The sequence below is a fragment of the Streptomyces sp. 4F14 genome (assembly GCF_048159485.1).
Lineage (GTDB): Bacteria > Actinomycetota > Actinomycetes > Streptomycetales > Streptomycetaceae > Streptomyces.
Genome location: NZ_JBLRVY010000021.1, coordinates 57,672 through 111,869 on the forward strand (window position 1 = coordinate 57,672; position 54,198 = coordinate 111,869).

Genomic DNA, 54,198 nt, shown 5'->3' on the forward strand with positions numbered 1-54,198 from the left:
GGACCGCCTCGACCGGGAAGGGCTGCGGCACGACGGCATCGAGCTGCGCTACGACCGCCGCCGCCACCGCGTCGACTTCCCCGGCCTCACCGGCGGGCGCTCCGTCACCGTCTACGCCCAGACCGAGGTCTGCAAGGACCTCATAGCCCTCCAACTCGCCGACGGCGGGCCGCTGTTGTTCGAGGCGGAGGCGCTCGCCGTGGAGGGCGTGGAGGGGACGCGGCCGACGGTCCGGTTCCGGCGCGGGGGCGTCGAGGAGACGTTGGAGTGCGACTACGTCGTCGGCTGCGACGGGTTCTGGGGCATCGCCCGGCGCGTCATACCTGAGAGGGACGCCCGGGTCTTCGAGCGGACGTACCCCTACGCCTGGCTCGGCATCCTCGCCGACGTACCCCCCTCGCACGACGAACTCGTCTACGCCCGCCACGAACGCGGTTTCGCCCTCCTGTCCATGCGGTCCCCCTCCGTCTCCCGCCTCTACCTCCAGGTCCCGGCCGGCACGGACGCGGAGAGCTGGTCGGACGACGAGATCTGGGACGAACTCGACCGGCGCTTCGAGACGGACGACGACTGGACGCTGCGGCGCGGCCCCATCACCCAGAAGTCCGTCACCCCCATGCGGTCCTACGTCCACGAGCCGATGCGCCACGGCCGCCTCTTCCTGGCCGGCGACGCCGCCCACATCGTCCCCCCGACCGGCGCGAAAGGGCTCAACCTCGCGGTCGGCGACGTCGTCACCCTCGCCCGCGCGCTCGCCCACGAGCGGTCGACCGGCTCGGCCGGACTCCTCGACACCTACTCCGCCGACTGCCTGCACCGCGTCTGGCAGGCCGAACGGTTCTCCTACGACATGACGACGATGCTGCACCGCGCCCCCGACGCCGACCCCTTCGAGGACCGCCTCCAGCGGGCCCGCCTCGACCGGATCGCCGAGTCCAGGGCGGCGAGTGCGGAGCTGGCCGAGGGGTACACGGGGTTCTTGTACTGAGGGGATAAGCGGACGGTCTCCCCCCGGTTCCGGACGTGTCGCGACTTGGTCATGAATGGAGGTCGGCAGGTCAGGGAATCAAGGAACCGCGTAGCGTGTTGGAGCAACCACGGCGGAGAAAGATCCTCCTCAAGCACTAGGGTCAATCTTTTGCCGTTCCATTACTCTTGATGCCAAGGCCACGCGAGGTGGCCATGGAGGAGTGAAATGAGGAGCAGAAACCCGGTCTTCTCGCGACGGGGCTTCAGCCGCGACAACGGCTACGCGGGCTTCAACGCCGCGCCGCAGGCCGGGGGACCCGCTGTCGCCACGCAGGCGAACCCGTATGCCCAGCAGGCGGGTAACCCCTACGCGACGAACCCGTACGCCCAGCAGACCCAGCAAGGCGCACCGCCGCAGGCCCCCGCCGCGTCCGGCGCGATGACGATCGACGACGTCGTCTCCCGCACCGCCATGACGCTCGGCACGGTCATCGTGACCGCGGTCCTCGCCTGGCTCCTGCTGCCGGTCGACGAGGCCAACCTCAACAAGTCGTACGGCATCGCCATCGGCGCCGGCCTCATCGCGATGGTGCTGGCGCTCGTCCAGTCCTTCAAGCAGCGTCCGGCCCCCGCGCTGATCCTGGCGTACGCGGCCTTCGAGGGCGTCTTCCTCGGCGTCATCTCGGCGACGGTGTCGACGTACATCTCGGCGGGCGTCGTCACGCAGGCCGTGCTCGGCACGATGGCCGTGTCCGCCGGTGTCCTGGTCGCCTACAAGGCCGGCTGGATCCGCGTCAACCGGCGCTTCTACGGCTTCGTCATGGCCGCCGCGCTCGGCTTCGTGCTGCTGATGGCCATCAACCTGCTGTTCTCGGTCTTCGGCGGCGGTGACGGCCTCGGCTTCCGCAGCGGCGGCCTCGGCATCGTCTTCGGGATCATCGGCATCCTGCTCGGCGCGTGCTTCCTCGCGCTGGACTTCAAGCAGGTCGAGGACGGCATCGCGTACGGCGCTCCCCGCGAGGAGGCGTGGCTCGCGGCGTTCGGGCTCACGATGACCCTCGTCTGGATCTACATGGAGTTCCTGCGGCTGCTGGCGATCCTCCAGGGCGGGGACGACTAGTCCCGACCTGGTCCTGAGGTAGTCAACAGGTAGTACCTGAGAGGGACCCCGCGGTTCGCGCCGCGGGGTCCCTTCATGCGTGGGCGCCGGTGCGCGGCTACCGGAGTTTGCGCGCGGCCCTCCTCAGGTCGTACTCGTGGATGAGGGCTTTCGCGTGGCCGTACGCCAGGTTGTGTTCGTGGCGCAGCCAGCTGACCTTCTCGTCGAAGCGGAGAGCGGGGCCTTCGTCTACGGTGCGCAGCCAGTCGGACACTTCACGACCGGTGCAGTGGGGGATGCGGGCGAGCAGGTTGCGATGGGTCTCCTCGGAGAAGACTTGGGACATCGGCGCCTCCGGGGCGTTCGGGTGTAAGCCGGTCCTTCAGGTCACCGTGCCTGAGGGTTCGCCCGTTGGCAACAGTCCCGTACCCGGGGAGTTTCGGTGGCGTAGGCTCGCGGCGTGGTGGATACGACGCCGTTGTTGCGCGCGGTTGATTTGTTCGCGGATCGATTGAGGGCGGCGCCCCAGAGTCGCCTCCAGCGGGGCGCTGCCGCTGAGGCTCTGCGGTTGGCCCAGGAGCTGGCCCGGTGGGCGCAGGCCGTTGAGGAGCCGGGGGCTGAGGCTCGGGTGATGCCTGATGCGGGGATGTTCGCCGTCGCCGATCAGATCACGGTGGCTGCGCATGATCTGGCGGTGGTGCTGAGGAGTGCGGAGGAGGTTGAGGAGGCGGTGCGGGTGGTGGAGGAGGCGCGGAAGAGTGCGGGGGTCTGAGGTTCGTACGCGGCTGACCCGCCGTGGGGGTTGCTCGCGCAGTTCCCCGCGCCCCTAAAAGACGACGGTCACCGTCGGTTTTTTTGTCTTTAGGGGCGCGGGGAACTGCGCGAGCAACCACGAACCACCCGCAGCTGCCCACCTTCACAAGCTCGCTATCACCCGGTCCGCCAGGATGTACACCGTCTCCTCGCCGCACTCGAACGTCAGCGTGTACGCCCCCGAGATCCCCGAGCCGCCCAGCAGGACCGGTGCGTGACCGGCGGTCAGGGCGGAGGCCAGGCGTTCGGCCGTCTCGCGGTGGCCCGGCGTCATGCACAGGGTCGTGCCGTCGGCGAAGACGTAGACGTCGAGCGTGCCCAGCGGGCCCGGGCGGACGTCCGTGAGTTCCACGCGGGCCGCCGCGAGGTCCTCCAGTGTGGACACCGTCCGCTCGTGGTCCCCCATGACCGGGGACTGGACGGGGACGAAGTCGGGGTGGGAGGGGTGGCGGCGGCGGGCCGCGGCCAGTTCGGGGGAGTCGCCGGCGGTCAACTCGTCCGCGTCGGCGGGGAGTTCGCCCACCGGCTCCAGGCCGACGAAGTCGCTCTGCCGGGGCAGGAACAGCTCGCTGTCGGGCAGCCCGAGCAGCGAGGGCGCGTCGGAGACGTCACGCGCCTCCTGCGCGGCCCAGAACGCGCGCGCCTCGGCGAGCTCCCGCTCCCGCTCCTCCGCGAGGGCCTCCGCGACGGCGGCACGTATCCCGTCGGTGTCGGAGGTGCGCGCGGCGGGTACGAGGCCATGGGCGAGGGCGGCGTGGTTGTCCGCGAGCTGGACGCTCAGCGCCTTCACCTGGCGGCGCAGCGCCAGCAGGGTGCGCAGGACGGCGACACCCACGGCACCGGTGGCGGCCGTGGTGACCAGCAGGGCGATCGGCAAGGCGCTCACTGACGTACTCCCGGTTCAAAGTCGACCCCCGACTTCCTACCTCAGCTTGGCGGGCGGACTCTCCCACTGTCAGTGCGTAACGTCACGAAACGGACAGGACTTTGGGCCCGGAGGGGGTGGGTGGAACGGCCCTGAGCTGGGGAATTGTGGTGGCCAGGGAGATAGGTCACATCCTGGGTGAGATTGGATCACAAATCGGCCCGGAGTTCGGGGGAATCCCATACTCCGGGCCGACTACTACGTCAAGTGTCAATTCGACTACGTACGGCTGTCATTCGCGCCCCGGAAGGCCGTCCGACGCACCGCTCAGCTGAGCCGCTCGATGACCATCGCCATGCCCTGCCCGCCGCCCACGCACATCGTCTCCAGGCCGAACTGCTTGTCGTGGAACTGGAGGGAGTTGATCAGCGTGCCGGTGATCCGCGCGCCGGTCATCCCGAAGGGGTGCCCCACGGCGATGGCGCCGCCGTTGACGTTCAGGCGGTCGATGTCGATGCCCAGCTCGCGGTAGGAGGGGATGACCTGCGCCGCGAACGCCTCGTTGATCTCCACGAGGTCGATGTCGTCGATGCCGAGCCCCGCGCGCTTCAGCGCCTGCTTGCTCGCCTCGACCGGGCCCAGGCCCATGATCTCGGGGGAGAGCGCGGAGACGCCGGTGGAGACGATCCGGGCGAGCGGGGTGAGGCCCAGCTCGCGGGCCTTCGTGTCCGACATGACGACGACCGCGGCGGCGCCGTCGTTCAGGGGGCAGCAGTTGCCCGCCGTCACCAGGCCGTCGGGGCGGAACACCGGCTTCAGGCCCTCCACGCCCTCCATCGTGACGCCGGCGCGCGGGCCGTCGTCCTTCGAGACGACCGTGCCGTCCGGCAGCGTCACCGGGGTGATCTCGCGCTCCCAGAAGCCCTTCTTGATGGCTTCCTCGGCGAGGTTCTGCGAGCGGACGCCGAACTCGTCCATGTCGCGGCGGGTCACGCCCATCGAGCGGGCCAGGTTCTCCGCGGTCTGGCCCATCGCGATGTACGCGTCCGGGACGAGGCCGTCCTCGCGCGGGTCGTGCCAGTTCGCGCCCGTCGACTGCGCGACCTGCTCCGTACGCGCCTGCGCCTCGGCGAAGAACGGGTTCGTCGTGTCCGGGAGGCCGTCCGAGCTGCCCTTCGAGAACCGGGAGACCGTCTCGACGCCGGCCGAGATGAAGACGTCGCCCTCGCCCGCCTTGATCGCGTGCAGCGCCATCCGGCTCGTCTGGAGCGACGAGGAACAGTAGCGGGTGACCGTGCAGCCCGGGAGGTGGTCCAGGCCCATCTGTACGGCGACGATGCGGCCCAGGTTGTAGCCCTGCTCGCCGCCGGGCAGGCCGCAGCCCAGCATCAGGTCGTCGATGTCCTTCGGGTCCAGCTCGGGGATCTTCGCCAGCGCGGCCTGGATGATCGTCGCGGTCAGGTCGTCGGCGCGCAGCTCCTTGAGGGAGCCCTTGCCGGCGCGGCCGATGGGGGAGCGGGCGGTCGAGACGATCACGGCTTCGGGCATCACGGCTCCATGGGCGTTCGAGGATCTGGTGATTGGAAGTTACCCGTACGTATGGGGTTGGTCACGGGGATGACCGTGTGACCCTGGCCGCAATTGTCTAAGCGCTTGCTTGGACGCCTCCCGGCTCTCTACGCCTCCGGCTCCCACTCCTCCAGCCGCCCGAAGACCGTGACGTCCCCTTCTGCCTTCAGGGACGACACGGGGGCCCGGCCGTGGAGGTACAGGACCACCTCCTCGGCGGTGCCCTCGACGGACGCCGTGGGCGGGGTGGCCGTGGGCGGGGTGGTGGCCCGTGCGCCCTCGGCGGAGAGGGTCAGGCGCCAGGCGGGGGCGTCCGTGGTGAGGAAGTCCAGGGTGGCCGGGGCGTGCGGCCACGGGGACGTCGTCGCGCAGCAGGTCGTCAGGAACTCCGCCACGCCGTCCCGGGCGATCTCCGCCGGCAGCGTGTGGGGCGTGCCCGCCGTGAGCTGGGCGTCGTACGTGTGGACGAGGAGCTGCTGGAGCTGGTGCCGGGCCACCGCGCCCGCCGTCCGGGGGGACTGGGAGGCCGGCCACCAGGTCCAGCACCCCTGGTCCGGGCCCGCCTGCGCGAGGGCGTCCACGAGCTGCCGGGTCGATTCCGCGAGCCACTCGGAGTGGGCCGCCCGGTCCTCGGGGAGTTCGGCCGTCACCGGCGGCGGGGGAGCGTCCGCCGGCCCCGCCTGCACGATCGCCGCCCAGCGCCGGCGCCCCTCCCCGATGTGGTGGACCAGGTCGGCCAGCGTCCACTCGGGGCACGTGGGGACCTGTACGTCGAGACTCGGCGCGGCGGCGACGGCCGTACGGAACGCGGTGGAGCGTTCGTCGATGAGGCGCAGGAGGTCCGGGAAGGAGAGTGTCGTGTGCACGTCGCTTTTTAGCACCGGGTGTCCGGTGCCGGGCAGTGATTTATTCGGGTGAACGGGCGGGTGTCCCCTGCGTAGGGTCCCCGCGTGGACCCAGCTGACTTCTACACCGGCATCGTCGCCGACCTCTACGCCCCCCTCAAGGCGTACTCCCAGGACCCCGGCCTGTACGACGCGTTCGTACGGGAGGCCGGTGGTCCGGCGCTGGAGCTGGGCTGCGGAGACGGTGAGCCCCTTCTCGAACTGCGGCGGCGCGGGCTGGACGTGGAGGGGGTCGACTCCTCCGCCGACATGCTGGCCCGGCTGCGGCGCGAGGCGGACGTACAGGGCATCGGCGTCACCGTTCACCACCAGCGCATGGAAGCCCTGGACCTGCCCCGGCGCTACCGCGCGGTCTTCCTCGCGGGGCCCACCTTCAATCTGCTGCCCGACGACGCCACCGCCCTCGCGGCGCTGCGCGGCATCCGGGCCCACCTGGACGAGGGCGGGACGGCCCTGATCCCCCTCTTCACACCGACGCCCACCGCACCGGAGACCATCGGCGCGGTCCGTACGGTCACCGCCCCCGACGGCGCGGAGCTGCGCGTCTCCGTCGTGTCCGAGCGGCGCGACGAGCAGGCCCGCACCCAGACGACCCTGCTGCGCTACGAGCGCCACCACGGCGCGGACAGCGTCGTCGAGGACCGGCCGTGGGTCCTGCACTGGTACGACCGCTTCGAGCACCTCGCCGAGACCGCCGGCCTGACCACGACGTCCGTCACCGAGCAGGACGGCGTCCGGCACCACCGCCTCCGCCCGGCCTAGGCCGTCTGCGGCAGCCTCCTGCGGCGGCGCTTCAGCAGCGCCCACGGACCCCGGGGGCCGGTCGGCATCGCCGCCGTCACCTCCGTGCCCGGCTCCGCCGCGGCCTCGGCGGCGGCGCGGGCCACCGGGAGGAAGCCCTCGCGGCGGGAGACGTCCGGACGCTCCTCCTCGGACGGCCACAGGCCGAGGGCCGCGCACAGGGTGGGCAGGACGGCCATCGCGGCGGTCGCGTACCCCTCCGCCGAGGGGTGGTAGTGGTCGGGGCCGAACAGCTCCCGGGGGTTCGCCTCGAACTCGGGGCCGAGGAGGTCGCCCAGCGAGACCGTCCGCCCGCCCTGCTCGACCGTCCCGATCGTCTGGGCCGCCGCCAGCTGCCGGGAGGCTCTGCGGGCCAGCCAGCGCAACGGCTGCCCGACCGGCTCGATCGTGCCGAGGTCGGGACACGTGCCGACGACGACCTCCGCGCCGGTCGTGCGCAGCCGCCGGACCGCCGACGACAGGTGACGTACCGAACGGGTCGGCGGCATGCGGTGGGTGACGTCGTTCGCGCCGACGATGATCACGCAGATGTCCGGCACCTGTTCGGCGGAGCCGACGACCAGGGCCACCTGGCGGTCGAGGTCGTCGGACTGGGCGCCGGGCAGGGAGACGTTGCGCAGCAGCACCGGGCGCTCGGCGACCGCGGCCAGGCCCGAGGCCAGCAGCGCGCCCGGCGTCTGGGAGGCCCGGTGCACACCCTGCCCGGCCGCCGTGGAATCGCCGAGGAGCACCAGGCGCAGGGGCGCCTCGCCGGGTGCCGCGTAGCCGGCGCCGTACACGCCGTCCGCCTGCGGGACCCGGGCGGACGCGCCGTTCTCCACATGGCGCCGCGCCCACCGCGCCTCCGCCAGCAGCAGGCCCACCGCCGCCGCGCCGGCCAGCCCGATGCCGCCACCGCCGTAGGCCGCGCCCGCCGCGATCCGCCGGGCCACCCTCGCCCTCGACATGCTCGTCATACCTGCCCGCCACCTCCCTCGTCGCCGTACAACCTCTCCTTGCCCCGTACGACCCGTCGGCCAATCTCACCCGAGAGTGAACACGTTTAGGCTGGCCACCATCACAACCACGTTTTTTGCAAGCAACCGGAGACAACGGTGCAATTCCACGACTCGATGATCAGCCTCGTCGGCAACACCCCGCTGCTGAGGCTCAACAGCGTCACCAAGGGCATCCGGGCGACCGTCCTGGCGAAGGTGGAGTACTTCAACCCGGGCGGTTCCGTGAAGGACCGCATCGCCCTGCGGATGATCGAGGCGGCGGAAGAGAGCGGGGCGCTCCAGCCGGGCGGCACCATCGTCGAGCCGACCAGCGGGAACACCGGCGTCGGGCTCGCGATCGTGGCGCAGCAGAAGGGGTACAAGTGCATCTTCGTGTGCCCCGACAAGGTCAGCACCGACAAGATCAACGTGCTGCGGGCGTACGGCGCCGAGGTCGTCGTCTGCCCCACCGCCGTCGACCCGGAGCACCCCGACTCGTACTACAACGTCTCCGACCGGCTGGTCCGTGAGACGCCCGGCGCGTGGAAGCCCGACCAGTACTCCAACCCGAACAACCCCCTCTCCCACTACCACTCCACCGGCCCCGAGCTGTGGGAGCAGACCGAGGGGAAGATCACGCACTTCGTCGCCGGCGTCGGCACGGGCGGCACGATCTCCGGCACCGGGCGGTACCTGAAGGACGCGAGCGACGGCAAGGTCAAGGTCATCGGCGCGGACCCCGAGGGCTCCGTGTACTCCGGCGGCTCCGGGCGGCCGTACCTCGTCGAGGGCGTCGGTGAGGACTTCTGGCCCACCGCCTACGACCGGACCGTCGCCGACGAGATCGTCGCCGTCTCCGACAAGGACTCCTTCCAGATGACGCGGCGCCTCGCGAAGGAGGAGGGGTTGCTCGTCGGCGGGTCCTGCGGGATGGCCGTCGTGGGCGCGCTGCGGGTCGCCGAGCGGCTCGGGCCGGACGACGTCGTGGTCGTGCTGCTGCCGGACAGCGGGCGCGGGTACCTTAGTAAAATTTTCAACGACGAGTGGATCTGTCAACATGGGTTTGACGAGCCCAAGACAGAGACCCCGACCGCAGGCGCGGTCCTCGCACAGAAGGGAGAAGCTGAGGCAGCGGGCATCCCGAACTTCGTGCACATGCACCCCTCTGAGTCCTTGGGGGAGGCCATCAAGGTGCTGCGAGAGTTCGGCGTCTCGCAGATGCCCGTCGTTGCTCCAGGAGCCGGACACCCGGATGTGATGGCTGGAGAAGTCATTGGGGCTGTTGAAGAGCGCGAGTTGCTTCACGCTCTGTACGTCACGCAAGCCTCGCCTGACACCCCGCTGGAGAAGCACATGTCCGCGCCGCTGCCGGTAGTTGGAGCGGGCGAACCGGTAGCCCGATTGATGGCGGCCCTTGAAGGCCGTGATGCGGCGGTCGTCCTGGTGGACGGCAAGCCCTCAGGGATCGTCACCCGCCAAGATCTCTTGGCGTTCCTCGCGACCACCACAGCATGACCTGACCTGAACTTTTGGTGTCAGTAGCCATCAGTGGTCGCGTTCAGCTGAACGACACAACCAGTAGGAGGCCGCTGATGGCTGACACGTTTGAGCTGCCGCAAGATCGGGAGAAGTGGGTTGCGAGGGAGTTGGAGAAGCTCCTCCCGCAGATCACAGAAGAGTCTTGGGATGAGGTCTGGGCTGTGATCAGTCCTCAGGTGGGCTGAGCTGTCTCAGAGCACTCCTAAGAGCGAGACCCCCCGCAAGGTTAGTGCGGGGGGTCTCGGCCATCCTAGATGGCTTTGCGGGCGCTTGAAGACAAGGCGAGCCCCCCACAAGGACAGCGTGGGGGCTCTCGGCCATCCTAGGCGGCGGTTCCGTGACAGCAGAAGGCCCCACCTCTCCGACGGGGCTAGAGAGATGGGGCCGCTGGTCAAGCTCCTACACGGCGGCGCTGCGAGCGAACTCGACGAGCCCGGCGAAGGCGCGAGGTGTGAGGTGCAGATGTACGTTCGGGACCTTGCTGTCACGGACAGGAACGGCACCAGACACTCCTTCCCCAACCTCAAGGCAGTTGCCTCCGTTGGTGCTGCTGTAGCTGGACTTGCGCCAGCCGACAGGCAGCTTGCTTCCGTTGATCATCTCTCTTTCAACCTCTCAACGTACTTGTTGATGCGATCGGCCGACGCCTCCGGTGACAGCGCGTAGCTTCTCAACAGATCATAGGCGCGGGCGCCTTCGTTGACTTCGTCCGAGTCCAGGGCCGTCCGACCCTGAGAGAAGCCGTCTACGTGAAGCACATCATGGGGCGGCTTGGGCGCGGCAGTCCCCGAGCCTTTTGTTTCATGCTCGAAGGCCAGGAGAGTGAACGGCCCGGCAAGCCCCGGGTGGGCTGGTACCTCGTCCGGCACAACTTGAATTACGGTTCGTGGATCTTTGCCCGCGCTCAGTAGGCGCTCAAGCTGAGCTGCCATTATTTGAGGGCCACCGATGCATCGGCGTAGAGCCTGCTCGTCCAAAATGAACCAGCACTGTGGTGGCTCCGGGCGCTCAAAGATTGCCTGGCGCGTCATGCGAGCTGCTACGAGGTCATCAAGGTTGTCTGGACGAACTGCCATGAGCATTGCGCGGGCGTAGTCCTCAGTCTGCAAGAGGCCGGGGATGATCTGCGACTCAAATACGCGGAGTCGGGCAGCTTGCGCCTCCAGCTCGATGAAGGGGAGGAACCACGAGGGGTAGGCGTACCTGATCACCAACGGGTAGAACCCCACGAAAAAATCAGTTCCGAACGCCCCATCAAGGTCACGAGCCAGGTCGGCCGTTGGCACCCGCTTAGCCTTCTCGATGTAGCTGATCAGGGCAGCTGAGGTGTGGATCTTCTCTGCCAGCTTCGCTTGCGACCACCCCCGTGCCTCGCGCTCCTTGCGTACCCGCGTGCCGAAGAAGGCCAGCAAGCTGACTTCGGCTTGTCCGCTGTCACTCTCCATGGGCACGAGCGTGCCACCTCCGTGTCTCAGGCTTCTTAACAGCTGCGTTGTTAAGGCCAACCCCCTGTTGCGCGGCGGGCTGAGCCGTAACTCTTGAGGCACGGACAGTGAGTGATGCCCCAGCAGGAGAAGCGCGAGACTTCCGAGGTTCCCGTGATCCATACCCTTCCCATCCCCAGGTCAGGTATGCCGCCACAGCGTACACAGACCGCCGAGACGGCGGTGCCAAGTTCGGTGACGGAGCGCCAACGGGTCTTGCGGTCGACGGGTGACCTCGGAGCCGCGCGCATACGGCTTACAAGGAGGACGCAGGCGCTCTTGCCCACCATGGGCGAACTAGGAGAAGGGCGGGCCATGGGCTCGTTGGAGGAGCTGGAGGCCCTGATCGTCTCCAGGACGTTCCTCAGGTTGCAGGATCAGGATGACGGGCCCTTCTTCTTGGAGGGGGCGGCGCCTGCCGACCTTGAGCCCGTGCCGCATGCGAAGTGCCGGCTGTGCTCCGAGATCCACCAGTTCCGCGAGGTGCAGCGGGACGTGGGGTCAGTGCTGGGAGTGCAGTACGCCAACGCATTGATCAGCCAGCACCCGCATGAGCCGAGCCGGGAGGACACATGACCGGCCCCGAGGAACCCAGGATGCCCCAGCGCGGAGAGATTGCGCGGGATACCCGCACCAACTGCGTAGGGAAGGTAACGGGGAACATCGGTGGTCGTGTCTGCCTCCGCCCAATCAGGGGTGGGCTGGAGTGGGAGGTACCCCCGAACAAAATCGAGATCTTGGCGCTGTCGGAGGGCCTCAACGGGGCTATCGCCGCAAAGGGTTATAGGGAGTGCTCGCTATGACCTTCGAGGTGGGGGCGATCGTGTACGACCGAGAAAAGGACATGGTCGCGGAAGTTGTCAAGAAGATCGACAGCGTAAACGTGATGCTTCAACGCCCCTACGGAAAACCGTGGAAGGCGCCTAAGGCGCGGCTTCGCCCGGCGACCCCGTACGAAAAACGTCAGCTCAATAAGCTAGGGCCTTTCCGTGAGGCCCAGCGTCGGGGCAACTTTCCCCTACAATGAATCTCCGCTCCTGCCGGGTTACATTTCGCGACTCTTGGTCCTCGGCAGGGGCGGTCATCCCCCACGCAACAGAAGGAAGCAGAGCTATGAGAAAGGCGCGCGTCGAAGCACTGGAATTCCTGGCAACGCATGGCATTGCCCTGGTCGCCGGTTTCCTACTGGGAGCCCTTTGGTTCTCTGTCTAGCTAGTCTCCTGTCCTGCTGGCATCTGCTTGGGTGGTCTTCATTTCCCCCAGGGCTGCTCAAGGCCAGCAGGGCAGGGCGCCACCTCCCTATTGTGATCACGAGCCACAGTAGTGGGGACCACCTCTTACCGGTCTCCCCGTACCGGTGAGAGGAAATGCCTACTCCGGGGTGCCAAGCGGTGTGGAGTAGGCCCCCTGCCGAGGGTTACTGAACGGCCCTCGGCAGGGGAAACCCGATCCCTTTTAGCTCAGGTTGGAAGAGCCTGGTTCGAAACCAGGGAAGGGGACTCACAACTTAATATCGGCCCCTTGTAGCTCAATACGGAAGAGCCAATGACCGCCAACCAACTGGTGGTAAGCACAACCTCCTGATGATTCACAAGTAACACAATGTGCTTTGGCTGTCGCGGTCGCTCAACCCGCAGACGGCACAGAGACCCCGGTTCGAGTCCGGGCAAGGGGACTACCTCGCCTCGCCGAGGTGAGACTTCAGTAATCCGTTTTCCGGAGGGGGAAACGTGCACAAAGATGTCAGCTTCACCGAACCGCCTCGCCGCCGTGTGGGGGCACTCGGGATGATCCGGAACGAGGAGGGGGAAGTGCTGCTGGTCAGAAAGAACTACGGGGATTACAAGTGGAATCTCCCGGGCGGTTCTGCTGAGGGGGACGAGGCGCCTTATGAGGCGCTTCAGCGCGAGATCCACGAAGAAACTGGACTGAACGTCCGGTCGACGAACCTTCTCCTGACGGATTATGTGCGTCGGAACGACGAGACGGGATCGGCCGAGGGAATCAACTTCGTCTGGGACTGCGGTACCGTGCCGAACGGCATTCAAATCGTCCTCCCTCAGCCGCAGGAGGGCGAGGAGCCGGAGTTGACGGACTTCAAGTTCGTCAAGGTCTCCAAGCTGGAGGCGTACACGACGCAGCTCACCGCCAGGCGGATTCATGCGGCCTTCGCTGTCCTCAACGACTCTCGTCGTTTCCCGGCCTACCTCGAAAACGGCTGGTCGACTCCCGAGCCGCGCTGAGGAGTTACGTTGAAGACGAGCACCGTTATCGGTCTGGCGGGTCTTGGTATCGGAGTCGTACACATCGCCCTGGCGGAGCGCCGGCACAGGCAGATGAGGCGGGTCGCGGTCATGGCACAGCACGCCGACTTGCTTCGAGACATAGCGAGTGACGATGTGCTGGCGTCGGTGGTGTGGCCCGAAACTGAACCGGAAGTGGCAACCCAATATCTCCTGGCGAATCGTCAGCTCGCCTTCTGGGGGATGGGACTGGCTGTCGGACACTTCTCGGCATCCGTCATCCAGGATTCCTTGAAGGCGTTCATGGAGCCCGCGATCAATCGGGGGTTCTGGGAGAACGCCAGGGAACGCCGTATAAGAGCGGCCCAGACCACACGTGACCATCTTTTCAATGTGCTCGCAGACGCCGCATATTGGGAGCACGAAAAGTCTTCCGCTCTCTAGCGGACCAGACTTCCCCTCGTAGCTCAATTGCAGAGCGCGGCTAGTTCTTGTGACAACTAGAACGGCCACTCCTAGCCGAGATCCCGGAGCGAAACCGGGCGAGGGGGCTGCTCGATCACCCGTCTCCCGACGGCGAAAGATGGGTGATCGAGCGCCCTGCACAACCACAAACCCCCTGTAGCTAAGTCAGGAAGAGCACACCGCGATCCTTCCGCTTTTCGATCTTGTAGGTAGTGGTGAAGACTCCGGTTCGAGTCCGGACAGGGGGACTTTAGATCGCAGTAGAGCGGTCTTCGACGGCCCAAACGAAAGGCGGTATCCGAGATGATCAAAGAGGGTGCACACACCTACATCGACGGACACGGAACCGTCGTCCCCTACACCGGAAAGTACGCGGTTCAGGTGGAAAACCCCTTCGACCTCATCCGCGCGGGCTGGGAGGCCGTAAAACTCCCGGCTGGCCCGTACCGCCCGTTACGCGTCGAATTCGAGCTGACGGACCGATGTAACGACACCTGCAAGTCCTGCGGCATGGGAGCCAAGTCCGTAGCCGACGGCGTGACCCTTTCCGATGTACAACTCGCCCGTCTCATAGGCGAGTTCGCTGACGTGGGCCTGCCGTCCGTCGCCATCACCGGCGGCGAGCCGTTCGTATCCTCCCGCCAGCTCTACCGCTTCATGGAACTGGCGCGCGGCACCGTCGACATCGGCAAGATCACGACGAACGGCATTTGGGGCTCCGAGAAGGGATGCCAGCGCGTCTTCGAGCGCCTGGTCCACGCCGGGCTCCTCAACAACCGCATCTTCGTGCCGCTGCTGATGGTGTCCATAGGCGAACAGACAACGCCGCTGGACCGTATCGCGCGGATCATCCGCTACGTGAGCACCGAGTTCACGGACCGCGAGCTGACCATCGCCGTATCCAGCCTGGCGGACCCCTCGGACCGCAACCACCGCATCTACGAGCTGCTGGCGCTCTACGAGCAGATGTATGGCGACTTCCCTCACGACCGGGTTCACTCCACGATGCGGGTCTACCTGGAAAACGAGCGCCTCGACCACCAGGCCCCCATCAACCGGCCCGGGGAAACCACCGTGACGCGCTGGATGGGGGCGTGCTACGACTGCTTTGCCCCCACGGTTGGCACGTACGTTCTTCCCTGCGCGCTCATGAAGGTCAATGGAGACCTCTACTCCTGCGCGGCCTTCAACGTGCCGGAAAAGCTGGGGTTCGGGAACCTCTTCGAGGAGTCTTTCCGGAGCATCCTCGGCCGCATCAACTCTTCCGCCTACGTGGGCAAGGTGCGCGCTGGGCACGGGCTGAAGGGGGTCAGCGACATTGTGCCGCCGGCAGTCACAGACAAGATGACCTGCGGCAGCTTCTGCGGCTCCTGCAAGCTCCTGATCGACCGGTTCGAGCACACGACCGGGCAGGCCGAGCCCGGAGGACGCCGACGTACCTTCATCCCCCTCCCGCCCCTCCCCGCCCGGGAGGGTTGAGTTCATGATCATGCATCTCGTAACGGCCACACTGGGCACGGTTAGCGGCAGACCGCGAGAACAGTGCGCCGACCGGTCCCAGTCGCTGTTCAGCGGCCTCGGGATGGACAGCCTCGCCTTGATGGAAACGGTGACCGCCCTGGAGAAGCTGACTCACTGCGCCATCCCGGACGAGGCCACGGGCAGGCTCAAGACGGTAGGCGATCTGGAGGACGCCGTACGGCAGTACTCCAGCGCCCCCGCAAGCCGTATCGCCCAGGCGGAGGAGTACTTGCGCGGCCATGTAAGCCTCCACTTCGAACGGGCCAACCGATTCCGCGCGGCGAGCAGCCTGTTGCGTCAGTACGGCCTCAACGACACGGAAATCCTGGTGGACCTCGGAGCCGGACACACCGAACTGGACTACTTCCTCCGGGTCGAATACGGCTGGCGAGGCCGGTATGCGCCGATGGATGCGTGGATAGACGGAACGTTCGACCTGCTCACCTGGAAGCCTGCGCGGTCGGTGAACTGGTACGCCGCCCTGGAAGTGCTGGAACACCTGGAGAATCCGGAATCCCTCATCGAGCGCATGAAGGAAAGTGCGCTCGCGGGGTTCGTGGTGACGACTCCCAACAGCAAAAGGGTGGATGTTCTGGCACAAGACCCCACCCATGTCACGCCGCTGGACGAGGAGACTCTCCAGAGGTGGGGTCTGACCACCAGCCTGCACAACTTCTACGGCCAATACCAGGACGGATTATGCGGCCTGTGGCGAAGGGAATTCGAGGCGAACACATGAACTTGACCGACAAGAAGATCCTCGTGTTCGGCGTTCTGACCGAGACGTCGATGGGGTACAAGATCGCGGAATCGGCGCTGCGCCAGGGAGCTGACGTCATCCTGGCCAACGCTCCGGGTAGGCCCAGCTCCATCATGGGCCGCATCGCGGGCCGACTGCCTAAGGCACCCGTTGACTGCCTGTCTGCGGACATCACGAAGCCTGAAGACCTCCAGGCACTGGCCGAACAAGTCCGTAGCCACTGGGAGCAGCTCGACGGCGTTGTCCACGCCGTAGCGTTCGCACCTCAAGACGCCCTCGGCGGGAACTTCCTCAACACCCCGTTCGAGTCCGTAGCCACCGCCATGCACGTTTCGGCGTACTCGCTTCAGAGCCTCGTCGTCAGCGTGCTGCCTCTCCTTGAGAAGTCCGAGCGAGGCGCCTCGGTCGTGAGCCTGACCTTCAACGCGGCAGTGGCCTGGCCGGTCTACGACTGGATGGGGCCGACGAAGGCAGCATTGGAGTCCATCAACCGCTACCTTGCGCGCGACCTCGGCCCCAAGGGTATTCGCGTCAACGCGGTCGACTCCGGGCCGATCACCACCATGGCCGGCAAGTCCATTCCTGGCTTTGATGAGCTGGCCAAGGTATGGCCCGAGCGGGCTCCTCTGGGCTGGGACACCTCGGACGCAACTCCCGTGGCTGACACGGTCACTTTCTTGCTGAGCGACGCTGCCCGAGCCATCACCGGACAGGTCTTGCACGTAGACGGAGGATTCTCCGCCCTCGGCGCCTGAACAACCGCACGAGAGGTGAAGGCCCCGGCTCTGCTTCCGGGGCCTTTTCCTTTGCGCTGATCCAAACCGTTCGGAGAAATTGCTGTGCCAGCTCCATGCACCTCTATGATCCTGATCCCCGAAATAGAGTGGTTCCTCGCTCTACACGCGCTTCCAGGAGGGCAAGGGCCTGTTTTCCCAGATGCAGAGGTAGGCCCAGGAACCTACGCAGGATGCGAACTCCAAGCACACAGCAAGAAGATCCCACACGCTTCGAGCATCTGGCTTAACTGTAGACGAGGGAGTGTCAGCTTATGGCTTTTCTGGGGCCACACGAGCACTGCCAAGCACAGGTTTGATCAGCTATCGCTGTGCGGAATCCTCAACGAAAAAAGGTGGCGATGCCATTTATTTGAGGGCCACAAGCTAGGGCACAGTTGGGAGGTCGTTGACCCTCTAGCCGAAGAACTGTCTGCTTTGGACGATGAGGCAACCCAACGGATAGCTGAGCACGGCGATACCGACGGCTACCGGTAATATTCGGAGCACACTAAATGCCCCTACGATGCCCCTCGATGAGGGCCTTATCCATCACCCTGGCGAGTCAATCATTCGAGATAGCTCCCTGTGATATCCGAGCCTACGACTATGAGCCGGATGGCTCCTACCAGTGTGAGTTGTCCGATGAACCCCACGATTTCCATGCGGCCTTCTTGAGGCCGATCCCTGACTCTGAGGACGTTGTTTTCTACTGCTGGGATGACGAACCCGCTGTCAGCTATCTGAGCCTTATACCTCACTGCTACAAGGAGCGAAGCGGAGACTTCTGCCTTTTACCCAGAGGCCACGAGGCCGCGTGCGAGTGGGACATCATCGATCCGGTAGTGGTCGCCCTCCAGGCCAACGGGGACCAGACGAGAGCCTGGCACAGGGACCTAGAGCGCTTGAACGAATGGCTGTCAGAGCTGCCGGACCCGGGTATATAACCCGGGCCGCCATAAATAACCTACGCGTCCTCTGAGCCAACCTCGGACGCAGGGAAGCCGAAGTGTGGGCGAGGCCACACCAATAATGTTGTTGCACCCTCAGGTGATGCACCATTACGGTCCCGGCGAGGGCCAGGGGGCCCGAGGTGCCGGCCAGCGGGGCCGCGGAGGGGTCTGGAGGGGGTTGAGGGCGGGGCCAGGTTGTGCGTTCGTGAAAGTCTTTAAACCCGTACACGATGGAAGGAAGGCGCCCCCTGCGGTCCCTCGTGTTCATAATAATTGCATTACCCCCGGGTTATTTGTGCACAGCTTTGGGTGTGCACAATTAATGTCTTGTGCGCTTGTGAACATTAATGCTGCACACCGGTAAAGGGTGCACAGATAGGGGCGAGGGGGAGTGGGGGGTGTCGGTGGTGAGGGGCGAGTGGGGACCGGACCCAGGGAGGGGCGCCCCAGAGGGCGCACTCACTCCCACTAGTTTTGTGAGCTGAGTCACAGCGATATCGGCATTAATGCTGACATGATGGGGTGAATTGCCATGCCCGATATCAACCCATCTATATACGGGGTATGGGTATATTGAGGCCGTCCAGTATGGTCACGCGAAGGTAACGGGTGGGGTCGATATAGACCTTAGTGACCTATGTAAAGGTAAAGCACAAGCAAAAAGTTGCCTCCCGCGATACGGGATTCTCCAAGGGTGCTGTGTACCTATTTATGTCGTTTGTTCATGCGGGCGTGAGCCGTCTGACCTGCTGCTTCTTGCCTCTACGTGCGGGTGCGCGGTTCCTCTCCCGATCCTTTTCTCAGAAGTTGCCTCCCGCGATGAATAGAGGCAATGTTCTGTCTCGCAACACCAACCGCACCGAACGAGAGCGGCCCCGGAGTACCACCCGCTGAGCGGGGATGCGGAAACGGGGTTCACGCAGAACGCGGATCAGAGGTTGGTGTGCGGGAGTGAGAGTGCCTCCCCAAACCCACACAGTGAATAGCAGGAACGGCCCGGCAGTGACCGGATAACCGCTAACAGGAACGCCGTAGCTACGTGGCAGAAAACGGGCAGCACACAGCATGAGTATCCGGCTAGGTCCGGTAGGGGTGGGGTGTGTTGGGTCAAGGTGAGAGACCCGCGAATAAAAAATCCGCCCGTGGTGCCTGATCCGGCCACGGAAGAGTTCGCCCGGCGGGACTGCCAAACAGGCCGGGAAAACGCATTCCATGATTGCCTACGGCAGACCGACCCAACACGACGTTTCCAGCGTGCGAACCAGGGGGGTCACGGCGACTGATACTCGCTGAACCTCTTCAGTGCGTCTCTACGCGTCTGAGAGTGGGTCTGTCTAGGGGAGTTGTGTGAAGCACTCCAAAAGGGCCCGAGAGGGCCGTACAGCGATCCTGAGGGGTGGCAATGGCGATGGCCGTTGAGGGAGTCAAGCGCGAGCGCGGGACCATCCCTGTCGGTAGCTACTCGTTTCACCGTGAATACCGGGACCACCCCGGTTTCCTGGTGAGTGTCAAGGACTCCGACGGGGTTTTCGGTGCCAAGGTTCCGGCGTGGGGAAACATGATCGATTTCATAGGGAATCTGATGATTCCTTTCGCCGATCCCCGCACGGTGCAGCGCGTTAAGCGGGACATTTTCATGACCGGCTATGCGGGCGTGGCGGACATTAACATCCGAGTCACCCCGTTGTCGTAGGGGTGTCGGGCGCACGGGAAACAGGGACAGATTTCCGTGCGCCCCATCACCCATTACGAACAAGGAATGTAGTGGGACAGAGAAGGGAAACCATGCCCGCAATAGGTGAGATCAGGAAGCAGGAGATAGGTAGTTCTCTCGTGCTGACTGTGTGGCTGAGCATGAACGCTAACGTGCAAGTGCACATGGAGAAGCGCGGGGAGAAGGTCATTGGGGGTGACGTGACGTTTTGGGTGTTCACGGAACCCTTTGAAGGGGGACCTAGTCCGGCTCAGGTGGGTGACGACTGGGAATCGGGCGTCAAGCGCGTTGAGTGGTGGCTTTCCGGAAACGTCAAGTACCGGGCGAACTTGGTACTCCAGCGTCACGGATACGCGGCTATGTACTGCACGAACATGCCCGGCTGCAACTGCGAGAACCACAAGGCGGCTTGAAATGCACAACGACTCGAAGCGGGTTACTACCTTCAAGGCGGGTATTACTCGACTGGCGTCACAGGTACGCGCACAGGGCGTGACCGATGTGGTGCTCTTCACCGTGTTCAGGCAATCCCCCTGGAACCCGGCTGAATGCATGGTTCTGTGCGCGGATCACGCCATGCAGAAATCGGAAGTGATGCTTGCCAGTGAGACGCTGCACGCTTTCCTGATCTTCCGTCCTTTGGGTCACATCTGCGGAGTCTGCGAAAGCGGACGCGCCTATGTCCAGACCGGGGCTGTGATCCTGCCCAAGGAAGGGGTATAGCGGTGCTTCAGAAGTACTTCTATTACTCGCCTGCCGACGTGACCTTGTGCGAAGAGCACATGGCTAAGGCGCTCGGAGAGTGGTTCCCCGAAACCGCTGAAGAGTGCAAGGGGTCTCACTGGGATTACGAGGGGTGGGACCTTGAAGAGTTGGTGAGCGCTCTTGAGAAGAGCGGCGAACTCTTGCCGGGGCACTTCTACCGCTTGGGTGTCCGCATGGGCTCAGCAGCGCACAACTGCGAGAGTCTGCACTGACGTAGTTGGTAGTCACGAGGGCAGGGCCGAAAGGGACAGACGGCCGTGCCTTCCTCTACCTACTGCGCCAAAAGGGCGTGTTGGTCGGTTGAGGGGAGATCCTTGATATACGTCAAGGTACGTCCGGAGCGTAAGCGGAATTACTCCGCCTACTTGGACATGTACGGGTCTTTTTACGGGGACATGAGCGACCCGGAAAAGCGGGCAGAGGTAATCCGCTCTCTGACGCGTAGAGACGCTCTCACGCTGTCCTCTGCGCGTCGGGAGCATTGGCGGGAGATAACCGCCATGAGTACGGACGATATCCGGCGTGAGCTTTTGGTGAAGCGGTATCAGATCGAGCAGTGCGGTTCGGTCCGCCACTGGAATATTCGTAACGAGGACATCCACACCTTCCGCGTGTTGCGGCGGGAGCTGCGTACGCGAGAAGGAGAGAGCGCGTGAGTAGTGCTTTGTACCGCTACGTCCTCTACCTGTCTGAGGACGACTGGGAGCATCTCCGGGACGGATTCGATAGGCGAGTTCGACGGTTCCGGTCCAAGACAAAGTTGCAGCAGATTGAGCGAGTGCGGGATGCCCTGAACGAAGCCAGCGCGGACCGTTGGCCGGACGAGGGTGAATTCCGCTACGCGGTTTACCTTCCGGAAGACGATTTCGAGTTCTTCGAGGGAAGCGCGCTGCACCACAAATACGGGGGCGTTCCCAGGGACCGGCAGAACGTCATATCGCATGAGTTCGCCTTGGCTTGCGGCGACCGTCGAGAGGCGTAGGGACTCCGGGGCACCCTTGGGTGTGCCGGCCGCAGCAGAAATCCGGGCACGGCTGACAGGGACAGACGGCCGTGCCTTTTTCATGCCCGAACAAGAGGAGAAAGCGTGATCAGCTTGGATGACGGCAAGGTCGTGCTACTCAAGGTGGTACGTCGAGTGTCGTTCGAAATGAGAGACGTGGCGATCTCCCGGCGTGACGTCGTTGAGATGGCGGACGGAAGTATCTGGAATGTCGCCCATAGGCGGCCCGAGTACTGGTCTGGACTCCGAAAGCCGCGCGTTGTCGCTTTCAAGATGACGTCCAAAACCGTGGAGCACGGCATTACGAGGATGCGTGAGTTCGAGCGTGAGCGTGTCGGCGCCGAGATTACGGCGACGGATTGATGCGCGCACGTATCGGAATGATCGCGCTCTCGGTCCTGTGTGTCATAGGCGGTACCGCTAAGGCGATGGCGGAGATCGTGCGGGCGGACATGGGCCCCCGCATTGAGCGGGCGGAAGTGGACGCGTTCAACGACGGCTTCCGCGATGGCGCCTGCCGTTCCGGCGCTGACGGATTCGGGCACGTGTGCCGCTAGCGATTGACCGTAGAGGGCATGGGAAGGTCACCCGGTTTTCCGGGCGGAGATCACCCATGCCCTACTCGGCCAGTCTCTAGAGACAAGCTCAGAGGCATGGAAATCATCTAGAAAGGGGGCCTTATGGCTCAGTGGAGACAGGGAACCGACGGCTCGTTCTATCTGGGGGCGCAGTCCTCGGAAGAATACGGGGGGTACGTCGTCCGGGTGGACAGTGACCCGCACCCGGAGAAGTGGTTCGCCTACGAATGGGTTGCACCAGAGAGCAAGCACGTGTGGGTTGGTGAAGCCGCGAGCGCGGAGATTGCACAGACGGCCGTGAAGGGCGAATTCCTGTGCGAGGTCTACCGGGTTCGGGAAGGGAGTCATTGCCCGTATCCGGGGGTCGTTGTCCGTACCGAAATACCCAAAGCGGTCAGAGTACGCACGATTCTGTGCGGGGAACACTCGGGCCTTTGGAAGGGGTGGGAGAGTATCCGGATAGAGGAATACCGGACACAGTACGGGCTTATCCCTGACGAGCCGATCATCGGGGAGAGGGGCACTCCTTCACTTGACCTTCCGACGCTTCGAGAGGGCGCCCTGAAAGCGGTCACGGCCACAGAACGGAACATGTGGATCGCGCTTAGCCGTGTGGTCCGGCCTCTGGCCGAACTCCAGTACTGGCGGGGGCATTTCGCACGCTACCCGCTTGACCTGAACGCTCGGCCACGCATGGACGCGTACAGCGAATGGACGCGTGCGTTGGAGCATGCAGAGGGCATGTACGCCATTTACATGCGGGAGGACCACGGGCAGGAAAACGCCACGCTCCCGAATGACTTGCTGCGGATCATCGAGCGTGAGGCCGTGGAAATGCTGCGTGAGCGCAAGAGGGGCGGGAAGTGATGCGCCGTACGTCTATAACAATCGCGATGAATCTGCGGTTCTACCTCTACGCGAGTGAGCCCGGGGCTTTCTACTACACCTACCCGAATGGGGCGGGTACCCGTCCGGTGCCCGAGGTGTATACGGACGCCGAACTTGCGGAGAACACGCAGAAGCGGGACGCCACTTACGCGGAATGGCGGGACGTCGACCCCGAGGGCTATCGCCTTTGGCGCGCTGCCACCGCCGCGATGAAAAGCGGGGATTCATCGCAACTGGAATCCGACTGGTCCCGGGGAATGCTCAAGAACCACAGGGTTCAGATCGTGGACCCGTGCCGGTTCTGTGCGTCCTGCCGTAGTCGTCGGCAGCGCGAGGAATAGACGCGGTTTTCAGGGCACGGAGGGTAAGGGACAGATCTTCCGTGCCCTTTTCGCATCTACCGACAGGAGAATTTGAATGCTTATGACCTGTGGTGCATGTGGGGGTGAGGTCAAGGTGACCAGGGAACAGCGCGAGCGGGAAAGAGCCGTGCCGTGCCCGCACTGCCCCGATGGGGGCGTTGACCTCATCCATGCCCGCAATCACGGAGACAACTAGGAGGAAGGGAAAGAGATGTCCGATCAGAACGAGGAAATACCGGACCTTGATCCGGTCCTGAAGACCGGCGCGAGCCCGCGCAACATTCAGGCGGCTACCAAGGCGATTTCCCGCATTCGCGGGTTGGGCTGGGAGCCGCTCGCACCTTACCCGGGGAGCGATACGCACTGGAAAGTGCGCTGCCTTCTGGGATGCGACGGCGGAGAGAACTGGCAGGGCGTCATGTACTACAGCCACATGCGCCGTGCCCGCAGGCATCGGGGATGCCACCCCAAGGAACTGCGGGAGGCGGCCATCAAGGCGTTGAACGAGGCTCGTAGCTAGTCGGTGAGCTTGAGGCGCGGCGGTGGGGGACAGAGCCGCCGCGCCTTTTGCTCGGCAACTAGAAAGGAGCATTTATGAACGCTGACCATGTTGCAGTCGGAATTACCGCAACTGTCCGCGTGGATGTCCGGTGGACGCCCAGAGTCGAGGGCGTAGAGATGATCGTGCGGAACCCCGAGACGTTGGAGGAATACGGGTGCTGGAAGGTTCCCCGGCTGACGATCTGGCCCTACACCCCGGATGAGAGAACGTTTCACTCGGCGGTGCGCCGCGTCCTCGGGGCTATTCCCGAACCGTCGGGTGAGGTGTTGGCGGTGCTCGCAGCTGCGCGAGAGAACGCGCTCACCTGGCACCCGGAGAAGCTCGTTTAGAAAGGCTAGCCATGTTTGAAGTAGTACGCCACGGGACGGTAGTTGCGTCCGTGGCCACCCTCATAGAGGCGGAAGCGGTAGTAGCTGATTCCGGAGAAGTCATGGAAGGCGCCTGGGAACAGATCGTTCCCTTGGGGCTCGAAAGCACTGACCGGGTCTTCTGGCGGTACGGGGAATGGTCGATTACGCGGACCGTGGCGCTTGGCATGCCCGGGGTCCCGTTGAGTGGCCGAGAGAGCGATCCCGATCCCGCACTTGTACGGGCCTTGATGGTGCAGCGGGGTTACCGCATAGAGGGCGACGGGTTGCCCGTGACTCCCCCAGAGATCCGCCTGTATGTCTCGATCGTCGCTCATGAGCGGAGACTCAGGGAGATCCAGGTACTGACGGAGTACAGGCAGCACGACGACGTGAGCCGCACGGCGGAGCGTGACAGGCGTGCGTGGCTGGCCTCGGAGGCGTACCGCATTCGCGCGGCCCGAGAGTGGGGTATCCAGGCTGGATATCGCGTGGGTATGCGGGGCCGGATACCCGCCGACGTCTGGACTGCCTTCCTGAAGGCTGTCGACCGGGGTGAACTTCAAGCGCCTGAGCCGGAGTTCGCCGTAGGCAACGACGTCACGCACGAGCGGTTCCCTGACCGGGTCGGCCGCGTCGTCCAGGTCGAGGCCGAGCACTGGGCGCCTGAGCACATCTACACCGTCCAGTGGACCTCTGAGAGGCATCCTCAGGTGCCGTACCGGTCGGGGCTGGTGCGGTTCGTCGCCCAGCTCGGGGAGGCGGACGCGTGAGCCGTACAGGGAGATGGCGCCTGGACGTCGAGCACGCCCGAGCCCGAGCCCGGATCGCAGCCGGCATCTCTGATCCGCCCTTCCGGGTGCGGGCCTTCGCGGGGCTGTGCAAGGAGCTGGGAGAGGTCGCCAGCCGCTACGCGAATCCGCGTGCAGCCGCCTGCGCCCTCGCGCACGTGGCCGCTGCTGAGTATGCGGCTGGACAGAGAAAGAGGCGCCCGCAAGTGGAGTTCGAGACCCTCGCACAACTCATCGGCCTCGCTGACGACCGAGTTGTCTATCAGGTCGAGTACGCCAGAGAGGACACAATCAAGTGGGAGTTTGTGCCTGTCTCTCAGCATCCGACCGAGGAGCAGGCTCGGGCCGCACTGGAGGAGATCCAGTATGAGCACCCGTTCACGCGCATTGTGCAGTTCTCCGCGCGTGTGGTGGACGAGCGCGAGTGCATTCCCGTGACGGTCCATGTCGACCAAATCGAGCCGGGCGGCGCTCTTGTCACCTTCCCCAACGGAACTGCCCGGGTAGGCAGGGTGGGCAGCGACTGCTATTGGATCGAGTGCCTTACGTGGGACGAGGCCGAAGGGGCCCCGCTTCCCAAGAAGGGAGCGTTCGTTTCACGTGAGGGTGCGATTCAGTGGGTCGCAAAGGCCATGGGGCATGAGGGAGTTCTGAAAATTACGGAAGAGGGAGAGTCCTGATGAGTGCAGAGTGGATTGTTTACCGGGTGTGGTTCCCCGTTCTCTCCGAAGAGGGAACCACGCGGGAAGAGTCCATGGAGGTCTCGGCTCATCCGCTGAGACGTCAACCCCTGATTAAGCATCAGGTCTGGTTGTTGCTGAGCCAGAAGGGATACGACCTGGACCCGACTGAGGGCGGGATAGAGGCCATCGGTACCGAGATCGTTACGTATGAGGGGGGCAAGTGAGCGCCATCGAATACGGCATGGAAAAAGAGCTAATCCGCTATCACGAGGTACTGAGTCGACACGAGGTCATCATTCGTACCGCGCTACAGGTCTACATCGACCACATGGGCAAGTCGGAAAAGAAGGCCCAATCCGCGTACGAGGCCGGGCAGGCTGATCAGGAAGTCAAGGCCACGCAGGATAAGTCTTGGATGACCAACTCCGGGTATCACTACGCGGCACGGGCGTTCCGGGAGAGTGCGAATTCTGCGCGTAAGGCTTCCTCGGACATTCTGAACGCGACACTCGGCCTTGATGAGGACGACGACTCGGAAAGCTGAGCGGCTTTGGTGAGGGCCGGACAGGGACAGGTCCGGCCCGATCCATGGACGCTCACTCCCCGTCCGTGAAGCAGAGAAAGGAAGGAAAAGGGTGGACGAGAAAGCGCGCTACAAGTCGATGGATTATGGGCCCATCGGGGCCGCAGTAAGGGCGGCAATGCCGCACACGGAGGGCGATCCGATCGGGGTGCACGCTGCTGTGTTGGCGCTGTACTCGGCCGCGATCACCGACACTGTTGCACAACCGGATGGGCGGCCCGTCGTAGTGTGGACGGTCCTTGCCGGGAACACCAGTGCGGGCAAGGGAGCGGCTTTTGACGCTGCCGTGGCTGTCCTCAAGGACAGCATTGGAGACTGGATCAAGAGCCGCAGGAAGGGCGGAATTGCGTCGGGCCCGTCGCTCGTACAGACGCTGTGGGAGCGGGAACAGGATTCCCTTACCTCCGGGCTGGGACTTGACGGCCGAGTGGTGCTCGTGGACGAGGAATGGGAGAACATCCTCAGCATGGTAAAGAGGTGCCCCAAATACAGCGGCTTTCTCCGTACAGCGTGGGACGGAAAACCGATCTCTAATATCACGAAGCGGGACGGCAAGGGGGTAGAGGTCACCGTTGAGCGGCCCTCCCTCGGGTTCCACGCGCACATTCAGCCGTTGTTGTGGGCCGAGTACACGAGCCGCAAGGACGCTCAGGGAGGCTCTTACAACCGTCTCCTCCCGGTCATGGTCGAGCCGTCCAAATATTTTTCCTCCCGGATAAAAATGGAAGGCAACCCCCTGGACAAGGTGCGAGTGAACAGCTCTCTCCGACTGGCCTACGAATGGTCTCGGAAAGAGCCGCGCAGGATCACATTCAGTAACGCGTCGGCTGACCACTTCGACACGATACGAGACGAGTACAGGGCGGCCCTGGAAGAGCTTCCCGACGAGGTCTCTTGCTACTTCGCGCGGGCATCCGATCAGGTTTTGCGGGTGGCGTGCGTCCTTACCGCAGCCGAACGGAAGACAGTGCTTACGATCAAAGCTCTGAACGCCGCAAAAGCCTTTGTGGACTACTCCATCACGTCTGTGAAGCAGCTCATTTCTCAAGAGGGCGTGCGGAAGTCTCGCACGGTTGCGCCTCTGGACGTGAAGATCCGTCAGAAGCTGGAAGCGTACGGGGGTGAGATGACGAGCGCGCAGTTGCTCCGGGCGTTCTCGTCTAAGTATTCGGCGGCTCAGCTCTTCGACACGGCCAGCGGCATGGCGGACGTCGAGATCGTGAGACAGCAACAGGTGCGTCCTGGTCCCAACCCGCTGGTGTACCGCCTGGTCCCTGTCCGCCCCGAGTCCTTGCCCGTGGAGGCTCCCCCGAAGAGGCGGACGGCCGCGAAAAAAGCGGCGCCCCCCGCCCGTAAGACGGCGTCCAAGAAGGCCGTTGCCGCTCAGCCGGCACCTCGGCGGAAGACCGCCCGTAAGGCGGCTCCCGTGAAGAAGGCCCCGGCAAAGAAGGCGGTACCTGAGAAGGTCCGCACGTGAAACACCGCGCGAGACTGCGGCCGGAGGGCCGCCACCAGTGCGCCGGATGCCGCGCGGCCTGGACGACCGAGGAGAGAGCGCGGGCGTCCAAGTCCCCGTGCCCGGGTGTGTCGTTGGCCCACGGCCACCGGTACGAGCGAGAGCACGTGCTCTACCCCTACTCATACAACCGGGGCGACGGGTACGGGCCGGATCGGCTGTGTGACGTCGTGGACTGCTGGCTTTGTGTCGGTCACACCTGTGACTGCGACGTCTGCGCCGACCAGTTGAAGGCGCCTGATTTGAAGGTGCTCCACGACAGCCAGGAGCACGGAAACAGACACCGTTCACCTAACTGGGAGAAAGAGAAAATGATGGACGAGCTGAAGAAGATGGTTGCTCTGGTCAATCCGGGCGACTATGTGAGCGCCCTCGGATCGGACACGAGGGGGCACGAGGTGACCCGTGTGGGCACGCTCTTGGCGGTGCCGAAGAAGGTGAAGGCGACCCGTAACGGCCACCAGGTCGAGGCGATTCGAGTGTGCGTGGGTGAGGCCGGAACCGATCCGGCGACGCGTCAGACGTGGGTGACCCTGTTCCCCGGTAACGGGGAGATCCGGGCGGCACAGCGGCCGAAGGCGGGCGAATGGATGCACAGCCCGATCGGGGACATTCCCGCTGTGCGGGCGGATCGGGTCGGAGTGAACTTCCCTTGCCTCTTCGGGGGGAAGGGCGGAAAGCGCTCCTCGATGCCGACGACGAGCGGCACTTTGGCCACCCTGTCGGCAGATCGGGGGCGGTACCGGATCACTTCCGATGACGGCGAGACCCTGTGGGAGGGCGCCATTGCGGCTCAGATCTGGTGGGCGTATCCCCCGGAGAAGGGCGAGGGCCAGGACCAGGAGGACGGCCACCAGGTCGAGGCCGAAGTCCCTGAAGGACAGCCGGTCAGGCACGTGGTGACGGGCGAATTGGTGGGCTACCTGACGCCCGACAGGTTCATTCCCATCAGGTAAAGCACTCTCCAACTTCCCTGACTGGAAGGGGTGTTGGGGGTCCTCCGTCGTCCTCCGGGAGGGCGCGGAGACAGCAGGAATCCGAAAAAGGTTGAGGCGGGGGCTGGACATATGAAAGCCTCCGTATGGATTACGTGAAGGGACGGCATGTGATCCACGCTCACGGACACGAGACAGGCAGGAATCACAAGTGGCTCAGAAGACGGTTATCACCCTCATCGACGACCTCACCGGCAAGGAGGCTGGTGAAGGCGCGGAAACCGTTACGTTCATGGTGGATGGCAAGGCGTACGAGATCGACTTGAGCGAGGCGAACGCCAAGAAGTTCCGCAAGGCCATGGCGCCGTACGTTGACAAGGCACGTCGGGGCAAGACGGCCCCGGGTATTGCTCGGGCGCGTGGCGCGGTGTCTGCGCGTGGCAAGCAGGACACGGCCGCGATTCGGGTGTGGGCGAAGCAGAACGGCTACGACGTCAACGACCGTGGCCGCATCCCCGCGAACATCCAGCAGGCGTACGCGGCGGCGACCGCGTAACACGACGCAGCACAAGCAGGTGAGCGGCCCATCCCTACAGGGGTGGGCCGCTTCTCGTTGATGAGGAGTAAAGCGGCCCCCGGGGGCCGCCCGTGGGGTACGGCACGATGTGCCGTAAGACGCCTGAGAGGAGAGGGACAGTGGGAGACGAGTTCCAGTTGGAGGGCGAGAGCGCGGGGACGCTCGGCACCTTCGAGGACTACGACGCTGCGTTTGCGGCCATGAAGGCGGCTGCGGCCGAGGACATCGAGGAGCACGGAGAGACGGAGGCCCGCGAGTCCGGCGCCCTCACCCCCTACGGCTACTCGATCCAGGTCTACGAGGACGGGGAGAACATCACGGAGACGTGGAAGAACAACCGCCCCCACAAGCCGCTTCACCTGAGCTGAGAGAGGGGATCTTGTGGAAAGCTACCGGGTTCAGTGGAGTGCCGGCGGAGCCCGGCACACGTCCGCCGTGGCGTACAACAAGGGCACGGCGCAGGAGCGCAAGGCAGAGCTGGAGGTCCGTGACGTCGTCACGGACGTCACCATGATTTGCGTGAAGCCGGGGGAGTGAGCATGGGGGAGAGTGCGATGGGTGCTGACGAGATGCGGGAGTGGCTGGAAAGGGAAACCGCTCGTATGGAGAAGAAGGAGGGAAAGCGGAGAGCTACTTTCGCGAAGTCTCAGGGACCTGGGTGGACTGGCCCGGGTCTTTCCCGGGCTATTCGGCAAATGAACGAACTCCGGCAGTGTGAGGACTGTGGCGGGAATCTCCCGGAAGGTACTTTGGGAACAGAGTGCCGACACTGCTCTAAGTGCCCCCGGACCACCGATTGCGGGTACGGCCATGGTGGAGCAAACGAGGGGAAAGCCGTTCTCTGATGGCGGAAGAGGGAAACCTTCAATATGAGGTGGAGACCAGGCCGGACGGTCGTGGTTACCGGATTTACAGGCGGAGAGTTGAAGTAAGCGGCGGATTTCAGATCGCCGAATACACCGAACGCGCCGCCGCTGAAGCCGTGGCCGCTGTACTCAACGCGCTGCGAGACAAGGAGACGTAGACGTGAGTGAATGTGACTGCGGCGCCTATGTAAAGCGCTGCGCCATCTGTCACGGGTGAAACAGAAAAGCCCCCCTGCCATCGGCAGGGGGGATTTTTTATGCCCTCAGACGGGCAGGAGAGGGCCGCGCTCAAGAAGGCCGTACACCAGCGGGTTGGGCAGATTCCGTGTGCGGGATTGGCCGCTATGGCATGGTGGGGGTGCGCCAGTCCCCGCATACGCGGGGGTGGTCCCGAAGCCTGCCACAGAGGCCCTGAGGCAAGGCTGTGGTCCCCGCGCCTGCGGGGGTGAACCTGTCGTCGAACCTGGGGGACAAGGTGCGTACCCATCCATTGCTCAGATAACACAGAAAGGCCCCCTCCGTTTCCGGGAGGGGGCCTTTTTTATTTATCCGTCATGCCCTCGAATCTCAGCCTCAAAAGGGCTGTCCTGATACAGGGCCCGGATAGTTTTGGTGTCCTCGTGGGACGCCGCAGCGACACCGACACCGAGCAGTGCCGCAGACGCCGCAACGAGGGCTTCCCACGGGATTCGGGGCCAGATCAGGACGAGCGCAGGCACCAGGGCCGCCAGAGCGGAGTAGATCCGGATTCCGTGCTTGGAAATGTAGTCGGTCATCATGCCTCCATTAGCTGAAAAGGATCTTCCAGGTGAGTGGTCCCGGGTAGCCGTCCGCGTCGGTCTTCAGCTCCTTGTGATCGAGCTGAAAAGCTTTCACCGCAGCGCGGTCTACGGCAGTCCACTGAGGGCCCGGACCCTGCTTGTAGAAGCGTCCGTAACCCTTCTTGACGAGCTGTTCGCCCAGCCGCTTGACGTGCGCGTTGTTCGCGCCCGCACGGAAGAAGTCACGGCCCGGGAAAGGGGGAGGAGTCGGCTTACTCGGTGCGGTCGTGCTCGCCTTGATCTTGAGCTTCTGGCCCACCCGGATTGTGTACGGCGCCTTGATGCCGTTCAGGCTCGCGATCGTCTCCCACTTGACGCGGGTCTTCTCCCCGATGCTGCTCAGAGTGTCCCCGGCCTTGACCGTGTAGGTGGTCGAGCTGGGTGGCGTCGAGCCGCCCCCAGGCGAACCCCCGGACACAGGGGCCGCAGCGAACAGGGCCTTGGTGTCGATCGCACCAGGGTCCCAGTGATCGTTACCGGGGATATGGCAGTGCCCGTAATGGCCACCCTCAGAGAGCCATACAGAGCGAGTGCGCTTTGAAGCGTCGCTGTAGGACTTCGCGAGGGCGCCCATAGGAAACACGTCGGGGATGCCCCAAGAGCGGATAGCCGCCATCATCTTCTTGAAGTTCGGGCCGGGCTTCCAATAGCCAGTAAAAGGCTTACCCGCCTTCGCTAGAACTTCAATCTGAATGCAAGCCTTGCCGACCCTGTTGGTTCGAGTGGAGCCGTCATTCCGAAGTGCTCGCGCACTCTCGCTGAGCGGCCCGAACTGCCCGATCCGATCCGTCGTTGGGTCGTAGAGAATGTGAGGCTCGGCGGACTTCTTTATCAGGTAGCTAGCCACGTTCTTGAACGACGCGTCACCAGCTCCTGACTCAGTCGTGTGCCAAACCGCACGCGCGGGCGCGTCAGGCAGGGCCATATCCCCGCCGATAGAGCCGTCTCCGAGACGCTCGGCCCCAGAAATCCAAATGGTCGCCATCAGTCCTCCAGGTTGGTGGTAGTGATTCGAATAGCCGCAAGTCGCGCGGGATCGAGAGAGGTGAGGAGCTGCACTAGGCGCACGTTTTCGTGCTCAATTCGGGTGAGCCGCTCCTTGATTTCCGTCAGGTCTTCCGCGAGCCGATCCGCTCGCGCCTTCTGCGCTTCCGCCTCTTCCTTCCAGACGCGCGCGGTATTGGTCCGGAAAGCGGCGACAATCACCACCACGGCAGCGATGAACGTCACCAGAGGCCCCGAGTAAGAGAAGAACTGGGCCAGAGTCAAAGGGCCTCCAGGGCATGAAAAAGCGGCCCGGAAGTACGGGCCGCGAAATGAGTTACTAAGCCGCTTACGCGGGCGCGAGAGTGGTCACGGTGCCGTTCGGTCCGCGCCACTTCAGGGCGCCGCCCTCGGCGTACAGAACGCCCCCGCCAACGGGGTTCGAGGCGGGAACCGTAGTCGCGTTCGTCAGGCCGAGGACACCGCCGGCACCTCCACCGATGCTCGGTGTCACAGAGCCGATCTGAACAGGAGCGGTGAACGTCGAGACACCTCTATGAGTAATCGCCCCAGAGGCGGAAATCTCGAACCGCACGATCCCGTCAGGGTCGCGTACGAGAACGAGTTGGGGGGCGGTCCCTGTAAACCCGACGACCTCTAGCGCGACTGTTGAGCCGTCGTTCTGCTGAATGAAATTCCGGCCCGAGTGAACAGGCCCGGTGACCGTGAGGGTGTCTGCAACAAGGCTGAGAACGGCCATGGCTCCGGCTGTCAGCTCTGTCGGTCCAGGGCCCGAATGAGCCGCCTGATAGATGAACCCGGAGACTCCCCGCTTAGCAGGGTCAGCCGTGTAGATGCCCTCTGCGTACGCGGGCAAGCCGTACCCGTAGACAATAGCGTCTGAGCGGCGGCGCTTACGGATATAGACCCCGTCGCCCTCGCTGCTGCCATTGTCGTTGGTATTGGCCTCGACTGCCCAAATGTGAACGTCATCGTAGGCGATTACGATTCCAGTGTGGTCCTGCCCGGAAGAGCCATACATGACCTGAGCACCTAGGGCGGGAAACCAGGACCACCGATTCCGACTGCTGAACCAAGTGACTGCCGCAGCACAGTCAGCAGTACGCGGGAAAAGGCCCGCTACACCGGCTCGCATAGCAACCCAGCTGGTGAATGTCGCGCACCAGGAAAGGCCCTGAGCCCATGTGAGTCCGGGAACTTCGGTCGCGTAGCGGGTGATATTGGTCCAGCCACCCTCTGTGTACCCTTCCCTTACACCGACCTGAGATTTGGCTACAGCGATTACCTGAGCCATCTGATTATTCGTCGCCATGGGCCCCCGTTAGCTGTTGAGTAGATCAGCGAGAGCCCCCGCAGTGAAAGCGTGCCCCGCATCGGAGAGGAGGAAATCATCGGTGCCGGCGGTACCGGGCGCCGCTGGATTCCCCCAGTGCCCGAGGCTGTTGGAGAAATTCCAGCTCGACCGTCCCAGATTCCACAGGTCGACCACCGCGGCTTCAAATTGGGCCGCGAGAGCGTACGTCCGGTCAGCGAATGCCTGGAACCGCTGTCCCTGGAAATCAGCCTTACCGATATGGGGGAGAACAAAGACGATGTCGACAGCCCCCAGGGCCAATCCTCCGTCCTTGACCTCAGACAGGTGACGTCGAACCTGAGAAGCCCACGTGTCAGCCGAGATACCGTCGATGACGTCCTGAGGGCTCACCGCGTAAATCAGAAGATCCGCCGGGTAGAGCGAACCGCCGTTCCACTCGGCCTTGCCCGCAGGCAGGTAGTGAGACGCGTTCGCGTTCCGCTTGGCGAAGTTGTTCAAGACCACGCCGGACGTGTTTTCCCCGCTCACGCCGCACACCGAGAGGTACTGAGAAGCCGTTCCCGTGTGCGTCACTGTGACCGTGTGAGAGCCTGCGGCGAGGCCGCTCACGGTCGTCTTGACCACAGCCAGACCAGTCGTCGTCGAGTCCGACACTGAGACCGCTGTACCCCCGTCGATCGAGTAGGACCAGGAGGAGCGGGAGCCGTCCCCACCTAGGGTGTAGATCGTCACGGACGTACCCCGGACGGTCCAGGTCAGCGAGCTGCCCGACGTCGAGGTGTAGAGGTACCCCCACCCGGGGCCCACCTGATACCCGCCGATGCCCCAAGTGCCGGTCTGAGCGCCGATGCTGCCGTTGCTCATCCACTGGTTAATGGCGGCCTGGTCGTTGCCCGCGATCCCGTTAGGGCTGTAGAGGGCAGAGAGGAACCCGGCCCCCCCATCACCGTGGAGCGCCTGGAGGCGCGAGGCCAGCACTCCGGGCCAAGAGGTGTTCCTCAGATGGGAGGCATAGAAGCCCACTGCGGTCGAACCGCCGATCACGGCCACGGTCGCTCGGCCCGTTCCGCCGCGCGCTGCCGATCGCGCGGGCCTCCAGAATTCCCCCCAAGCGCGGGGAACGGTGACCCCTCTGCCTGTCGCCCTGCCATTGGGGGTCACGAGCCAGCCGGCATCGACGAGCCGGACGAAAGTCGAGTCTGCATACGCCCGATCCCCATGAGGATCGGGCACGAGGTTGGCGGTGTGCGCCTGGAGGCGCGTACCGACGTCGACAGGGGTGATCGCCACTCGACCGCCCCCGAAGTCGACCCATAGAAGCTCAGCACCCTCAGGCCCCATGAAAGCCGGGATCATGCCTTGGTCGTCGGTGGTGATCTGGCCCAGCTCGGAGCCGTTCATGTCGGTCAGGTCCGTAAGCTGCGTGGCCCCCTCTCCGGGGCCGTCCCACACCGTCCCGAGAGCGCCAGGGACGCGAGCTCCTGTGACGTCCTCGGCTACATCGGCGGCTGTGCCGCCAAACTGATTACGCGCCAAAGCGTCCCCTCCTACTCGTTAAACTGGTTGGCTTCGAGAACCCCGGAAATACTGAAAGTCGAACGAGCCGGGAAAGAAGAAAGACCGTCCAGGCCGGAAGCCAGAGAAAACGGGCTGGGGTACTGGAGATACAGCCCGCTCGCGCCTGGCTGAGTCACCGCCGTGACAGCAATGAGGTTCGGCAAGCCGCCGGATTCATGCGGGTTCGAAACAAGCCCATGGACTGTCTGAATGGCCCTGGAGTTCGCGTTGACGGGGAGACTGACCCCCACTCTCCAGTTCGAGCCCGAAGTGCTTAGTCCTCGGTCCTCGAAATCGTTGACGATGGTGATCGAAAACCAGAAGGTATTAGGAGCGACCCACCGCCAACGGCCTCGCCGGTTGCCCGCAGGAAGGGACCCAGAGACGTTCAACGTATTGGGTGTATACGTGCGGCTCTTGGTGAAATCCCGAGCCCATACAAAACCGTCTCGTCCCTGGAATCCCTCTGCCTGAACGCCTGTGACGTCGTTGTCCATGTCCACGGCGAATGCACCACGAGGAAGGGCCTCCACTGCCCCGCCAACATCCCAGGGGTAGGCGACGTGCCCCGGCAGCGGATAAGGACCGCGCCGACTGGTGGTCAAGGTCCCGTTATTGGCTGGCACGGTCACCGCGTACAGCGGCATTTCCCAGACGTCCCCGCTACGCCTCGTCGGTCGAGGCTCGGCCGGATTCGCGGCCGGAGAGCCCTGCACCACAGCCATGGTTACAGCAGATTTCGCCATGTCGGCCCGGAGTACGACGAGGTCTATACGGCCTTGCCCAGTCGAGTTCGCAGCGATGGTGAAGGAGTTGCTACCGGTCAGCCTGTAATAGAAGCCGCCGACCCACGCCGAGCCGGCACCTATGGTGACGGTGCGGCCGGAAACTCCAAGGACGAAAGGAAGGCCCCGGCCGTCGTACGAGGTATTCGTGAGCGGAAAATCAATCCGGTCAGGCGACCACTGGAGGGCCATGGTTTGCCACTGAGTTTGTGAGACAACCTGAGATCCGCCAGAGGTGTTATCTGCATCAAAGGGGTAGCTGAGTTCAGTCAAAGAGCCTCACATCCTCGCTTCCAGGCGACGCAGTTTCCGCTGCATATCCGACACCGTTTTGTAGAGATTCAAAGGCTCTCCAGTACCCTGCTTGCCAATCTTCGGAGCAATGTCCTGAACATTCCCGCCGTCGTCGACGGATATCACGACCTCGCGGACAATGTCTGTGTACTCGGTCCCGTCTACGGCCACAGTGACTTTGTCACCGACGAAATAGTGTTTCCCGAAAGCACACTCCGCGGTGTCAATCGGATAGATCTGAAAATTCCCGCTCCCACTGTCCTCGGCGAAAGCTCCCGCTGCCGCCTCTAAAACCGCCTGCTTGGCGTCCGAGACGTCTTCAGCGGTCATCGAGTCGTCCGATTTCACAGGCTCACCCGTAGCGAGATCGACCCTGAGCTGAATGTCCCGGCGGTCGAGGAAGCTTTCGATCTGCATCCCCCACTCGGCCTCGGCAGCAGAGTCAACCCCCTGGTAGTAGTAGCGATCCCGCTTTTCCCCGGCGGCGCCCACGATCACGCGAGTGACCTTCGGAGCCGTCAGGGTCCAGATGTACTCACGGAGGTTCCCCAGTTCGGGACTGAATCGGACGGTCTTGGAGAGGTCGCGGGGCTCGAAGATCTTGAGATCGACCTGTTGTGTATCTGGGTTGTAGATGAATCGGTAAGCGACGTCGCGCTCTTCGCACCACTCTTCGAGCTTGGTGCCAACGACATCGAATCTCAGCGAGTCACCGATTCCCTTGCCTACCGAGGAGCTGGTGAGGTTGACACCGCCCATACGCCGGTCGGACAAGGCGCCAGGACCGAGAGAGGAATACAGCTCCTTGTAAATCGCCTGCCCTGCCTGAACCTCCCGCACGGAGCGTGAGTAAAGACGGCTCTGCCACTGACTACCAACAGGCTTTGTGGGGTCGGGGAAGGAGAGGCGCCGGTAAGCGAGGGTGTTGTGACACTTCCCTGCGATATAGAGCGATCCTGGCCCCGTGTGCTGAACCTTTGTCCAATACTTCTGGAACGTGGTCACAGGCCCACTTAGTACAGGGGCGTCGACCCCCTCTTGCCAGATGACGACCCCGCCACCCTTTTCGATGAGGCGGGATTGAGGAGTTCCGTCCTTGATGAGGAGCTGCCAGGAGCCCTCTTGACGGAGGCGCACGGTGAAGTCCAGCGAGATCCACTCATCGATCTCGCCGACACGCTTAAGGTTGCGGTCGAACACTTCGACGCGATATCCCAAAGTGCTCCTTAGACGAATGAGGCATAGCGAGGGTAGAAGGAGAGGACGACTGCGGCCTTACCTACCCCTGTGACTACGGAAACGGCGGCGCTGGTCTCGCCGGGCTCGACACTCCAGAACTCAGGATTGGTGCCGAGGCGACTCCAGTAATTCGCTCCTAGGTCGTCCCGCACGGTCTTGTGGCCGGGCCTTGTGTCGATCGTGAGGACCCTGCCCGCTGGCACCAAGTCCGAGCCGTCAGCGGGCGCTGAAGCCTTCACGACCTCGCCGTAAGGACTGGTCAGTGAGAACGACTTGATAGGCCCGTGAAGGGCCCAGACAGGCCATGCCTCGACGTCCCCCGGATTGGCTATGACGAGGTCCGGACCCGTCCCCATAACCCCCGCAGATATCCGCAGAGGGAAGAACGGGAGCGAAGAGCTGAGGAACGGCTCTCCTGTACCGAAATCCCATCGGACGACCTCTGGACGATCAGGGTGGAAAAAGGGGTCCATCGCCGTGAAGGTGAGCCCATATTTGGCCCACGCGACGCCTGCTGTGTCGGTACTCTCGGACCCCTCCATGCCGCCCTTGTAGTAAGCGCTGATCTGCCGCGTTTCCCCGCCCTCGGAGAACCGCAGAACGCAGTGACCACGTTTGGGGTTCAGAGCCTGGAAGAGCCGTCGCTTGAGCTGATTCACCGTTCTGCGGTCAATGCCGTGAAGGTAGACAGGAATCATGATCTCCCGCGCTGTAGCGCGAGCAGACCGGAAGATCGACCCATCCAGATTCGGAGAGTCGTCGGAAAAGATTCCGTAGGTCGGCATGTCGAGCCCGGTAGCCCCGGGCTGCATGATGATGGACGGCCACTCAGGGCCGGAAAACCCGGTAAGGGAGATCGGCTCACCCTTACCGGAATTCCCCGCTATCGTGACGCTCGTCGAGGTCCACCGGACAGGTGCCGGCGGTACTGGCCGAGTGACCACAGGAGCCGCCATCCTGGCCCTTACGGGAATCGGCATAGGCACCTCCTAGAACGTCGTGTAGAGCGCTTCCGCAGTCTGTAGGGCCCTCATGACAGCCTGCGGCGTCGGCTCGTTACTGGCCTCGTGAATGTGGATCTCGTACCTGCGGCCGTTGAGGAGTCCTTCCGTCTCCTCGTTGTTGAAGACCCGCTGTCCACCGCCAAAGGCAACAAGCTCGCGCCCCTTCTCACCCACAAGGGCAAGCCCCGGAGAAGCACTGAGCGTTCCCTTGGCGTAGCCTTTGTTTCCGGCAAGAACTGACTGCCAGTTGGAGCCGTATCTATTCGTGGCGTAGTTGAGGCCCGCATAGATGTTGGCCAGTGGATTCGTGCTCGTGCCGTATGAGAACGGCCCTGTGCTGGCGAATGGGCCAGCCCAGCGCTTGTACGTCGGGCCAATCACCTGCATGAGGCCGACACTCGGGTATCCGGCCTTCCAGTTGGAATCCCACTGGTTGACGATGCTCGGATTACCGCCGGACTCAACCCCAATCCGGTGAAGGACCGTAGGAAGAGCACTCGCAGGGAGTCCGAGCATTGCCAGGGCCTGAGCCGCAACGGGTGCCCACCGCTGAACCCCCGAACCCGATCCGGGCTCGACAATCAGATTCGCCAGATCCGGGATATCGACCGAAGCTCTGGAGCCCTTCTTGAAATCAAAGAGCCCGTCGAGATTAGGCATGGCCTCTTCGGCTTCGGACATGAATCCGTCGAAGACGCGGCCCGCATATCCGAGCGGGGCGCCCTTGATCTCCTTGACCGTAGCCACCGAGTCGACGAGTCGATTGACTGATCCAGTGAGGATGTCTCCGACGTCACCAAAGGCACCAGATATCGAATCTATCGGATTCGTGACTGTGCCCCAGATGGCACCGAGGGAATCAGTCGCACCGCCGAGGAGGTTGCTCCAGACCTTTCCTAGCGTGTCAGTGGAGAAGACGTGACCGAGGTACCTTTCACCTCGGTCGACTATGTTTCCGTTACCTCGCCAGACGTCATCCCAGAAATAGTCTGCGATCACCGGACTCAGGGCACCACCGAGGACGCCCGCTATCTGACCGATACCCGAAGGAACCCGCTTGAGGAGCGTGTAAACGTCCTCGGTCATCCAGTCGTACATGCCCTTGAACTTCTCGGCACCCACAGCCCCGCCGAATCTGGCGGAGATGTCACCCGTCCGCAGAATACCGCCCTGAGTACTCCCGCCCAGGCGATCGGACGAGCCATCGAGCCGCATTGTCTTCAGCATCGCCGTACCAATAGGAGCGATATTCTGAAGTTCGATCAGTTCCTTGATCTGGGAGAAATCGAACTTGCCGCCCCCGCCGCTACCGCGAGCATGACGACTGATCTTCCCCCGGATGGCCAGAGCGTTCCACGAGTTGATCGTTCCCTCGCCGATAGCGTTGGTGACCTCAGGTCGGAGAACGGCCTCACCAGGCGAGAGAATCGCCGGAATGCTGTCCACCCAAGGCGAGTAGCCAGGCATGACCGAACCCACATCAGAGGTGCGCATAACACCACCGCGGGCGTTTTTCTTGGCCCCCGAAGAACTGTTACTGCCGCTGTTTCCGGGAGCCTTCTTACCTATTTGGTCAAGCGCGCTGTCCAGTCCCTCGGCTGTGCTTTTCGCCTTCTCCAGGGACTTACCGAGGTCGGTTACGTGCTTTGTGACATCCTTCAGAGAGCGGCTGTTGAGGAGCCCGATACGGCCCGCGAGCGAGCCCGCCCCCGTTCCCTGACCGACTTTCTGATAGGACCCGTCCGCAGCGCTCGTCAGTTTCTGGAATTCGCTGATGATGTCGGTCAGCCGACGCTTATTGAGATTGGCGATCCGGCCGGAGGTCGAGGAGGACATAGCTCCGTCGCCCACCTGGTCGGCAGCTTGACGCGCGGCGTCGCGCAGCTCGTTGACCGAGCTGGTGACGTTCCTCGCGGTCTTCTGGTCGAGGGCGCCCACACGGGTGTTGGCAGACGTGAGTTCCTTGCCCGCGTTCTGAGCCGCAGTCTTGAGGTGATCCGCCTCAGCAGTGACCTTGGTGAGCTTCGCGCCATCGAGGGCGTTCACCTTGTCCGCTGCCTTGCCCAGTTCGGACACGACCGCCTGACCTGACTTACGGACCTTCTCTAGCTCCTGGTGGAGCTGAGTAAGAGAAGTGCGGTTGGCCTGCTGTGCCTGCTGCTGGACAGAAGTGACGGCCTGACTCGCCTGAGTCGCCGCCCCCTGTACGGAGCCGGACCCAGTGCCGGCGAGCGCGGCCGTGATCTGCCTCATCGACTCCCGGTTCGTCTCCCGCAGTTCATCCCGCAGGCGGTTGGCCTCGTCGCGGGCCTCCCGGATCTGATCCTCAAGAGCCCGGATCTGCCGCTGACCGTCCGCCTGGCGCGAGTCACGACCGAGGACGCCGTCCAGGAGCCGACGGCCGTTGGACCGGCTGTCACCGTTGCGGTTGGTCGTCCGCTGCTCGCGGTACGCATCCCGCCCCGCCCGGCGTACATCCCTACGGGACGCCCCGGATTCGCGGGCCTCCGTCCGAGCGTCACGAGCTGCACGCCGCTGACGGCGTACGTCCTGCGCCGAGTCGTACGCACCGACACCCGCTCTTGTCACCGCAGCAACAGGGGTGAAGGCGCGACCCACGAGCCCGACGGCTTTACCGAGGACTTTGGACAGGAGCCCGACGGCGAGGATCAGAGGACCCCACTGGAGAAGGAACTCCGCGACCGGGGCCGCGATTTCACCGAGCCCTGATTCGTCGAGCCAAGTCGCTGCTGTGTCGATGACGCTGAGGAAATGAGACCCGGCGTCGAGAAATTCACTGAGGAACGTCTCAACCTGTGGCGCCCATTTCTTTGCCAGGTCCTCGACCTGGTTGATAATCCCGCCCTCGTTGCGGTACCCGACTAGGGTTTCCTCGCCCCGGCGGTCGTACTTGTAGACCGGCGTCGGCGTACCCATGACCTTCTGACCGAGGCCCGTGTACTGATACTGGCCGCCTTCGCCTTCCTCGACGAAGAGATTCCCCAGCTCGAACACCGCGCGCTCGCGCATCTGCTGAATGCGACCGGTGATCGTCTCACTGGTCATTTTCTCCGCGAAGCCCTTAGAGCCGCCTGAAGTCTGAGTTCCCTTGTACTTCTGAGGGCTCCAGTAGTTGAGCATCGCATCAGCGATCTGCTGACCGGTTACACCGCCGCCGTCTTTGGCGGGAGTACCGATTACCTTCCACATTTGGGTTGAGTTCTGGAAACCCAGGAGGTTGGCAAGTTCAGACGCGGGCATACCGGACGCGGCAGCGAGCTGCTTGACGTTTTTTGTCGGCGCCCGGTCCATATCCATAATCATGTCTATGGCATACATCGCTCTTTTAAATTGTTCGGGATTCAGGTTTCCCGCGCGGGCCATCGAGTCACCGACAGCCATGATCAGGTCAGTCGTGCGTTCAGCCGCCTTATTCGCGGCCCCGGTACGAGTCTTCGCGTCGGTGCTGTACCAACTCTTATCCCCACCGGCCACGGACCGGATCAGCTTCATCTGATACTCGTGCATAACGTCGATCGAGAACGGTGTGTCAATCGCGTATTGCTGAATGGCCATCATCTGCTGTGCAGAGACCGACTTGGAGACACCCGCAGACGAAAGACCGAGCTGACCCAGAAGGCGCTTATCCGCATTCTCGACGCCGATAGCGGTGAGGGCGGTGCCGGCAGCAGCCAGCGGCCCCAAAAATCTCGTCGTCAGGATGTTCGCAGCTTCGTTGATCGAGGTCCCAACCTGATCAAACCAGGTACCCATCCGACGCGCCGCCGTACCGGTCCGCGTGAAATAGGACTGCGTCGTCGTATTGGCGGTATTGATATCCCGGTTGACGTCCCGGATCTGATCCCGGAGAGCGGTCATACGGCGCTGCTGATCAACGATCTGATCTTGCAGGGCGGCCCGCTGTTCCAAAGCAGCCTCGCGCAGGATTGCCACCTGCTGACGAGCTGCCTCCCGCTGAGCCGCTACCTGCTGTCTCAGTGCCTCGCGCTGGGCCTGGAGCGCAAGCCGTGCCTGCTTCTCGGCCTCGCGGGCTTTCTCCCGCTCGATGCGGTCGTGCTCGTGCTGGGCCTGGACCTGGAGGCGTACGCGCTCGCGCTCCAGGCGCTCAGCGGCGGCCTGGCGCTGCCTGGCAGCCTGCTCCTCCTGGCGCACCGTTTCGCGGAGAGCCGCACGTGTCTCGGTCGAGGTCTCCGAAAGAAGCTTCTGCTTCTTCTCCTCGGTCTTCCGGTACTCCCGGAAGCGTTTCGCGGCCTCCTCGCCGAACTCTTTTGTGATCTGCTTTTCGATCTTTTTCAGAGTTTTGGCGGAGTCGACTGCTTCCTTCTCGACAGCGGCCTTAGCCTTCTTCGCCTGCCGCTCAGTTTCTTTCGGAAGTCCCGCAAGACCTTGTTTAACGGCCTTGTTGACTTCCTTGGCTGCTGTCGCTCCCAGCTTAGCCATCTCGGCGGAGACTTTGGAGCGGAGTTCCGCAATGTCCTTCTGAAGGACTTTCGGAACGATCTCTACATAGCCCGTACCGACCTTTATTGGCCCGCGTGTTCCTTCGCTCAAGGGGACCTCCTACAGGGCGTTCATCTGCCCGAAGAAGGTCGATACCTCAGCAGCAGAAGCAAATTCGGGTTGAGGAGCCGGCACCGGCTCCGGGTCACCGGGCCGTGTAATCGGCGGAGGAAGCTCAAGGCCCTTGGCGTCGGACTCATCGACGTTCGCCTTGAGGAAGAGGTAATTCGAAAGCTCCAGCGCGTCAGAGATACGCGCGAGCATGTAATCGCCCTCGGGCCATCTGGCCCGCTCATCCATGGCCATCAGGAGAGTCGAGCGTCCGGGCTTGCTCATCAGAGAGCGGATGAGTACACCGACACGGCGTAGGGAAAGCCGCCCGCGCCACAGGTCCAAGAGGTCCACCGAGAAGAACTCAAGCAAGTCAGCTTCGAGTTCGTCAGGAAACTCCTGGATGACACGGACGACCACCATTAGTTTCCCGAGTCGTCCTGCCCCTGAGCCTCAGCCATCTTCTTAGCGAACTCGCCGAAGTCCTCGATATCCGGGGACGTCGCGAGATACGCGGCCCACTGGTCCTCGCCAAGAATGAGTTGAGTAGCAACCAGCTCGTCATCCGCCATAAGGACCTGAAGGGGGAAGTTCTTCGGGTGAGGGATCTTGAAAGTGAGGCCGCGGTGCTCAAAGGAGAGGAAAGTCTTCTTGGCCTCGGCAGCAGCCGCAGTAAGCTTCTTGGCGTTCTTCTTCGGGCCGGACTTCTTCTGTTCAGGCAAGAGGTAGCTCCTTAGGATAGGTCAACAGGAAGGCGGGGAGATCTTTATGGAGTGTCAGCGATGTCATCGTTGGTGAGGACGTAGCCGAGCTTCCCGGACGCGTCCAGGGCCTCAAAAGTCAGCTCGTACTTGCCGTTTTCCGTCCGGCTGAGCTGAATCGCCCCACGATCGGAAATCATCGATCGGTTGATCACTGCCCGATTCCGGATCGCTCCCTGATTCCAGTCCACCACCAAAGACACTTCCTTGATGTCCGGGTTAGACGAGAGGTCGAGTCGGTAGACGCCAGTCCCGACGGGGGTGGGGTCCTCCGACATGATCTCAACCCACGAGGCACCCCAGAAAAGCTCAGTCGTGATCTTGCTTGTTTCCTGGAGAGTCGCCTTGATGGAGAACGACGCCGAGGTCACGTGATACAGGACTGGAGTCGCGCTCTGCCAGGCATTCACAGGCTGAGTCTCGATAGCGGGAGTCAGCGTGACTCCACCCTCATCGACATAACCGAGAGCCTTGTACCCGGCAGGAGCCTTATCCGGATCACCCAGACCAGCAGGCGGGGTAATCGTGCTTCCCGAGTTGAGGAGAGCAACGTAGATGGCCCCGTTAGGAGCAAACCGAATCTTCTGTGGATCATTGGCCATACAGCCTCCAGAAGGCATAGAAAAAGCCCCTCTCCAGGCTGGAGAAGGGCTTTACTGTGGAGACAGCCAGGCAGCGTAAAACTAGAGGTTTGCGCCTCGGGCGCGCGCCTCCATGAGGCGCATTCCTGCTACCTCTGAGACATCTGTGCCGCTCAGCTCCACCCACCATGAATCATCGTGAGTAACAGCTTCGTGTACCTGGCCTGTCTGGTCTGTCATGAGTTTCGCGGCATTAACCGCTTCGCGTTCAGTCAGCATGTCTGCATGGTAGCGCTGAAATCATCAGCTCATGCAGGGATGTAGAAAACAGCGACCTGCCCGCAGTACACGTTCTCCCGCGAGGAGTCGTCAGGGTCGTACCGAGGAGAGTCGATCTCCTCGACGTCTAGGACCAGGGCGCCGCCCACTATGGTGTTCGGGAGCTTCTCCAGGAGGCTTTCCCGGACCAGGTAGGCGAGGTCGACAGCCGCTTTGCGATCCATCGAATAGGCGGCGTACTCGACGTCAACTCGGTCCATCCGGTCCCGAACAACACGAAAACCGCCCATGTGCTCCAGATAGACAGAGGTGCTTCCGGTGGTGTGGTTGGTGAGGTCACCCAGGACAGTTCCCTTAGGAATCTCCGGGACGGAATCGAGGAACTCGACGAGGAATTCTATGGGATCGAGCCTCAATCGACCCTCGCCTTCAGCAAGGCGCCCTTGAGCCAGCGACGGCCCTTCACCCTGCGGCCTCGACTCGTGAACCCGCGCTCCTGCAACATCGCGTGCCTCGCGCGGGGGTTCGCCTCGATGACGATCCCGCCGTACCACCCGTCACGGTCCATGTAGACAACCGCGTCGATCTGGCTCCGAATGGAGTTCCACGACTGACCACGACGGGATCGCCTGGGGGCATCGCCCTTGGCGTAAGCGTCGATGCGTTTCACGGCCAGGGCGAGGGCCTCACGCGTCCCGGGAAGGCTGAACACGTCCTGTTCCCAGCGCCTATGCAGAACCAACCTGGTCCGCGCATTCCTGGGCGTCATCGGATCGCCCTCCAAACCGAGAGCTTGAGGTGCCGGCGGGAGGTCGCGTCCCACACCTCCGGCTCACCGTCGACCTCGTACATGTGCCCCGCCACCTTCACCCTGTCGGCAGAGGTGACGTCGGCAGAGAAGGGGAGCCACACGGTCAGCCGCTCCTGTGACTGATCACGGGCGGGAGAAGCCGACTCGTACGACTTGGCAGGCTGGGCGTCCCCCAGGCCGGACCAGACCATGACGGCCTGGTCCCAGTCGGGACGGGAGGTGTAAGCGCTCCTGGTCCTGGAGGACGAGCGCCAGACCTCAACGGGATCAGAGCGCATCCGCCCCCCTTATAAGGGAGAGAGATCCCGCAGACCCACGGCGCCAACGGCCTTCCCGGAGCGCCGACTTGGCAGCAGCCGAAAGGGTCTGCGCCGAGCTGGCCCCCGTAAAGGTCACCTCGACCTCACCCACACGCTCAGACTCGACCCCCGGGGAGAGCGCCAACCACCTGATGACCTCCGCACAGGTGATCGCGCGCAGGGAAGCGGGAACGTCCTCGTGACCCCACGAGGCGGTGAGCGTCACCAGGGCCTCACCCCATCCGGCATCGCGGACCAGACGGAGGCCGGTGTATGTCCAGTCGGTCACCTCCTGGCCGTCGATGTCGACGGCCGACACCGTCAGGCCGGTTCGGTAACGGGCTGGTATTGAGAGGGCGTAACCGCCCTGTGCGTAGAGGGTGATGGTGCGGTGGGTCCTTCGGCCGAAGTCCTTGCCGCAGTAGTCCTCTATCAGGCCGGTGACGTCCTCCAGGAGCGCCGTCACCCTCGGGTGGATCTCGGCGGGGATGGGCTGCCCGGAACGGATAGCCACATCCTCTACAGAAGCGAGGGACAAAGGGCCTCCCCGGTCAGCCGCCCGAAGGGGCGACTTCCTTGATGGACACCTTCAGCCCGCGCACGAACTTCTCACCGATCAGAGTTCCCCTGACGTTGTAATCAGGGTCCTCCTTGACAGTGGAAAGCCCATACATTGTGTCGAGCCCAATCGTGTCCGCCTTGAGGCCGAAGTCATAGTCGACCAACATCCTCGTGGCGATTCCGTTGATGTTCTGCACGCTGCCGGTGACGGCACCCATAGGGATAGCCGGGCAAGCGGACGTCAGGAGCATGGCGCTCTTGTGGAAGAAATACATCTCCAGGTCGAACGAGTTGTGCACCACGACATCGAAACCGTAGTAGGAGCCGATGATGGCCCGACGCAGGGCGTTGGTGTCGCCGCTGTAGTCCACCGCAACGAATTCGGGGTCCTTCAGAAGGATCGCCTCGACCTCGGGACCGGCGATCACGTACCGCTCGGAGTGAGGGATATTAGAGCGGTTGAGGTTCAGCCTCGCGTCCACGAAAGCGATACGCAGAGCAAGCGCCCGCTCCATGAGGTTCTCGCGCGATCCCGTGTAGGTCGGAATGGTGACCTCGACGTCACCACCGATCGCCTTCTTCTGGGCCGCACTCAGACCCTCGCGGGTAACGTTGGCCTTGACGAACGCCGCAGTCGTGTCGTCGAAATACTCCGCGAAGCCTCGGGTAAGCGGAGCGAGAATCTGAGCACCGAAACGCTTCAAGTCGAACGCGACCTGCTCCATGCTGAGCGCAGAAGCATTCTGAGCCAAAGTCGTCAACTGGACGGCAAAACGCGACTCGTTGATAAAGCCATTCGGAGCCCGGCGCGGAGCCGTCGGAAGCGGCCGGTCAGAAGCCGCAGCAAAGACGTTCTTGTCCCCCGTAATCGGGTTCTTGATAATGCTCGAAATCCCGGACTCCTGAACCGGGATACTGCGGGAAGGACGGTTGACATTGATGACGTCACCGACGCCACCGGTAAAGTTCAGCTCAGAATAACGTGCGGGAATCCCGCCAAGAGTTAGCTGTCGATCCAAAAGCCCCAGAGCAGCAATGGTGACCTGCCGGGGGTCCAAGTTAAAGTGGTGCTGAGTAGCCAAAATGCCTCCACGCGGGCATAAAAAAAGCCCCCTGAGGAGGGGCCTTTAGCACGCTATGGAGCTGCTCTAAAAGACCCCTCGGCAGAGGGCACTAAGGGTTGAGGGGTTTAAGGGGGGATCGAGAGATCTAGATGAAAGTGTCACCCGCGATGTAGTCGGCCAGAGCGGTCGGGTCATTGGTCGTCAAAACCGACTGACCGTTGCCGCCCTTGTTGTGCCCACCCCCAATAAGGTCAGGGAACTCGTCAGCGAAATCGGTAGGCTTCAGTGCCTCGACGAACGCCTTCACCGCCTCCGTGTCAGGGCGGTCGTGCTCGCCCTTGAAGCGGGAGTAATCCAGATACTTGAGGTCCGGCAACTCGCGGCCGGCACTCTGTGCCTGGAGCCGCAGTTCAGCTGTCACCAGCTCCGTGGAGACCTCACCGAGAGCAGCAGTACGGGCCTCGCCCCTGGCCGCCTCTAGAGCCGCCTCCTGGGCGGTCTGAAGCTCCTGAAGCTCAGTCCGAGCACTGTTGTAATTGGTCTCGTTCTGGAGGCTCATAGCCTTCCAGCGGTCTCGGTCGGCAGTCAGCTCCTCCAGGGTCAGGCCCGGAGAAGTCTCCGCCGGATTGCCCTCCGTGGAGCCGGTAGCAGGCTGGCTGTTTTCGCCAGTCGGAGCAGTCATATGGGATTCCATTCGGGAAGGGACCTACGCCATTAAGGCAGGTCGGTTACTTAGCCTCATTGATCTTCCGGTTCGCGTTCCCGGAGTTTCCTTGAGGTGCCTTGACAGGGGCCTGCTTTTCAGGCTGCGGAAGCAGCTTCTGTATCTCGGCCTGAGCCTTGGCATCCTCCTTGCGCATCCTGCGGAAGTCGGAGATCTGAGCGGCTGTGAAACCAGCCTCGAACCAGAGGAATTCGAGAGGCACATCGAGCTGCTTGAGCTTCAACAGGGCGTCAATATGCTGGGCCTCAGTCCTGTACTCAGGATCGCGCCACCGCGTCTCCATCTCGTACGCGTCACGCCGCCTGTCGCCCTTGATGGCGAAGCAGAGCCGGATAACCCGCTCCCACGCCTCGCCGAAATGTCGCATCCGCTCTTTCACCTTGGCCACCAATCCGGCCTCTGCCGAAATGATGGCTTCACCGGAAGGCGTATTGGAGGAGTTGACCAAGAAATAGTGGCTAGGGAGCCTCGCGACCGTGGCGAGATGCTGAACGAGCATGTCCACCAACGTCACGTAGTTCGCGAGGCTGGCAGGCTCGAAGGAGCCGAATTTAGAATCAGCATCTTCGGCTTGGAGCAATTTATCGAGGCCCACATTGAAAGGCGCCACAGGATTTCCCTGTTCGTCCTCCTGGATCTCCAGCCCAGTAACCCACCTCTGCGGGTAAGCCGCCATTTCAGATGCCGTCAGGGCATCCATCGTGATCTTGTTGATCGCGTCCTGAATCGGAATACAGTTCGCAAGGTCAGACGTCGATTCAAGCCCGACCCTGGGACGGTTTTCAAAGGGAACGACGGGGACCATCTTCAGCGGATTACGCCGAAGAGTTCCCCGCTCCCAATCATCAACACCGTATGGGACCTCGTAGACATACCTCTCGGTCCACAAAGTGACCTGCTGTCGGCCCCAAGGGTCGACCTCGTACCGGGCCGCAGACTCCAACTCCCACAAGGAGCCCGGCTTATACGACACGGCCAGGTGATTGCGGGATACCGGAGTAATACGCGGTTGGCCCTTCTCGGGCCACACAAGCACGTAGGACACACCGGAAATCAGCGCTTCGAGGTGCACCGAGGACGCATAAGCGTCCATAGAGGACTGCTGCCAGAACCGGCGGGCATCCTTACCGTCGTCCTGCCCCGGAATTCGAAAGCTGTCGACGTGCAGACGCTCATTCGTAGCGTCGATGATCGTCCCGCAGAAGTTGTCACGCCAACCCTGGAAGACGCTCGCGAAAGCAGCCTTGTAACGCATCTGCGAGAAAGCGAGCTTCTGTTGCTCGCCCTCGTAGTACCGGGAGTAGACCTGGGACGGGTGCACTGGCCCAGGCAGTTTCCCATGGAGATACATGAGCCACTGAAAAGGCGTCTCAGGCTTCCCAATATGGGCACCGTAGCCACTTGGCGGAATGATCATAGGCGGGCCTCCTTCAGAAGCCCACGACACGTGACCTTCGAATTTTCAGGCGTCCATCAGCGATGGCATCGGCTCTGGCCTCCAAGGCGAGAACTGCGCAAACGGCTAGGTCAATTTTTCTTTTAGACCTCGGGCTGTCCTTCTGAATCAGAAGGCCCTGAGGCGTTTCCCGAGTAACAGCATTGAGTACATGACGGGTGAGTCGATAGTCGCCGCCGTGCTTCAAATCGCCCACCATTGCGGCGGTACGAAAACGCTCAACAGCCTGAGTCATCCGTGTGGGCTTATTGGTCCAGAACTCGAAAACGCGATCATCCCCGTGCTCAATGGACCAACGGCCAATGTTCTCCTGCCAATAAGGCGGATCACAGTAAGCCCACTCAACGCGATACCGGCGGAACGTTTCTGCCACAGCAGCCTCGACCGCGAGAACATCCACCTCCCAGTCAACGGGAGCTTTCTCGGGACGCTCCCAGACACCGAGAACGAATAGCTTGGCGTCCCGCAAACGCACTCCGACAAGGCCCGTGGCATCCCCGCGGATCGAGCCGTCAAAACCGACGGCTATCTGATCCCCCGGCATAATCGGATCGTCCTCGTCAAAGCACGCGTCCCACTCGCCCTTACTCATCCAACCATCGCTGGACTCCGCGATCTGGTTGAAATAGAAGCGGCAGTACGTTGAATCGGGGGTCGTCCGGTCATAGAGGATGGTGCGAGTCAGACCATGAACGTCAGCCCAGAAAGCATCCCCGTACGCCGCGATGAGAGCCGAACGGACCGCATCCTCGTCCCGGATATCCTCCAGGGAAATCGAGCCCTCAATGCAGTCATACAGCCAATAGCCCTTCGAGACCATCTCGGACTCGTGGATGATCTGGGCTACGGAGTCTTCGTTGGGGTTGTACGCGTTCGTCGTGGAAACCCAACGGCTACCGGCCTTGGTGGTCTTCTCGATATTCCGCTTGAGTACCTGGAAGAAATCCGGGCCCCCGTTGCTACCCACCCAGTGATGGCATTCGTCCATCAGGCAAAACGTCGGCCGATTGCCTTCGTTGGTTCGGCCGGCAGTGGCCTTAGGCTTGATGCTACCGGGCCTACCAGTCTTGAACTGGATCACCATTTTGCCGATTTCCAGGCCGTACGTGGCCTCGGCAGGAGACTCCGAGAGCATTCCCCGGATCATGTCCATTGTCTGTTCTGTCTGATCGAGCGCAGTAGCGCCGATCTGCACGACAGGCAGAGGGACAGGCTTACCGACGGGAAGACCGAAAGCATCCCAGTGCGAGAATCGGCAAGGGCCTAGGAACTCGACAATGGCGAGGGCCGCCAGAAGAGGCGTCTTACCCCAGCCCTTAGCGCGACGAAGCGTTGCCGCACTGTACTTCCAGGACCCATCCGGATTGATGGCATAAAACCAGAGAACGAACCTCAGTTGCTCCTGAGTGAAAACCCAGGGCTCACCGGCGTTGTCTCCGTCGGGCTGGACAATGTTGTCCTTCGCCCAACGGATGATCTTGTAGCCGAGAGACTCCCTCGTGGACGGGACTCCGGGCGGGAGATTTCCGGTCTGCACCCGGCATCACCCGCCTATCCATCTAAGAGCCGTTCAAAAGCCGGTACAGCTCCTCGTCCATATCCAGGTCTGAAGGGGCTCCGGCACCGGAAGGTGCCTCGTTCTCAGAGGGCTTCTCGAACGTCATCCGAAGCCGGGAACGGTCCTCGACCGTTGCACCCCATTTGGCAACTCGCTGACGGATTTCACCGGCTAGTTTCAGGTCGCCGAGGAACAGGCCGTCCACGAGCCGGGTTGTGATCTCCAGCTCCGCCCAGTCCGTCTCAGTCCAAGCCGCTGTCTGCGGCGCTGTGCTCCAGGTCCGCCAAAACCGTTTGGCTCCCGGCGTCTTGATGCCGAGCCCCCTCGGCAGCTCCCGGCCCGGCTGGACCTCAGCCGGCAGCACTTGCGCGCCCGGATGCACGTTGCGCCTCTGCGCGTTGTCCTTGGGCGCTGGTCCCCGAGTCACTTGATCCGCACCTCCGGGAGATCCGGGTACAGGTCCGCGAGGTCACGCAACTCGGTGCGCGCGTCCTGTCGCCAGGCTCGCTCACGTCGAGCCCGGGGTGGCTGACCCGTTTCACGGAGGCGAGGCCCCTCGGGCTCCTCCAGGAGCTGGGGGACGGCATCGCTCATTGGCGCATCACTCCTACTGAGGTGGTAACAACAAAGGCCCCCTCGGGGGCCTGGCGGTGGTGGTCTGATCGGCAGGTCTCGAACCTGCGGCCTCCGCATCCCAAATGCGGCGCTCTGCCTACTGAGCTACGACCAGTGGAAAGGACAGGGGCTCAGGCCCATTACGGCTACGGGTGCCATGCACCGAGGCCCTGTCCAGTGATTCCGGTGGGACTCGAACCCACGACCAGAGGATTAAAAGCCCCCCCGCTCTACCAACTGAGCTACGGAATCGGAAAGCTCCCTGGCGAGGACTCGAACCCCAATTGCTGGGACCAGAGCCCGGCGTGCCGCCAATTACACCACCAGGGAATGTAGGCGCGCTGCGGGATTCGAACCCGCGTTGCCCCCGGACAGGGGGAGTTCTAGGCCGCTGAACTAAACGCGCGGCCCGTCCGTCCCTTGATCAGAGGGAGTTCCAGGGCCAGGGGAGCTACCCCACTGCTGACCATCCAGGATTTGAACCCAGGACCTCCGCCTTATCAGGGCGGCGCTCTAACCAGACTGAGCTAATAGCCATAGGCCCGGCAGGGATCGGGCTGCGGTCCGATATCGCATACACCTGCCGGGTACCGCTACGTTTTCCGTCGTTCCTCGGCGGATTTCCGCCCATGGCAGTCACGGCACAACGTCTGAGCGTTGTCGAGCGTCCATGTTCCGCCCTGAGCGATCGGAACAACGTGATCGACCTCCAGGGCGGAACGTCCACCACAGCGCACACAGGCGAACCCGTCACGGGCAAGTGCCAGAGGTCTAACCCTTCGTTCCCACAGCGAAGAAACCGCACGGTTGGTCTGATTTCGAGCGCTCGGGCGAGTCCAGGAAGGCTCAGGAGCAGGTGCATGGACTTCGCACCGGCCTGCGCGGGCAGTGCGCTTGACGCAGCCTCGAACGAGGCAGATGGACGCTGCACGAGGCATGGCGCCCCACCCCCTCTCATCAGCGGGTCTGTACTGCGGGGGGAGTACGATGGGCGGCCCTGGCGGATGCTGATCTGGCGCCAGGGTCGCCACCCCTCCACTCGTCCTCGACCTGCGGCACAGTGCCGACAGGGAGCCTCAGTGAAGTGGTTAGTTGAATAGCTAAGGGAATCCGGAAGTCCGCTTTTGCGGACCGTTTACCTTGTTACTTTAAGTAAAGTTAAGTGACTGAAGTAAAGAGCTTCTTTCCTTCGTTGCTACTCACTAGGTATGTACGTGTCCTCTGAGGTCACATGGGACGCAAGAGGTGCATGTGAGACCTGGATCACACGAGGGAGAGTGTTGGGTGTAGCTGGCTGGACAGCGTGGGTACGATGCCCGTACCTCAGGGGTGCCTGTGGGGAGGGGATGGAACGCCTTGAGGGCTGAATGGAAATGGGTGACGAGGTATGGCGAAACTGCCTGACAATCTCAAGCTCTTGAAATTGGAAGCTGCTGGGTTTACCCATGCGGAAATAGGTGACATGTATGACGTCACTCGGCAGGCGGTGACTAAGCGCTTTAATGAGATGGAAGTGTATAAACGAGGGGATTTCTCGAAGCTTAACAGGGTGCTGCCCTGGGATTTCTCTAAATATTCCGACAGTGCCAAGAGGAAAATTTGGAGCCAGGCACCCATGATGGGGCTCCGGAACTATGTGCGTCAGCAGCTTGGGGAGCCTATTTCTGCGCGGGGGCTGGAATCCTTGAACGCGTTTCTCCGTCGAGTTTCGGCGGGTGAAGTGCTTGCTGTTAACGCCGAGGAGGGCGCGCACTACGTTCCGCGGGACGCGGAGAAAGACGGTGCTCTCGTGGTGCGGTGGCCCGACAAGGAGCAGAAGGACGGGCGTGCTGAACTGCTAAAACTCCCAAAGGCGAAAGGAGGGAGCGCGGGAGCCTAGTCCGCTTGAGGACGGGAGAGGGGCTGACGGATTCCGCGTGAGCCAGATCAAGGGCCGAAGGAGCGCACAGACTCCTGAAGGCCCTTTTTGGTTGCCCTTGACCGGGGCTAAATCTTTGTGACCCTGCCCACAGGTGTATTCGCACTTGCTCCATACGTCACACCGCGTACAGTCGAGGTCACGGACGGAAGTAGTACGGGCGTTCGAGTACGACGACGAGCACGCGGGGGTGTGGATGTATGAGCGTGGGGGGCGCGGCCAGGGGGCAGTGGCGGAACCGCATGGAGCTGCGCCGGAGCCTGGGGGAGGCCCAAGTGGTGACACGTGTGGAGTGGTACGCGTCAGGGCTGCTGACGATCACCATGTTCCGTACGGGCATCGCAGGCTCGTACTTCATCGTGACTGAGGCTGATGTTCTGGCGGCTGAGGATCTTGTGGCCCTCCGGGAGCTGGGTACGGAACTGGGGGCTCCGTGGCGAAATCGGGTTGTGGAATCAGACGTCTACGACCATCCTCACAGGAAATTCCCGGGGTCCAGGAGCTTTTGTGTGCACGTGGTGCATCCGGGTGTTCGAGACGAGTGGGGGATGTATGACCGACCGTTATACCCGGGTCGCGACGATGACGCGCTCCGTGTCGCAAGTTGAGCAGTATGAGCGGTGCCCGCACCAGTACGAGTTGCAGCGGGTAAAGAGGGTGACGCCCCGGCCTGCCGCGTGGTCTCATCAGGGCACAGCGGTGCATGCTGCTGTTGAGGCACATGAGCGGAGCGGGCGTGCCCTTTCCCAAGGCCAAGTTGCGGACGTGTTTGCGGCGGAGTACACAACCGCTACTCAGGCGGCTCTGAGCAGGGAGCCGCGTTTGGGGCGGTGGATGACCGCCGGCACTGACGGCCAGTCCGATATTGAGGCTCGGTACATCCTGGGGATGGACCAGGCGAGGGCATACGTCAGGTGGGCCGAGGAGCATCAACCCGAAATCTGGAAGAGTCCTTCCGGTGAGATCGGTGTGGAAAAGCACTTGACGGCCGATATCGGGGGTGTCACTGTCCAGGGCTATGTGGACCAGCTGGTGAATCGCTCGGGCGGATCTGTCAGAGTGCGGGACGTGAA

At 63.0% G+C, this 54,198-nt stretch carries 65 protein-coding genes and 6 tRNA genes (2 of these 71 running past the window's edge); 36 read left to right on the forward strand and 35 right to left on the reverse strand.

The annotated features are described in order from the left end of the window. On the forward strand, positions 1 to 988 hold the 3' portion of the coding sequence (locus ACLZOT_RS31390) for a 4-hydroxybenzoate 3-monooxygenase (RefSeq protein ID WP_416972491.1). 185 nt of this gene lie to the left of the window's left edge; the window shows 988 of its 1,173 coding nt (coding positions 186-1,173); its start codon lies off the left edge, out of view; the stop codon is at positions 986 to 988. A gap of 207 nt (positions 989 to 1,195) precedes the next feature. Beyond that, complete coding sequence (locus ACLZOT_RS31395) at positions 1,196 to 2,089, forward strand: Bax inhibitor-1/YccA family membrane protein (protein WP_416972492.1); 894 nt, start codon at positions 1,196 to 1,198, stop codon at positions 2,087 to 2,089. Positions 2,090 to 2,186: 97 nt separating this feature from the next. Here the strand turns inward: ACLZOT_RS31395 and ACLZOT_RS31400 are convergent, their stop codons facing one another. Then, positions 2,187 to 2,414 carry a DUF4287 domain-containing protein gene (locus ACLZOT_RS31400; protein ID WP_416972493.1) on the reverse strand — a complete coding sequence of 76 codons (228 nt, stop codon included), beginning with the start codon at positions 2,412 to 2,414 and terminating at the stop codon, positions 2,187 to 2,189. Between the two features lie 114 nt (positions 2,415 to 2,528). On the opposite strand from ACLZOT_RS31400, the gene ACLZOT_RS31405 reads away from it, so the two are divergent. Beyond that, positions 2,529 to 2,840: a hypothetical protein gene (locus tag ACLZOT_RS31405; RefSeq protein WP_416972494.1), complete on the forward strand. Its 312-nt coding sequence runs from the start codon at positions 2,529 to 2,531 to the stop codon at positions 2,838 to 2,840. A 144-nt stretch (positions 2,841 to 2,984) separates the two neighbouring features. Here ACLZOT_RS31405 and ACLZOT_RS31410 read toward each other — a convergent pair whose 3' ends face one another. From ACLZOT_RS31410 to ACLZOT_RS31420, 3 genes are all read right to left on the reverse strand, one after another. Beyond that, complete coding sequence (locus tag ACLZOT_RS31410) at positions 2,985 to 3,767, reverse strand: hypothetical protein (RefSeq protein WP_416972495.1); 783 nt, start codon at positions 3,765 to 3,767, stop codon at positions 2,985 to 2,987. Between the two features lie 306 nt (positions 3,768 to 4,073). Next, the gene (locus ACLZOT_RS31415; RefSeq protein ID WP_416972496.1) at positions 4,074 to 5,294 is read right to left on the reverse strand and encodes an acetyl-CoA C-acetyltransferase; all 1,221 of its coding nucleotides are present in this window, start codon (positions 5,292 to 5,294) and stop codon (positions 4,074 to 4,076) included. A 128-nt stretch (positions 5,295 to 5,422) separates the two neighbouring features. Then, positions 5,423 to 6,181, reverse strand: coding sequence for a maleylpyruvate isomerase family mycothiol-dependent enzyme (locus ACLZOT_RS31420; protein WP_416972497.1), 759 nt, complete (start codon positions 6,179 to 6,181; stop codon positions 5,423 to 5,425). A gap of 84 nt (positions 6,182 to 6,265) precedes the next feature. On the opposite strand from ACLZOT_RS31420, the gene ACLZOT_RS31425 reads away from it, so the two are divergent. After that, the gene (locus ACLZOT_RS31425; protein WP_416972498.1) at positions 6,266 to 6,982 is read left to right on the forward strand and encodes a class I SAM-dependent methyltransferase; all 717 of its coding nucleotides are present in this window, start codon (positions 6,266 to 6,268) and stop codon (positions 6,980 to 6,982) included. On the opposite strand, the gene ACLZOT_RS31430 is transcribed toward ACLZOT_RS31425, so the two are convergent. Then, the gene (locus ACLZOT_RS31430) at positions 6,979 to 7,977 is read right to left on the reverse strand and encodes an SGNH/GDSL hydrolase family protein (protein WP_416972499.1); all 999 of its coding nucleotides are present in this window, start codon (positions 7,975 to 7,977) and stop codon (positions 6,979 to 6,981) included. The genes ACLZOT_RS31425 and ACLZOT_RS31430 overlap by 4 nt on opposite strands. 138 nt (positions 7,978 to 8,115) lie before the next feature. On the opposite strand from ACLZOT_RS31430, the gene ACLZOT_RS31435 reads away from it, so the two are divergent. Continuing rightward, positions 8,116 to 9,513 (forward strand): cystathionine beta-synthase, encoded by a 1,398-nt coding sequence (locus ACLZOT_RS31435; protein ID WP_416972500.1) that lies wholly within the window; start codon positions 8,116 to 8,118, stop codon positions 9,511 to 9,513. Positions 9,514 to 9,936: 423 nt separating this feature from the next. On the opposite strand, the gene ACLZOT_RS31440 is transcribed toward ACLZOT_RS31435, so the two are convergent. Together ACLZOT_RS31440 and ACLZOT_RS31445 are read right to left on the reverse strand one after the other, a co-directional pair. Beyond that, positions 9,937 to 10,137 carry a DUF397 domain-containing protein gene (locus ACLZOT_RS31440; RefSeq protein ID WP_416972501.1) on the reverse strand — a complete coding sequence of 67 codons (201 nt, stop codon included), beginning with the start codon at positions 10,135 to 10,137 and terminating at the stop codon, positions 9,937 to 9,939. After that, positions 10,134 to 10,982, reverse strand: a complete 849-nt coding sequence (locus ACLZOT_RS31445) for a helix-turn-helix domain-containing protein (protein WP_416972502.1) — start codon at positions 10,980 to 10,982, stop codon at positions 10,134 to 10,136. Before ACLZOT_RS31445 ends, ACLZOT_RS31440 begins: the two co-directional genes overlap by 4 nt. A 354-nt stretch (positions 10,983 to 11,336) precedes the next feature. Between ACLZOT_RS31445 and ACLZOT_RS31450 the strand changes: the two genes are divergently transcribed. From ACLZOT_RS31450 to ACLZOT_RS31590, 29 genes are all read left to right on the forward strand, one after another. After that, a complete protein-coding gene (locus ACLZOT_RS31450; RefSeq protein WP_416972503.1) occupies positions 11,337 to 11,597 on the forward strand; it encodes a hypothetical protein in 261 nt (86 codons plus the stop codon). Then, complete coding sequence (locus tag ACLZOT_RS31455; protein ID WP_416972504.1) at positions 11,594 to 11,824, forward strand: hypothetical protein; 231 nt, start codon at positions 11,594 to 11,596, stop codon at positions 11,822 to 11,824. The genes ACLZOT_RS31450 and ACLZOT_RS31455 overlap by 4 nt, the downstream gene beginning before the upstream one ends. Further along, entirely contained in the window at positions 11,821 to 12,048 is a 228-nt protein-coding gene (locus tag ACLZOT_RS31460) for a hypothetical protein (protein WP_416972505.1), read from the forward strand. The genes ACLZOT_RS31455 and ACLZOT_RS31460 overlap by 4 nt, the downstream gene beginning before the upstream one ends. 703 nt (positions 12,049 to 12,751) lie before the next feature. Continuing rightward, positions 12,752 to 13,264, forward strand: a complete 513-nt coding sequence (locus tag ACLZOT_RS31465; protein ID WP_416972506.1) for an NUDIX domain-containing protein — start codon at positions 12,752 to 12,754, stop codon at positions 13,262 to 13,264. A 9-nt stretch (positions 13,265 to 13,273) separates the two neighbouring features. Further along, the gene (locus ACLZOT_RS31470) at positions 13,274 to 13,708 is read left to right on the forward strand and encodes a DUF6082 family protein (protein WP_416972507.1); all 435 of its coding nucleotides are present in this window, start codon (positions 13,274 to 13,276) and stop codon (positions 13,706 to 13,708) included. A gap of 171 nt (positions 13,709 to 13,879) precedes the next feature. Beyond that, positions 13,880 to 13,977 (forward strand) — tRNA-OTHER (locus ACLZOT_RS31475). Positions 13,978 to 14,032: 55 nt separating this feature from the next. Continuing rightward, positions 14,033 to 15,208 carry a radical SAM protein gene (locus ACLZOT_RS31480; RefSeq protein ID WP_416972508.1) on the forward strand — a complete coding sequence of 392 codons (1,176 nt, stop codon included), beginning with the start codon at positions 14,033 to 14,035 and terminating at the stop codon, positions 15,206 to 15,208. A gap of 4 nt (positions 15,209 to 15,212) precedes the next feature. After that, positions 15,213 to 15,989 (forward strand): phosphopantetheine-binding protein, encoded by a 777-nt coding sequence (locus ACLZOT_RS31485; protein ID WP_416972509.1) that lies wholly within the window; start codon positions 15,213 to 15,215, stop codon positions 15,987 to 15,989. Beyond that, positions 15,986 to 16,765, forward strand: coding sequence for an enoyl-ACP reductase FabI (fabI, locus tag ACLZOT_RS31490; RefSeq protein ID WP_416972510.1), 780 nt, complete (start codon positions 15,986 to 15,988; stop codon positions 16,763 to 16,765). The genes ACLZOT_RS31485 and fabI overlap by 4 nt, the downstream gene beginning before the upstream one ends. A gap of 2,373 nt (positions 16,766 to 19,138) precedes the next feature. Continuing rightward, entirely contained in the window at positions 19,139 to 19,429 is a 291-nt protein-coding gene (locus tag ACLZOT_RS31495; protein ID WP_416972511.1) for a hypothetical protein, read from the forward strand. 92 nt (positions 19,430 to 19,521) lie between these two features. Continuing rightward, positions 19,522 to 19,863, forward strand: a complete 342-nt coding sequence (locus tag ACLZOT_RS31500; protein ID WP_416972512.1) for a hypothetical protein — start codon at positions 19,522 to 19,524, stop codon at positions 19,861 to 19,863. A gap of 1 nt (position 19,864) precedes the next feature. Further along, positions 19,865 to 20,173 carry a hypothetical protein gene (locus ACLZOT_RS31505; protein WP_416972513.1) on the forward strand — a complete coding sequence of 103 codons (309 nt, stop codon included), beginning with the start codon at positions 19,865 to 19,867 and terminating at the stop codon, positions 20,171 to 20,173. Between the two features lie 2 nt (positions 20,174 to 20,175). Next, on the forward strand, positions 20,176 to 20,427 hold the full coding sequence (locus ACLZOT_RS31510; RefSeq protein ID WP_416972514.1) for a hypothetical protein: 252 nt from the start codon (positions 20,176 to 20,178) through the stop codon (positions 20,425 to 20,427). Positions 20,428 to 20,715: 288 nt separating this feature from the next. Continuing rightward, on the forward strand, positions 20,716 to 20,871 hold the full coding sequence (locus ACLZOT_RS31515) for a hypothetical protein (protein ID WP_416972515.1): 156 nt from the start codon (positions 20,716 to 20,718) through the stop codon (positions 20,869 to 20,871). Continuing rightward, on the forward strand, positions 20,868 to 21,197 hold the full coding sequence (locus tag ACLZOT_RS31520) for a hypothetical protein (RefSeq protein ID WP_416972516.1): 330 nt from the start codon (positions 20,868 to 20,870) through the stop codon (positions 21,195 to 21,197). Before ACLZOT_RS31515 ends, ACLZOT_RS31520 begins: the two co-directional genes overlap by 4 nt. Before the next feature lie 105 nt (positions 21,198 to 21,302). Then, positions 21,303 to 21,581 carry a hypothetical protein gene (locus ACLZOT_RS31525; RefSeq protein ID WP_416972517.1) on the forward strand — a complete coding sequence of 93 codons (279 nt, stop codon included), beginning with the start codon at positions 21,303 to 21,305 and terminating at the stop codon, positions 21,579 to 21,581. 65 nt (positions 21,582 to 21,646) lie between these two features. Further along, entirely contained in the window at positions 21,647 to 21,775 is a 129-nt protein-coding gene (locus ACLZOT_RS31530; protein WP_416972518.1) for a hypothetical protein, read from the forward strand. Between the two features lie 123 nt (positions 21,776 to 21,898). Next, positions 21,899 to 22,663 carry a hypothetical protein gene (locus ACLZOT_RS31535; RefSeq protein WP_416972519.1) on the forward strand — a complete coding sequence of 255 codons (765 nt, stop codon included), beginning with the start codon at positions 21,899 to 21,901 and terminating at the stop codon, positions 22,661 to 22,663. A 26-nt stretch (positions 22,664 to 22,689) separates the two neighbouring features. Then, positions 22,690 to 23,025, forward strand: a complete 336-nt coding sequence (locus ACLZOT_RS31540; RefSeq protein ID WP_416972520.1) for a hypothetical protein — start codon at positions 22,690 to 22,692, stop codon at positions 23,023 to 23,025. Between the two features lie 232 nt (positions 23,026 to 23,257). Next, positions 23,258 to 23,566 (forward strand): hypothetical protein, encoded by a 309-nt coding sequence (locus ACLZOT_RS31545; RefSeq protein WP_416972521.1) that lies wholly within the window; start codon positions 23,258 to 23,260, stop codon positions 23,564 to 23,566. 74 nt (positions 23,567 to 23,640) lie between these two features. After that, positions 23,641 to 23,937, forward strand: coding sequence for a hypothetical protein (locus tag ACLZOT_RS31550; protein WP_416972522.1), 297 nt, complete (start codon positions 23,641 to 23,643; stop codon positions 23,935 to 23,937). Positions 23,938 to 23,987: 50 nt separating this feature from the next. Next, positions 23,988 to 24,728 carry a hypothetical protein gene (locus ACLZOT_RS31555; RefSeq protein WP_416972523.1) on the forward strand — a complete coding sequence of 247 codons (741 nt, stop codon included), beginning with the start codon at positions 23,988 to 23,990 and terminating at the stop codon, positions 24,726 to 24,728. A 224-nt stretch (positions 24,729 to 24,952) separates the two neighbouring features. Continuing rightward, the gene (locus tag ACLZOT_RS31560) at positions 24,953 to 25,426 is read left to right on the forward strand and encodes a hypothetical protein (RefSeq protein WP_416972524.1); all 474 of its coding nucleotides are present in this window, start codon (positions 24,953 to 24,955) and stop codon (positions 25,424 to 25,426) included. Next, complete coding sequence (locus tag ACLZOT_RS31565; RefSeq protein ID WP_416972525.1) at positions 25,426 to 25,653, forward strand: hypothetical protein; 228 nt, start codon at positions 25,426 to 25,428, stop codon at positions 25,651 to 25,653. The genes ACLZOT_RS31560 and ACLZOT_RS31565 overlap by 1 nt, the downstream gene beginning before the upstream one ends. Continuing rightward, positions 25,650 to 25,973, forward strand: coding sequence for a hypothetical protein (locus ACLZOT_RS31570; protein WP_416972526.1), 324 nt, complete (start codon positions 25,650 to 25,652; stop codon positions 25,971 to 25,973). The genes ACLZOT_RS31565 and ACLZOT_RS31570 overlap by 4 nt, the downstream gene beginning before the upstream one ends. A 91-nt stretch (positions 25,974 to 26,064) precedes the next feature. Next, on the forward strand, positions 26,065 to 27,489 hold the full coding sequence (locus ACLZOT_RS31575) for a DUF3987 domain-containing protein (protein WP_416972527.1): 1,425 nt from the start codon (positions 26,065 to 26,067) through the stop codon (positions 27,487 to 27,489). A gap of 146 nt (positions 27,490 to 27,635) precedes the next feature. After that, positions 27,636 to 28,484, forward strand: a complete 849-nt coding sequence (locus tag ACLZOT_RS31580; protein ID WP_416972528.1) for a hypothetical protein — start codon at positions 27,636 to 27,638, stop codon at positions 28,482 to 28,484. Between the two features lie 190 nt (positions 28,485 to 28,674). Then, the gene (locus ACLZOT_RS31585) at positions 28,675 to 29,019 is read left to right on the forward strand and encodes a histone-like nucleoid-structuring protein Lsr2 (RefSeq protein ID WP_416972529.1); all 345 of its coding nucleotides are present in this window, start codon (positions 28,675 to 28,677) and stop codon (positions 29,017 to 29,019) included. Positions 29,020 to 29,159: 140 nt separating this feature from the next. Then, positions 29,160 to 29,408, forward strand: a complete 249-nt coding sequence (locus ACLZOT_RS31590) for a hypothetical protein (RefSeq protein WP_416972530.1) — start codon at positions 29,160 to 29,162, stop codon at positions 29,406 to 29,408. 1,284 nt (positions 29,409 to 30,692) lie between these two features. Here the strand turns inward: ACLZOT_RS31590 and ACLZOT_RS31595 are convergent. The 27 genes from ACLZOT_RS31595 to ACLZOT_RS31725 all read right to left on the reverse strand — a co-directional run bounded on the left by ACLZOT_RS31595 (position 30,693) and on the right by ACLZOT_RS31725 (position 52,145). Continuing rightward, complete coding sequence (locus ACLZOT_RS31595; RefSeq protein ID WP_416972531.1) at positions 30,693 to 31,712, reverse strand: peptidoglycan-binding protein; 1,020 nt, start codon at positions 31,710 to 31,712, stop codon at positions 30,693 to 30,695. Continuing rightward, on the reverse strand, positions 31,712 to 31,957 hold the full coding sequence (locus tag ACLZOT_RS31600; protein WP_416972532.1) for a hypothetical protein: 246 nt from the start codon (positions 31,955 to 31,957) through the stop codon (positions 31,712 to 31,714). Before ACLZOT_RS31600 ends, ACLZOT_RS31595 begins: the two co-directional genes overlap by 1 nt. 103 nt (positions 31,958 to 32,060) lie before the next feature. Next, positions 32,061 to 32,753, reverse strand: coding sequence for a hypothetical protein (locus ACLZOT_RS31605; protein WP_416972533.1), 693 nt, complete (start codon positions 32,751 to 32,753; stop codon positions 32,061 to 32,063). 300 nt (positions 32,754 to 33,053) lie between these two features. Continuing rightward, positions 33,054 to 34,448 carry a hypothetical protein gene (locus tag ACLZOT_RS31610; protein ID WP_416972534.1) on the reverse strand — a complete coding sequence of 465 codons (1,395 nt, stop codon included), beginning with the start codon at positions 34,446 to 34,448 and terminating at the stop codon, positions 33,054 to 33,056. Positions 34,449 to 34,594: 146 nt separating this feature from the next. Beyond that, positions 34,595 to 35,662: a hypothetical protein gene (locus ACLZOT_RS31615; protein WP_416972535.1), complete on the reverse strand. Its 1,068-nt coding sequence runs from the start codon at positions 35,660 to 35,662 to the stop codon at positions 34,595 to 34,597. Between the two features lie 6 nt (positions 35,663 to 35,668). After that, entirely contained in the window at positions 35,669 to 36,883 is a 1,215-nt protein-coding gene (locus ACLZOT_RS31620; RefSeq protein ID WP_416972536.1) for a siphovirus ReqiPepy6 Gp37-like family protein, read from the reverse strand. 26 nt (positions 36,884 to 36,909) lie between these two features. Further along, a complete protein-coding gene (locus tag ACLZOT_RS31625; protein ID WP_416972537.1) occupies positions 36,910 to 37,902 on the reverse strand; it encodes a phage tail domain-containing protein in 993 nt (330 codons plus the stop codon). A 9-nt stretch (positions 37,903 to 37,911) separates the two neighbouring features. Continuing rightward, a complete protein-coding gene (locus ACLZOT_RS31630; protein ID WP_416972538.1) occupies positions 37,912 to 42,498 on the reverse strand; it encodes a transglycosylase SLT domain-containing protein in 4,587 nt (1,528 codons plus the stop codon). Positions 42,499 to 42,507: 9 nt separating this feature from the next. Beyond that, positions 42,508 to 42,921 (reverse strand): hypothetical protein, encoded by a 414-nt coding sequence (locus ACLZOT_RS31635; RefSeq protein WP_416972539.1) that lies wholly within the window; start codon positions 42,919 to 42,921, stop codon positions 42,508 to 42,510. Next, complete coding sequence (locus ACLZOT_RS31640; protein WP_416972540.1) at positions 42,921 to 43,220, reverse strand: hypothetical protein; 300 nt, start codon at positions 43,218 to 43,220, stop codon at positions 42,921 to 42,923. Before ACLZOT_RS31640 ends, ACLZOT_RS31635 begins: the two co-directional genes overlap by 1 nt. Before the next feature lie 44 nt (positions 43,221 to 43,264). Next, entirely contained in the window at positions 43,265 to 43,861 is a 597-nt protein-coding gene (locus ACLZOT_RS31645) for a hypothetical protein (RefSeq protein ID WP_416972541.1), read from the reverse strand. Between the two features lie 287 nt (positions 43,862 to 44,148). Next, positions 44,149 to 44,535 carry a hypothetical protein gene (locus ACLZOT_RS31650; protein WP_416972542.1) on the reverse strand — a complete coding sequence of 129 codons (387 nt, stop codon included), beginning with the start codon at positions 44,533 to 44,535 and terminating at the stop codon, positions 44,149 to 44,151. After that, the gene (locus tag ACLZOT_RS31655; RefSeq protein ID WP_416972543.1) at positions 44,532 to 44,831 is read right to left on the reverse strand and encodes a hypothetical protein; all 300 of its coding nucleotides are present in this window, start codon (positions 44,829 to 44,831) and stop codon (positions 44,532 to 44,534) included. Before ACLZOT_RS31655 ends, ACLZOT_RS31650 begins: the two co-directional genes overlap by 4 nt. A 53-nt stretch (positions 44,832 to 44,884) precedes the next feature. Further along, complete coding sequence (locus ACLZOT_RS31660) at positions 44,885 to 45,208, reverse strand: head-tail adaptor protein (protein ID WP_416972544.1); 324 nt, start codon at positions 45,206 to 45,208, stop codon at positions 44,885 to 44,887. Continuing rightward, complete coding sequence (locus ACLZOT_RS31665) at positions 45,198 to 45,743, reverse strand: phage gp6-like head-tail connector protein (RefSeq protein ID WP_416972545.1); 546 nt, start codon at positions 45,741 to 45,743, stop codon at positions 45,198 to 45,200. Before ACLZOT_RS31665 ends, ACLZOT_RS31660 begins: the two co-directional genes overlap by 11 nt. Positions 45,744 to 45,780: 37 nt before the next feature. After that, complete coding sequence (locus tag ACLZOT_RS31670; RefSeq protein WP_416972546.1) at positions 45,781 to 46,848, reverse strand: hypothetical protein; 1,068 nt, start codon at positions 46,846 to 46,848, stop codon at positions 45,781 to 45,783. Between the two features lie 151 nt (positions 46,849 to 46,999). Continuing rightward, positions 47,000 to 47,536 (reverse strand): hypothetical protein, encoded by a 537-nt coding sequence (locus ACLZOT_RS31675; RefSeq protein WP_416972547.1) that lies wholly within the window; start codon positions 47,534 to 47,536, stop codon positions 47,000 to 47,002. Between the two features lie 46 nt (positions 47,537 to 47,582). After that, positions 47,583 to 48,995 carry a phage portal protein gene (locus ACLZOT_RS31680; protein WP_416972548.1) on the reverse strand — a complete coding sequence of 471 codons (1,413 nt, stop codon included), beginning with the start codon at positions 48,993 to 48,995 and terminating at the stop codon, positions 47,583 to 47,585. Between the two features lie 13 nt (positions 48,996 to 49,008). Next, entirely contained in the window at positions 49,009 to 50,571 is a 1,563-nt protein-coding gene (locus tag ACLZOT_RS31685; RefSeq protein ID WP_416972549.1) for a hypothetical protein, read from the reverse strand. Positions 50,572 to 50,593: 22 nt separating this feature from the next. Next, positions 50,594 to 50,797 carry a hypothetical protein gene (locus ACLZOT_RS31690; protein ID WP_416972550.1) on the reverse strand — a complete coding sequence of 68 codons (204 nt, stop codon included), beginning with the start codon at positions 50,795 to 50,797 and terminating at the stop codon, positions 50,594 to 50,596. A gap of 218 nt (positions 50,798 to 51,015) precedes the next feature. Further along, positions 51,016 to 51,186, reverse strand: a complete 171-nt coding sequence (locus ACLZOT_RS31695; protein WP_416972551.1) for a hypothetical protein — start codon at positions 51,184 to 51,186, stop codon at positions 51,016 to 51,018. Between the two features lie 60 nt (positions 51,187 to 51,246). Further along, positions 51,247 to 51,322 (reverse strand) — tRNA-Pro (locus tag ACLZOT_RS31700). 63 nt (positions 51,323 to 51,385) lie between these two features. Then, a tRNA-Lys gene (locus ACLZOT_RS31705) sits at positions 51,386 to 51,459 on the reverse strand. Between the two features lie 6 nt (positions 51,460 to 51,465). Continuing rightward, positions 51,466 to 51,537, reverse strand: a tRNA-Gln gene (locus ACLZOT_RS31710). A 5-nt stretch (positions 51,538 to 51,542) separates the two neighbouring features. After that, positions 51,543 to 51,613: transfer RNA gene (locus ACLZOT_RS31715), tRNA-Asp, on the reverse strand. Positions 51,614 to 51,669: 56 nt separating this feature from the next. Next, a tRNA-Ile gene (locus ACLZOT_RS31720) sits at positions 51,670 to 51,744 on the reverse strand. Between the two features lie 56 nt (positions 51,745 to 51,800). Further along, positions 51,801 to 52,145 carry an HNH endonuclease gene (locus tag ACLZOT_RS31725; RefSeq protein WP_416972552.1) on the reverse strand — a complete coding sequence of 115 codons (345 nt, stop codon included), beginning with the start codon at positions 52,143 to 52,145 and terminating at the stop codon, positions 51,801 to 51,803. A gap of 449 nt (positions 52,146 to 52,594) precedes the next feature. Here ACLZOT_RS31725 and ACLZOT_RS31730 point away from each other — a divergent pair, with 449 nt between their 5' ends. Next, a complete protein-coding gene (locus ACLZOT_RS31730) occupies positions 52,595 to 53,086 on the forward strand; it encodes a hypothetical protein (protein WP_416972553.1) in 492 nt (163 codons plus the stop codon). Positions 53,087 to 53,264: 178 nt separating this feature from the next. Here ACLZOT_RS31730 and ACLZOT_RS31735 read toward each other — a convergent pair whose 3' ends face one another. After that, entirely contained in the window at positions 53,265 to 53,483 is a 219-nt protein-coding gene (locus ACLZOT_RS31735; RefSeq protein WP_416972554.1) for a hypothetical protein, read from the reverse strand. A 224-nt stretch (positions 53,484 to 53,707) separates the two neighbouring features. On the opposite strand from ACLZOT_RS31735, the gene ACLZOT_RS31740 reads away from it, so the two are divergent. After that, positions 53,708 to 54,198 carry the 5' portion of a PD-(D/E)XK nuclease family protein gene (locus ACLZOT_RS31740; protein ID WP_416972639.1) on the forward strand. Its footprint extends 274 nt past the window's final position, so only the first 491 of its 765 coding nucleotides appear in the window; the start codon lies at positions 53,708 to 53,710; its stop codon lies beyond the right edge, outside the window.

Bases quoted from the DNA above. Each gene is read 5' to 3' on its own strand.
- ACLZOT_RS31550 (WP_416972522.1), top strand. From the start codon at position 23,641: ATGAACGCTGACCATGTTGCAGTCGGAATTACCGCAACTGTCCGCGTG.
- ACLZOT_RS31485 (WP_416972509.1), top strand. From the start codon at position 15,213: ATGATCATGCATCTCGTAACGGCCACACTGGGCACGGTTAGCGGCAGA.
- ACLZOT_RS31545 (WP_416972521.1), top strand. From the start codon at position 23,258: ATGTCCGATCAGAACGAGGAAATACCGGACCTTGATCCGGTCCTGAAG.
- ACLZOT_RS31635 (WP_416972539.1), bottom strand. From the start codon at position 42,921: ATGGTGGTCGTCCGTGTCATCCAGGAGTTTCCTGACGAACTCGAAGCT.
- ACLZOT_RS31495 (WP_416972511.1), top strand. From the start codon at position 19,139: ATGGCGATGGCCGTTGAGGGAGTCAAGCGCGAGCGCGGGACCATCCCT.
- fabI (WP_416972510.1), top strand. From the start codon at position 15,986: ATGAACTTGACCGACAAGAAGATCCTCGTGTTCGGCGTTCTGACCGAG.
- ACLZOT_RS31540 (WP_416972520.1), top strand. From the start codon at position 22,690: ATGAATCTGCGGTTCTACCTCTACGCGAGTGAGCCCGGGGCTTTCTAC.
- ACLZOT_RS31455 (WP_416972504.1), top strand. From the start codon at position 11,594: ATGACCGGCCCCGAGGAACCCAGGATGCCCCAGCGCGGAGAGATTGCG.
- ACLZOT_RS31400 (WP_416972493.1), bottom strand. From the start codon at position 2,414: ATGTCCCAAGTCTTCTCCGAGGAGACCCATCGCAACCTGCTCGCCCGC.
- ACLZOT_RS31505 (WP_416972513.1), top strand. From the start codon at position 19,865: ATGCACAACGACTCGAAGCGGGTTACTACCTTCAAGGCGGGTATTACT.
- ACLZOT_RS31535 (WP_416972519.1), top strand. From the start codon at position 21,899: ATGGCTCAGTGGAGACAGGGAACCGACGGCTCGTTCTATCTGGGGGCG.
- ACLZOT_RS31450 (WP_416972503.1), top strand. From the start codon at position 11,337: ATGGGCTCGTTGGAGGAGCTGGAGGCCCTGATCGTCTCCAGGACGTTC.
- ACLZOT_RS31675 (WP_416972547.1), bottom strand. From the start codon at position 47,536: ATGACTGCTCCGACTGGCGAAAACAGCCAGCCTGCTACCGGCTCCACG.
- ACLZOT_RS31415 (WP_416972496.1), bottom strand. From the start codon at position 5,294: ATGCCCGAAGCCGTGATCGTCTCGACCGCCCGCTCCCCCATCGGCCGC.
- ACLZOT_RS31445 (WP_416972502.1), bottom strand. From the start codon at position 10,982: ATGGAGAGTGACAGCGGACAAGCCGAAGTCAGCTTGCTGGCCTTCTTC.
- ACLZOT_RS31645 (WP_416972541.1), bottom strand. From the start codon at position 43,861: ATGGCCAATGATCCACAGAAGATTCGGTTTGCTCCTAACGGGGCCATC.
- ACLZOT_RS31735 (WP_416972554.1), bottom strand. From the start codon at position 53,483: ATGAAGTACGAGCCTGCGATGCCCGTACGGAACATGGTGATCGTCAGC.
- ACLZOT_RS31440 (WP_416972501.1), bottom strand. From the start codon at position 10,137: ATGATCAACGGAAGCAAGCTGCCTGTCGGCTGGCGCAAGTCCAGCTAC.
- ACLZOT_RS31625 (WP_416972537.1), bottom strand. From the start codon at position 37,902: ATGCCGATTCCCGTAAGGGCCAGGATGGCGGCTCCTGTGGTCACTCGG.
- ACLZOT_RS31680 (WP_416972548.1), bottom strand. From the start codon at position 48,995: ATGATCATTCCGCCAAGTGGCTACGGTGCCCATATTGGGAAGCCTGAG.
- ACLZOT_RS31430 (WP_416972499.1), bottom strand. From the start codon at position 7,977: ATGACGAGCATGTCGAGGGCGAGGGTGGCCCGGCGGATCGCGGCGGGC.
- ACLZOT_RS31610 (WP_416972534.1), bottom strand. From the start codon at position 34,448: ATGAACGGCTCCGAGCTGGGCCAGATCACCACCGACGACCAAGGCATG.
- ACLZOT_RS31695 (WP_416972551.1), bottom strand. From the start codon at position 51,186: ATGAGCGATGCCGTCCCCCAGCTCCTGGAGGAGCCCGAGGGGCCTCGC.
- ACLZOT_RS31500 (WP_416972512.1), top strand. From the start codon at position 19,522: ATGCCCGCAATAGGTGAGATCAGGAAGCAGGAGATAGGTAGTTCTCTC.
- ACLZOT_RS31725 (WP_416972552.1), bottom strand. From the start codon at position 52,145: ATGCCTCGTGCAGCGTCCATCTGCCTCGTTCGAGGCTGCGTCAAGCGC.
- ACLZOT_RS31565 (WP_416972525.1), top strand. From the start codon at position 25,426: ATGAGTGCAGAGTGGATTGTTTACCGGGTGTGGTTCCCCGTTCTCTCC.
- ACLZOT_RS31660 (WP_416972544.1), bottom strand. From the start codon at position 45,208: ATGCGCTCTGATCCCGTTGAGGTCTGGCGCTCGTCCTCCAGGACCAGG.
- ACLZOT_RS31530 (WP_416972518.1), top strand. From the start codon at position 21,647: ATGGCGGAGATCGTGCGGGCGGACATGGGCCCCCGCATTGAGCGGGCG.
- ACLZOT_RS31460 (WP_416972505.1), top strand. From the start codon at position 11,821: ATGACCTTCGAGGTGGGGGCGATCGTGTACGACCGAGAAAAGGACATG.
- ACLZOT_RS31395 (WP_416972492.1), top strand. From the start codon at position 1,196: ATGAGGAGCAGAAACCCGGTCTTCTCGCGACGGGGCTTCAGCCGCGAC.
- ACLZOT_RS31515 (WP_416972515.1), top strand. From the start codon at position 20,716: ATGAGTACGGACGATATCCGGCGTGAGCTTTTGGTGAAGCGGTATCAG.
- ACLZOT_RS31605 (WP_416972533.1), bottom strand. From the start codon at position 32,753: ATGTATGGCTCTTCCGGGCAGGACCACACTGGAATCGTAATCGCCTAC.
- ACLZOT_RS31730 (WP_416972553.1), top strand. From the start codon at position 52,595: ATGGCGAAACTGCCTGACAATCTCAAGCTCTTGAAATTGGAAGCTGCT.
- ACLZOT_RS31480 (WP_416972508.1), top strand. From the start codon at position 14,033: ATGATCAAAGAGGGTGCACACACCTACATCGACGGACACGGAACCGTC.
- ACLZOT_RS31595 (WP_416972531.1), bottom strand. From the start codon at position 31,712: ATGGCGACCATTTGGATTTCTGGGGCCGAGCGTCTCGGAGACGGCTCT.